This window comes from Acetobacter sicerae, assembly GCF_011516765.1.
GTDB lineage: Bacteria > Pseudomonadota > Alphaproteobacteria > Acetobacterales > Acetobacteraceae > Acetobacter > Acetobacter sicerae.
This window is the reverse complement of record NZ_JAAABN010000018.1, coordinates 1-48143: the sequence shown is the minus strand read 5'-3', so window position 1 is coordinate 48143 and position 48143 is coordinate 1. Positions and strand designations below refer to the sequence as shown.

Below are 48143 nucleotides of genomic sequence, written 5' to 3'. Positions count from 1 at the left end.
CATCGCTTTATTGTCACCACGCTACCGCAGGGAATGTCCGACCCCCGCCATCTCTACGAACAGATTTACTGCGCACGCGGGGATATGGAAAACCGCATCAAGGAATGCCAGCTGGATCTGTTCTCAGACAGAACATCCTCCCATACCATCCGGGCCAACCAGCTCCGGCTGTGGTTCTCGGCCGCAGCCTATGTCCTGCTCACCGCTCTGCAAAAGATGGCCCTTGGGCAGACCTCTCTGGAGAAGGCGACCTGTGGCACCATACGCGCACGACTGCTCAAAATCGCAACAGTCGTAAAGGTCAGCGTGCGTCGAATTGTCCTGTCCATGCCCGATATATTCCCTTGCCAGCACGAATTCGCCCTCGCTCATGCACGATTGCGAAGGCTCCGCCAGGCTTCCTGACGAAACAGACAGAGCATAGGCCACATACTCACAGCCATCACCGCCTTCTCAGGCGCTAAGACCCCAACTGCGTCCAGAATCTGCCTCCAGAGGCAAAATGCCGTTGTCATTCCAGATCAGACGCACAGGACACAGCTCTCAGAACAGAGAATAACACTCTTCAGACAAAATGTGAGAAATCCGCGTCGAAGGCAATAACTTTGATGTATCATTGAACGGGAAGTATTTTTCCCCGATTTCTGTGCCTCAGGGTGCTGCGGAGGAGGTGTCCATCAAATATGACAGAAGGACGTCCGGATCCACCAGCATACCTGACGCCTGACCCGGCTTACAGTGTAGGCGATGCAGCAATAACCGACGCACTTGACGCTGCACGATCATTCAAACCTCTCCCGCCTCAGTTAACCCGTGACTGGGTCCTGCAAAATGCCGGACCACAAGAGACCATTTCGGATAAGAAACAGTCTCCCTCCCCGTCCTTTTTCATAAACGGCATCGCTCATTGACCACACATCGATATAAACAGCGGCGGATGTGATGCGAGTTGGGTCGCGAGAAGACGAAAACGCGGGTCGAAAGCGGAAGCAAGCCACACAAGCGCGCCAGCCGTCCGCGGATCAAAAGGCCCGAATAGCCTTTCAGCCCGGCCTGTGCGCGGATCGCGTCAAAGCGTACGGCTGAATGTACAAACTCCCTGTGTCGCTTCTCTCCGCTCAGATAGGGAAGCAGCCATGTCATGGCATTCGCCAGAGAAGAGCCGTCATCGCTCGTCCAGTGATACCAGTCCTCATCGCGTGTTCTGGCGGCAAGAGCGGCCTGGATCAACGGCTGAAGGTCGTAGACGACATAGTGCAGCGCATCCCGTTCCCGAAAATCCAGAGTGGTCCCGTCTAGTGCGATATTGGCCTGTATCTGCTTGCGGAAAAGATCGCGTGCCTTGTCAAACAGCGGGGTATCGTCGATCGCTACGGCGATCATTGTCACCAGCTTGATCCGGTGGCTCTGCCAGTTATTGATCCAGATCGCACGTCGCCCGTGATGGATAATGGCTGTCACATATCCCCAACCCCAATCCTGAAGATAGGATCGGACCTGTTCTCGTTCCGAGGCGGGGAGCGAGGGGCCGATCATCACATAAGTGTCGATCAGAGTGTCAAAACCTGTCTCGTCGATCGGGTTGAAGCTCGGCTTATAGGTCTTTATCCACGCCATCAGATAGCGACGGGCAAAATTCAGCCATTCGTCATCTGCTCCGGCATGCCAGGCCAGCGCTGCCTCTTGCATGAGCTTAAGGTCATATTTTGAGGAGACGCTCTCGTCCTAAATACCGTGATGCGGCAACGTGCCTTCCGTGTGCACCCGTGGCAGAGGCGCTGGCGGCCGGTTCCGGACAGAAGCCAGATGGCGAAGAAGCGCGGGCATAGTCCCTGCAGCCTGCGGATCAGATACGGAACACCACGCCTTGTCCGCTGCCTGCGCAGGCACGCAAGGCATCAGGGCCAGAGCGATTGCGCATACTGACCCCAGGAAACAGACTTTCTGTCTCCGTTGACTCTCACTCATGGTTTGTCGGAACGTCTGCAACCTGCACAAGAAGTTTGCCGAAATTCTGTCCACTCAGTTGTCCAGCCAGGGCGAGAGGGGCCTGATCCAGACCCTTTACAATCTGTTCCTTATAAACAAGAGAACCTTCCTGAACCCAGGGAGTTGCCAAAGCGCGCCATTCCGCAAACCGCTCCGGCCGGTCACCGACAATGAAGCCCTCGATGCGGGCTCTGCGAAACAGCAGCATAGCCGCGCTGATTGTGGGCGCATGCGCCAGCCCGCTATAGTCGCGATCATTATAGTCAGCGACCAGACCGCAGATCGGAACCCGGGCATGATTACGTAACCGCCTGATCACAGCCTGGCCTACTGTACCCCCAACGTTCTCGTAGTAGACATCGACGCCGTCAGGACAGAGGGCGTCAAGCTGTTCGTCGAGATTTTCATGATGATTGATGCATCCATCAAATCCGGCGATTTCCGTGACCCACGCACATTTCTCCACGCTGCCCGCGATACCGATCACCCGCGCTCCTGCTCTCCTGGCTATCTGCCCGGCTGTTGCGCCTACGGGACCGGACGCCGCAGAGATAACAACCGTTTCCCCTGCCTTGGGCTGTCCGATATCCGTCATACCCGAATAGGCGGTTGTACCAGGCATACCGAGCACACCAAGATAGGTTGACGGTGGCACATCATCGGGAACCCGGACCAGCCTGTCCCCGGGAGTTGCCAGCACCGTCGCCCATCCAAACGCACCGGAAACGACCGCGCCTTCACGAAAGGCTGGGTGCTTCGACTGGATGACCTGTCCCACGGTTTCGCCAGGGATCATGTCGCCAACCGCCAGTCCTTCACGATAGGTCCGCCCCTCGTTGAGAATGCCCCGCATATAGGGATCGACGGAAGCAAAGAGGGTGCGTGTCAGCACGTCACCCTCCTTTATCGCGGGCCAGAGACGTTCCACTGTCGCGAAAACATCCGGCGTAATACTTCCGTCAGGACGCTTTGCCAGAACAACGGCCTCAAGTGTCTTTTCGGTCATGATCCTCTCCCTGATAGGTCGACGCGGAAATCTCACAGAAGGGTTGTGCATCGGGTTAGATTATGAAAAAGTCTGTTTTGTAGAAAAGAAATTTCCATAATCATCAAGAAAACCCGATGCAGACAGAGTGTAGCGCAGGCGCGTATGAGTTTCCAGCCTCCTGTGGACGGCGTGTTGTGGCCCGTTTTGACGGGGGTCGCATGAGTTCGGATGGGGGCGTCATTCTGGTGAAGCAGGCTGATGACATTCTGGGTCTCAGCCGCCGCTTTGCTGCCTGTTTTCGCGATAAGCGGCATCCTGCCTTTGTGGAATACCGGGTTGAAGACCTTGTCCGTCAGCGGATCTTGGGCCTGGCACTGGGCTATGAAGATCTCAATGATCACGATGCCCTGCGGCATGACCTGATCTTTGGTCTGGCCTCGGGCCGTCTGTCAGGAGGCCGGGCAAACTGCGCAGCATTGGCTGGCAAATCTACACTGAACCGGTTGGAGCGCAGTGGGCACAAGGCAGATCGTTACTGCCGCATCATTGCTGATCATGAGGTCCTGGCGGAGCTGTTCGTGACGCTCTTCATGGACCAGCATGAGCGCGCACCCGCCCGGATCGTTCTGGATGTGGACGCGACCGATGATCGTATCCATGGCCATCAGGAAGGCCGGGCCTTTCATGGGTATTACGGCCATAACTGCTATCTGCCGCTATACATCTTCTGCGGGGATCATCTCCTCAGCGCTACCCTGCGCACGGCAGACAGGGACCCGGGGAAGGAAGTGCTGGCTGACATCCGCCGGATTGTGCAGCAGATCAGGAACCGCTGGCCCAGGGTGCGTATTCTGGTGCGCGGGGACAGCGGTTTCGCCCGGGACAGTCTGATGACATGGTGCGAAGACAACCACGTTGACTTCCTGTTCGGGCTTGCAGGCAACACCCGCCTGTATGACCGGATTGCCTCTTTGTCCGCTGAGGTTCGTGACGAAGCCGCCACGACAGGCAAAGCGGCGCGCGGTTTCGCCTCCTTTGACTGGATCACAAAGGACAGCTGGACGCACCGCAGGCGGGTGGTGGCCAAGGCCGAATGGCGCCACGGCAACCGCTATCATCGCTTTATTGTCACCACGCTACCACAGGGAATGTCCGACCCCCGCCATCTCTACGAACAGGTCTACTGCGCACGCGGAGATATGGAGAACCGGATCAAGGAATGCCAGATGGATCTGTTCTCAGACAGGACGTCCTCCCATACCATGCGAGCCAACCAGCTCAGGCTATGGTTCTCCGCGGCCGCCTACGTCCTGCTCACCGCTCTGCAAAAGATGGCCCTTGGGCAGACCAGCCTGGAGACGGCGACCTGTGGCACCATACGCGCACGACTGCTCAAAATCGCGACACGTGTAACGCTCAGCGTCCGTCGGATTGTCCTGTCCATGCCGGACATGTTCCCCTGTCAGCATGAATTCGCCCTCGCTCATGCACGATTGCGAAGGCTCCGGCAGGCCATCTGAAGAAACAGACAGTGCACAGACCACATAGCTTCCACCAACACTGCCTTCTCAGGCCGTGACACCCTCACTGCGTTCAGAACCCGCCGCCAGAAGCAGAATATCGTCAATATTCCAGATCGGGCTCCTGTGGGATGACTGAATTCTACAAAATGACCCGAAATTGCCTCAAGTGTGAGAAATCCGCGTCGAGATGCTGTTTGTCCACCTCAAGGGGATTCTGAAACTGTATCGCCTGCGATTGCGCGCCCCAAAGGGCGCTCATGATGAGTTTCTCCTCGCCGCAACCGCCCCCAACCTCCTCAAGATGGCAAAACTCGCTCCACTCCGCATGGCGATAGCGACAGGGGTGGCAAAGAGACAAATCAGGCTGATCCCACGAGTGCTTTCATCACCAACCGCAACGAGAATTTTTCAACACAATCTGGGGAATAGCGGACTGTCCACGAATCAGTTAATAGAACAAAAAGGAGGTATTCGCGTAAGTCTGATACAAGATATATAGCTAAATACGACAGTTGTTAAGACGCGAACGACCCGGAGAGTATCCAACGTAGAGTGATTTGCTGTGGCAAATCACCCTTATTTGGGACTATATTATACTATACTTAGTTATTATATTAAATGTAAAAATAGAGATACCATACAATAAACTTGCATATACTATACAATTAAATATAGCGCTAAACCAAAACAACTTCATCTTATTTTTATCTAGAAATAATTTCACGTAAGGTGCTACCAAATAACAAATAAAAGATGCCATCGCAAGTATTGAAAGTTTTCCAATTATATTATACCATACTCCCGAAAATATTGCTATATTGATCCTTAGAATAATGGCAACAACAAGAATAGCAAGTACCGATGCTAGAATAATTATTTTAGGTTTTTGACCATTTTTTGTATTCTTTGTGATCAAAAAGAAGAAGGAAAAAGCGATTAAACTAAATGCACAGTCTATTAAAAACCACTTTCCAAAACCTATTTCCAAAACCTATTTCCGCATAATCATGATACACACCTTCGTTTGTGTACGGAATTATCGCTAATACGATAAACATGGAGATTGGTATAAAAAATTTATACTGAAAATCCGTTATTTTATTGAATTCAGACTTTAACTTGTTTCGTTCTTCTGGAATATCTTCATCATAGAGCGCCGCTTTTTGAGCATTATTATTCGAAAGTAAACCCATAAAAACTGCCCAAGCACCAGCAAGGAGCGTGAAGCCGTGAGCAGAGACCCATGGCCAATGCTGGTCGATTAACCCTGTTATATGTCCCATTAACGTCTCCGAAGTAGCCATCTATTTATTTAAGAGCGGACAAACGCGTTTCTATTACGAAATTTAACTTGAAAACAAGAACTTCAGTTAGACGATGTCGTCAGTTAACGGATAGCGATACTGACCTTGTACGTTGACGCGTTTTATGATGTTTTCTTCCTGTTTTTCGGGTAAGATTTGTTGATGCGGCGGTATGGTCTGAGCGATGGTCAGTGGGCTCGGATAAAAGGCCTTCTCCCGGATCGTGAAGGCCACGTCGACGATATACAGCCGCGGATAACCGTCTGTTTGTGGAAGCGGTTCTGTATCGCTACCGCGCAGGTACTGCCTGGCGTGATCTGCCAACCCGTTTGGGAGACTGGAAGAATGTCCACCGGCGACTGCGCCGCTGGTGCGAAAGCGGTGTGATCGAGCGCATTTTCCGGTATCTGGCTGCTGACCATGATAGCGAATACATGATGATCGACAGCACAATAGTCCGTGCTCACCAGCATAGTGCGGGTGCCCGTAAAAAGGGGGCGCGGCTCAGGCCATCGGACGGTCCCGCGGCGGACTGACCACGAAAATCCACGCTGTTGTCGATGCCGTGGGAAAGGCTGTGACGCTATCCCTGACTCCCGGATAAAGGACCGACATCAGTAAAATTAAGCCATTGCTCAATGAAACCGATTCCGAAACCTTTCACCGCCGACAACGTCTATGATGCCGATCGCTAATCGAAAAACTCAAAGAGCGGCAGATTACAGTCGTCATCCCTTCAAGGAAAAACCATCGCTATCCACGGAAAATCAGCTTTCAACTCAACAAAAACAGAAACATCATCGAACGCATCTTCTTCAAACTGAAGCAGTTCAGAGGCTAGGCGACACGCTATGCCAAGCTGAAGTCAACCTCCATCGCAGCAGTGCAACAGGTCTCCACCATCATGGGAATTAACTCACAAGACGTCCTAGTCTGACGGATAAGGGAAAGCACGCAAAAGTGGCTCTGACCGCTCTCATGCGGCGTCTTGTCATTCTGGCAAATGTTCTGTTACGCAATGACCGATTATGGGAACCACGCCACACTTGACCAACGCAGATATTCATTCTTTGAGATAAAAAATGAAGCTTGCTGCGATGTGGATCGGCTACATGAAAGTACGAGCGCAGCGGTCATATCTGGTCGCGACACGCCTCCTGCTTTTCAGTTTTACGAACATATTTTCGATGATGTGGCGCTTTTTATAGAGATGCCAGCCGGAAGGTGGCTTTGATTTCCGGTTCTTCTTCGGCGTAAAACAGGCGGTGACATGCCGGTTTGCAAGCGACTGCCTGATTTTATTGCTGTCATAGCCGCCGTCCCCCATGACTTCTGATGTTTCATCCGGATGGTTGTTCAGCAGGTTATCAGCCCCTTTGAAAGTCACTGACCTGACCCGCAGTCAGATGCAGCCGGACCGGAGATCGTGGACCAGAGCCTCGAAACATCCCGCTTCCATCCAGCGCCGGATCTGCTGATTGGCGTAGCGAGCGGCGCCTTATAATCACCCTTTGTTGCTTTTTATAGAATTCTCGGAAAGCACAGTTGCTGGAAGAGTTCCGCGTCTTCCGACGCCGTCGCAAAGAAAAGAGTGCGACCGGAAGGCTGCAGGTGGTTTCAGTAATGATTCGCGCGGCATTCCCATGTTTCGAGCGCGCCAGATGAGGCGCAACCGGTCCGTCCGATCATTTGAGCGCCGCATGGTCTCCTGAACACGATGGCGCCCGCAAGGGCCAGCATACAAGCACGATGCGACGCCACCTCCACGTACCAGAACGAATATTCGTTTTCGTACAATGGTCCTAGAACTGACATTAGTCGCTTAACACGACCAAACACATGCACATGTGCAATAGCACCAACTGATTTAAATACTCAGACGGAGCAGGCATGCCAGAGAGAGAGGTCGTTAGTGGCGCCAGTCTCCAAATCTCCGATCGACCTGATTACAGCACCGGCCATGTTCTGACGTCAGAACATGGATCACAGTAACCTGAGCATTCCTCAGATTCGTCGACCGGCAACACATACCAATCGACTCGCCGCCCACACCGTTGCGAACCAACTACGACCGACTCCGTAACGTTGAGACGATGTTCTGACGTCAGAACATCAAGGTGTCCATACGGGAACGATTGAGCGCCGGACCTCCACACGCCAACCTTTTCGCAGTCCGAGTGGCAATTATTGGCGCGAGAGCTTGACTCCGAGCGTAAGATAAAGACAACATCAACCATCATTGTTGATGTTGATGGCGTTGAGTAACGCAGCATTAAGAACCTGGAGAATTGCACGTGAATGGGCAGGCACTTCGCAACAGCCGGCTAAATCTGCGCTTAAGCCAAGGCGAACTTAAGGATGAACTAAACCGTCGGCTAGGCAGAAGCTATGACAAACCCAAAATAAGCCGATGGGAAAACGATAAGGAACCTATCCCCGATGATGTCGCCGACATAATCGAAAGCATGACTGGCGCTATCCAGGATACAGCGCGGGTCCTGGTCCTCGCCAATCAAAAGGGTGGTGTCGGAAAAACGACGTCATCCCTCAATCTTGCGTATGCATTCTCCTTGTTGGGCTGCCGAGTTCTTTTGATCGATATGGACCCGCAAGCTACAGCCACAGCCGGTATCCTAGCTGGCACGAATACTGACCTTTACCACCAAGGGAAAACCACAGCCCATCTGGTCTTGGGAGGCAAGCCTATTTCGGAAGTGATAGTGCACGCAGGTGTGCTGCCTGACGGCCGGTCACTACCTTTCGATTTCATAGCAAGCCACATTGATTTGGCCGAAACAGACGGAAAGCGAGAGCCTGGCTTCGACGCAGCTCTCCGCGAAGCGTTAGAGCCCGCGCGAGCGCATTACGACTGGATCGTAATCGATGCCCCCCCCAATCTCGGAATGCTGACATGGATGAGTTTAGCGGCGGCCGACGAAGCAATCGTGCCCGTTAGAACTGAGCCCTACGACACTATGGGCGTCGGACTTATTATCGGGACAATAGGAAAAATACAGAGACGTCTCAATCCAAGTTTAAGATTGGCAGGAATTCTCCCAACCCAGTACAGCGTTAGAAAATCTGTCGACCGCGAAGTGCTTCATCATTTGTGGCTGATGATGAAAGACCGTGCGCCCGTCTTGCAACCAGTTCCAGCCAGCGCAGTATACGGCCACGCTGCGCGTGCAGGACGCGTCGCTCTTGAAGCATCACCTTCGGCAAACGCCACGGTCCCGTATCTGAACCTCGCCAAAGCACTTCAATCAAGGACACACCTGCCGCTCGCCGAAATCCAGACCTTGGAGGAAGCTCCCTAATGACAACGAAGCGAAAGACAAAAGCTCCATCACCCATTCTTGGTGTGGCTGCGGGACTAGTCACTGATGCTGGCAATAACTTCATCCGGCAAGGAGGAAGATTTCGACACACTTTCGAAGTGGAAGTCGCGAGTACTGCGCCGGATCCGGACCAGCCAAGAAAAACATTTGAACAAGAAAGCATTACAAAACTTGCAGAGACGATGGATGCTGAAGGACAGCTCCAGCCCATCCTTGTCAGGCGAGCACAGGACAGTACCGCCAAGCATCCGAAATGGACGATTGTAGCGGGTGAGCGTCGTTGGCGCGCCGCAAAGCTCCTCGGCTGGAACACGCTGCTTGGAATTGAGCACGACGGCGATCCGGAGATCGCATCTCTATTAGAAAATTTGCAGAGAATAGACTTGAATCCACAGGAGGAGGCAACCGCTATAGATCGTCTGATTACCCAAAAAGGCTGGTCTCAGACGCAGGCGGCCGAAGCGCTGGGCAAGAGCCGCGCTGAAGTCAGTGCCATCCTCAAGATTCTGACCTTGCCCCCGGAGATATTGAACGAACTAGCGTCCGAACGTGCGGTAGCAAGAAACGCGCTGGTCGAACTCGCGCGTATTCAAGACCCAGATCGGCGCAATGAGCTTATCGAGCAAGCAAAATCCGGGCAGCTTACCGTTAAAGCCATTCGTCTCGGAAAATTAGATGGTGTTCGGGACCCAGAACAACAACTGGGCAAACCAAGACATTTTACTTTTGGATCTGTCGAGAAGATGGCCCACCGTCTGAGCCAGGTTCGGGCTCAACATGTCAATCTCACCGAACTCGACCGCACCCGACTGCACATGCTCAGGGCTGAAATCGACCAGATACTGGAGCAAGCCAAGGATGAAAATCCTTGACCCTTAACCTCACCATCCTCCTACTATTCGGAACATCGCGCACATTCCTCGGGAGCCGGTAACCTATGGCTGGAAACGAAACCGACCTCTTTATCGACTCTCTTGTGGGAGCTCCCCTCAAAGACGACAGGGCACTTATGGAGTTCCCGTTTTTTAGCATCCAGAAACAGCCCAGAATGGAGCCGCTGATTTATGACGATGGAAGAACTCAAATTACGATCGAACCCGGACCAAAGGGATTAGCCACAATCTGGGATAAAGACGTTCTTCTGTACGTTGTCTCGTTGATTAACGAGCGTATCGAACGAGGTATGGATGTTGATCATACTGTCCGCTTCGCGGCTCACGATCTTCTGCGAGTCACAGGCCGCGGAACAGGAAAACGCAGCTATGAGCTCCTTCTCGATGCGCTGTTCCGTCTTCGATCGACCAACATCATGACCTCCATTGAATCAGCGGACGAGAGAGATAGGCGGGGTTTTGGCTGGATTGAGACCTGGCGCGTGGTAGAACGGAAGACGTCAACGGGCCGAAAAATTATGGCCGCGATCGAGATTACTCTGAACGATTGGATGTTTCGCGCGCTGGTCAAAGAGAGACGCGTGCTGACAATCAATCCCACCTATTTCGATCTTGAGAGTGGCCTCGGTCGACGATTATATGAGATCGGGCGTAAGCATCTTGGTAACCAAGACTCCTGGCGAATCAGTCTTGAAAAACTGGCGAAGAAGATTGGGACGTCACGCGAACTGCGTTTCTTCAAACGAGATCTCCTGAAGATCATCAACGATGATGTGATCCCAGATTATAAATTGGCGCTGGAACTCGGCCCGAGAGGTGGACGGCCTGTTGTTGTATTCGAGCATCGAGACAGCGAACACACGGCGGCGAGCATCTGATTCCACGTCATGTGCGCGATATTCCGATCCGTCGAAGTTGCCTGAGCGTTGGACACTCATCAGGAAACTTCCCGCTCCGTCGCTGTAAACGGTGTGCGCGATGTTCCGATGTTTGCTCTTTACACTTTCCTTTGGCCACATTCACGGTCGCTGTCGGAACTCACGCAGCATGCGTGCGCGATATTCCGATCTTTTATGCAACAGTCCCAAAATGAGCGAGACAGCGCGATTTTACTTGCAGATCGCAAGATATAATCGACTCGCGCCACGATTTAACGGCGGTGCACACAACTCGATTGTCAGTTATCCACAGATCGCCACCGCGACAACGGAACATCGCGCACATTCGTTCGGAACATCAAGCACAGCCAAACGGTATATCGCGCACAAAACCAAACAGAACATCGCGCACGCATCTTCGGAATATCGAGCACAAATACTCATGATAACCTATTGATATATATTACATTTTTTGCCCTATAACTCTTTAACAACTTTAAAATAACCTTTTAACGATGTCCTTGGGGATAATTGTCCCTTTCACGCGAAACTCAACCTCGCCACAAACAATAAGAAAGAAGTTCAAAGAACAAAAGAAGCAACAACACTCTAAAATGACATTTATTTTGAGAATAGAAATCTACAATACTCCTAAACCACACAATATGATAAAATATACATCAGACGTATTATAGATATTAATGCGAGTAATCCTGAAATTAGTTAGAACCTTCGCACCAGATCGGCCGGCGCGCCGCAAGGGGTGGCTCCTCCCCGTGCTCGCCGGCTTCGCCGTCTGTGCGCGGGATGCGGTGCCGCCGCTGCGCGGCGCCCTTGCGTCCCCCCGGCCGACCCGGTCGCGATGAAGGCTGAAGGAAAGAGAAAAAGCCTTTCCTGACACCCTGAAAACCTGAACCCGGCAATCCCCCGGCCTGCGCGAGCAGGACCGGGCGCCGGCGTTTGTACGGAGCCCGGTCATGTCACTCCAGCTCAGCCTTTTTGGCACAACCGCACTCGGCGATCCGCAGAGCGATCTTTTCTGGGGCGAACTCGAAGGAGAAGAGGGAACATCTCCCGTCCCCGCCTCGTCCGTACCCGTTGCCTCGCTCGCCATTCCTCAGACCGACTTCCGTCTCTGCGGCACACGCGGCCTCGCAGACGGTTGGCGGCAGCGCGCCCGCGACAACGTGCTGGCCATCGCCCTGCTCAGAGAACTCGAAGAGGAAGACCGCAACGCCACGGCCGCTGAACAGGTCGTGCTGTCACGGTTTATCGGCTTCGGGGCAGGGGACCTGGCGAACAATCTGTTCCCGCCCGGCCAGGACGGCTTCAAGACCGGGTGGGAGGAGATCGGGGAGAGCCTGCTGGCCACGACTACGGACGCGGAGCGGGCAGGGCTCAAACGCGCCACGCAGTATGCGCATTTCACGCCCGAGACGATCGTGCGTGCCCTGTGGGATACGGCGCTGCGCATGGGCTTCAGAGGCGGTTCCGTGCTGGAACCGGGCTGTGGAAGCGGCCTCTTCATTGCCGCCCGCCCGGAAAACCTTGAAGGCCGGATCGCCTTCACCGGAATCGAGAATGATCCGATCACGGCGCGGATCGCGCGCAGACTCTATCCGAACCAGTGGATCCGCAGCGAGGATTTCACCACGGCGAAGCTGGCGGCCGGATACGATCTCGCCATTGGCAATCCGCCGTTTTCCAATCGCACCGTGCGCGGACCGGAAGGCCTGGCCCGCCTCGGACTGAGCCTGCATGACTATTTCATTGCCCGCTCCGTGGAGGCGCTGCGTCCGGGCGGCGTCGCGATGTTCGTGACCTCCCGCTACACGCTGGATAAGACCGACAGCACCGCCCGCCGCACGATCGCGGAGATGGCTGACCTCGTGGGGGCGGTGCGCCTGCCTGCCGGCACGATGCGGAACGACGCCGGCACCGATGTGGTCATTGATGTGCTCGTGTTCCGCAAACGCGGGATCGGCGATCTGCCCGGAGATGAGAACTGGCTGGAAACCGGCGAGGTGCCCGGGAGCAACCAGGGCAACGGACCGCTGGTGATCAGCCGCTATTTCCTCGACCGTCCGGAACAGGTGGCGGGCCGTCATGGCTGGACCACGACACAGTTCGGCCCGGATTACACCTGCGAGGCGGCGGACGGGCTCGCCCCCGATGCTGTGCTGCCCACGGCTCTGGCCCGGATCGGGCAGGATGTGCGGTTCCCGGCCCCGGCGGAGCAGCGCATCGTCAGGCCGGCAGGATCCGACGTTCTGGTCGGCACCGCAGCGGACGGCGCCCTCCTGAAGGAAGGCTCGTATTTCGTCACCAGGGGCGTCCTGCAGCAGATTGCGGACGGACAGGCGGTGACGGTCCCGATCAGAAAAGGCGAGCAGAAGGAGGGCATTTTCCAGAAGCACGCCCGCATCATCTCCGCTCTCGTGCCGATCCGCGATGCCGCCCGGACGGTCCTGCGGGCACAGATGGAAAACCTGCCTTATGGCCGCCTGCAGGGTGAGCTGAAGCGGGCTTATCTCAGCTTTGTCCGGCAGTACGGTCCGATCAACCTGACGAACGTCACCGTCCGCGTCGATCCGGAAACCGGGGTGGAGGACGAGACCCAGCGGCGGCCGAACCTGACGCCGTTCTACGACGACCCGGATGTCTGGCTGGTCTCCTCGATCGAAGAGTATGACGATGCGACACAGAAGGGCCGGATGGGACCGATCTTCTCGGAGCGGGTGATCCACGCCCCGGTCGAGCCGGAGATCCATTCCGCGCACGATGCCCTGGCAGTCTGTCTGCATGAAACGGGTGGCGTGGAGATGCCGCGCATCGCCGAGCTTCTGGGACAGCCCGAAGGCGATGTCGTCGCAGCCCTTGGCGAGGCGGTGTATCTCGACCCGGAGCGCAGCACGGACGGGCGCGATGTCTGGGTCACGTCGGATGAGATGCTCTCCGGCGCGGTGCGCACAAAACTGGAGCAGGCCCGCGATGCGGCCCGGGCCGACCCCCGCTACGCCCGCAATGTGACGGCGCTGGAAGCCGTGCAGCCGGCCGATCTGCGCCCGTCCGAAATCACGGCGCGCCTCGGAGCGCCCTGGCTGCCGGTCAGCGACATCGTCGCCTGTACCGCCGAGGTTCTGGGGGTGGAAACCACGATCCATCATTCCGCCGCCGTAGCGTGCTGGACGGTGGAGAAGCGGGGCTTCCTGGGCAAGGCCGAGGCCACCTCTGTCTGGGGGACGGAACGCCGCCATGCGGGCGAGCTGCTGGAAGATGCGCTGACCCAGGCGTCACCGAAGATCTGGGACGTCTGGCGCGACGGTGACGGCAATGAGCACCGCGAGCTCAACACGAAGGAAACGGAAGCCGCAAAGGAAAAACTCGCGGCGATCAGGCGTGCTTTCGAGACATGGGTCTGGCAGGACGGCGAGCGGGCGGAGCGGCTGGTCCGGCTGTATAACGATACCTACAACAACCTCGTGGCGCGGGAGTTCGACGGCTCCCATCTCCGCCTGCCCGGCGCCAGCACCACGATCAGCCTGCGCAGCCACCAGAAGCGGGTGATCTGGCGGATCATCGCGGCTGGCGGCACGTATATCGCCCACGCCGTCGGCTCGGGAAAGACGTTCTCGATGGTCGCCGCCGTCATGGAGCAGAAGCGTCTCGGCCTGATCAGCAAGGCGATGATCGCCGTGCCCGGTCACTGTCTGGCACAGATGGCGCGCGAGTTCCTGATGCTCTACCCGACGGCGCGGATCCTTGTCGCCGATGAGACCAACTTCGTGAAGGCGAAACGGCAGCGTTTCCTCGCCCGGGCCGCGACCGGCAACTGGGACGCGATCATCATCACACATGATGCGTTCAAATTCATTCCGGTCGAGGGGGATTTCGAGCGCCGGATGATCGAGGAGCAGATCGCCTCCTTCGAGGAAGTGCTGGAAAGCGTCGATGCGGATGACCGGCTCTCGCGCAAGCGGATCGAGAGCATGAAGGAGAAGATGCAGGCGAAGCTGGAAGGCCTCTCCGGCCACAAGGACGACCTTCTGCATCTGGGCGAAATCGGCATCGATCAGATTCTTGTCGATGAGGCACAGCAGTTCCGCAAGCTGAGCTTCGCCACCAACCAGTCCGACCTGAAAGGCGTCGATCCGAACGGCTCACAGCGGGCGTGGGATCTGTTCGTGAAAACCCGCTATCTGGCAGCGAAGAATCCGGAACGGCCTCTGATCATGGCGTCCGGTTCGCCGATCACGAACACACTGGCCGAGATGTGGACGGTCAGCCGCTATATGGATCTCGAAGCCCTGCAGAAGCGCTTCCTGCATGAGTTCGATGCCTGGGCGGCGAATTTCGGCGAAACCCGCACCGAACTGGAGCTGCAGCCGAGCGGCCTTTACAAGCCGGTCACACGTTTCACAGAGTTTGTGAATGTCGCCGATCTGATGGCGATGTATCGCGACTTCGCTGATGTCGTTCAGCAGGATGACCTGCGCCAGTATGTGAAACTGCCGGCGATCCGGGGAGGCCGGCGCGAGATCATCGTCGCCCCGACGAACGACAACTTCCGGGCGTATCAGAAGACGCTCGCGGCGCGGATCGACGCCATCGAGGCGCGCGAGGGCCGGCCACAGAAGGGCGACGACATCCTTCTGTCCGTCATCACCGACGCCCGTCACGCGTCGATCGATCTGCGGTTCGTGGCGCCCCTGGCCGCGAATGATGACAGCTCGAAGCTGAACCTGATGATCGGGAACGTGTTCCGGATCTGGCAGGAAACGTCGGACAACCGCTATACCGATCCGGAGACCGGCCGGCCCTGTGATCTGCCGGGCGCGGTGCAGATGATCTTCTCCGACCTCGGCACCGAGAGCGCGATGGAGACGCGGGGCTTCTCGGCCTACACCTGGATCCGTGACGAGCTGATCCGCATGGGCGTGCCGCGCGCGGAAATCGCGTTCATGCAGCACTACAAAAAGAGCGCTGCGAAGCAGAAGCTGTTCGGCGACCTCAATGCGGGACGCAAGCGGATCCTGATCGGCTCGACCGCGACCATGGGCACGGGCGTCAATGCCCAGCAGCGGCTGAAAGCCCTGCATCATCTCGATGTGCCGTGGCTGGTCTCGGACATCATCCAGCGCGAGGGCCGGATCGAGCGGCAGGGCAATCAGCACGAGGAAATCGAGCTGTACGCCTATGCCCGGCAGGGGTCCGTTGACGCGACAAACTGGCAGCTTCTGGAGCGCAAGCAGCGTTTCATCGGCCTCGCCATGTCGGGCGACCGGTCCATCCGCCGGATCGAGGACATTGGCGGGGAGGGGGGCAACCAGTTCGCCATGGCCAAGGCTCTGGCCTCGGGCGATGCGCGCCTGATGCAGAAGGCCGGGCTGGAAGCCGATCTGGCGCGGCTGGAGCGGCTGGCGGCTGCCCATTACGATGATCAGTTCGCGGTGAAGCGCGCCATTGAGCGGGCTGAGCGCGAGATTGCTGGCGCCGACCGTCTGATCCCGCTGATCGAGGCGGATCTTGCTGTCCGCCAGCCCACCAGAGGCGAGGCCTTCGCGCTGTGTCGTGAGAAAGGCAATGTGACGGAGCGCGAGAAGGCCGGATCGTGGCTCCTGTCCCAGGTGCGGATGGCAGCGAAGAACGGCGAGGAAGGGAAGTGGACCCTCGGACAGATCGGGGGCTTCGCTGTCGTATGCGAGGCCGAACCGAGCTGGATCCGGCGCTCCGACAAGCGCACCGTCGATGTGACGCTGTTCCTCGAAGCGCGGTCGGGCCGCATCACCGTCACGATCGAAGAGGACACGAAAGGTCTCGGGCTGGTTTCGCGCATCGAGCACGCGCTGCTCCGGCTTGATGATGCGCTGCGCGACGCCATCAGGACGCGGGAGGAAGCAGAGCGTCGCCTGCCGTCCTACCAGTCCCGGCTGGGTCTGCCCTTCGCCGAACAGGCGATGCTCGATGAAAAGCGCGCCGAACTGAAAGCGCTGGAAGACGATCTCGCCGCCACCTCGACGGAAGAGGAGGCGGCGAATGATGACGGTCAGGACAAGGAAAAGGAAGAGACGGCAGCCTGAGAGCGGCTGCCATCTCCGGCCAGCCGCCGCAAGGGGTGGGTCGGCATGTGTCCTCGCTTCGCTGCGGGCCATGCCGATCCCGCCGCTGCGCGGCGCCCTTGCCCCGCCTGTCCGCCGCTGCCTGCCGGAAAAGCATCAGGAAAGAGTCCTGAAAACAGGAGTGGAAACCATGGAACTGCGCGAAGTCGATCCGAAGACGCTGCTCGACAATCCCGAAAATCCCCGCACCGCAGCCCCGAACGAGACGGAAGACCGGCAGCTGGCGCTGAACGTCAAGGCGGTCGGGATCATCCATCCGCCTCTGGTCCGGGACACCCCGGATGGCCTGATGATCGTTGCCGGCCATCGTCGCCGTCGCGCCGCCGTGAAGGCCGGGCTGAAGACGATTCAGGTGGTCGTGGCGGGCGATGACGAGGAACTGGACCGGATGCGCGCGGCGTCGGAAAACATGATCCGCCAGCCAATGACACAGGTGGAACAGTGGCGGGTCATCTCCTCGCTCCGGGCGGAAAAGCAGTGGAACGACACCGCGATCTGCAAGGCGCTGATGCTGACGCCGGTGCAGCTGAAACAGATCAGCCGGCTGTCATCGGTCCTGCCGGACATTCTCGCCTGGATCGAGGCCGGAAAAGGACCGGAGAGCCGTGAGCTGGCCAGTATCGCGCTGGCCTCGAAAGGCCTGCAGGAACAGGTCTGGCGCTATTTCGGGTTTCCGGTCGGCACGGAGCCCCCGGAAGACGTCGAGGCCTGCGAGGGAGACCGGGTGCGGCTGCCGGACGGATCGTGGCAGCCGGGAGCGGCCGAGCCCGACTGGAGCCGGATTGCCTCGGCGCTGCGACAGGATCGTTTTTACGCGGCCGATGCGTCCTTTGACGATGCCATCGCGAAAAGCTGCAGGATCGTCTGGCAGGAGGATCTGTTCGGTGAGGCCGGCAAGGACGGGCGCTACACCGAGGACGGGATCGCCTATGAGAAGGCGCAGCGCCAGTGGCTGAGCCAGAGCACATCCGAAGACGCGGTGATCGTGCAGAGCGACGAGGATGGCGAGCCCCTGTTCGAGGATGGAAGCGCCCGGATTTACTGGGAGCGGGAAGGGGCGACCAAGTGCTTCTGGCTCAATCACAGGCTGAAGGTCGAAAGTGGCTGGTGCATTCTCGCCGGCAGCGCGGCCGCGAACCGGATCACACCGTCCGCCGTGATTGACGCGCTGCCCGACGTGCCGAAGGAACGGGCGGACATTTCCGGGCGCGGACATGACATGATCGGAAGCTTCCGGACACAGGCCCTGCACGCGACGCTGGACGGGATGCAGGAGAGCGTCGATCCGTGGACGCTGGTCGGGCTGATGATCGCGGCCTTCAACGCGCAGAACGTCCGGGTCGAAGGAGATGCGGGCGCGTGGTATCCGCAGCGCCGGCCCTCGCAGAGGCTGGTAGCGGCTGCCGGACTGTTTCAGGACGGGGAACTGGCGCTGGACGAGACCCTGTTGCGCGGAGCGGCGATCCGCGTGCTGAAAGCCGTGCTCTCCTGCGAGAAAAATAGCACGAACAGCGGCGAATGGAGCGTGCTGGTCGGCCATATCGTCAATGCCGACGCCCGGCTCCCCACCATGGCCGATGAGGACTTCCTCAAGACGCTCAGCAAGCCGGGCATCACGAAGGTGGTTCAGGCCGAGGGCATTCTGCCGCGCAACACGGGCAAGGAGATGCGCAAGGCGCTGATGGACCGGGCGGGGCAGGGGATCTGGGTCCATCCCGAGGCCCGGTTCGGGCTCGATGTCGCGAAGCTGAACGCCTCGTTTCAGGAAGCCCTTAATCCACCCCCACCCGAAACCAGCGACGACGCAGTCACGGATGGCGGTGCGATGGCTGTTGCGGAGACGGCCGAACCTGAGCAGGAGATTGCTCTGGACGATGATGAGGTCGGGCCTTCGCGGCGCGCGGCAGAAGAGGAAGGGGAGGGTGATCCTGACGACGAGGACGAGAGCCCGCTTCCACCGCCGCAGACCCCGGATGAGTTCCTGAGATCGCATGTCGAGTTCATCGCGATCCGCTGAGCCGGAAGCCGCTCGAAGTGTGTCCATTATGGTCACACCTGTTTCAAATCCCGTCAGGCAGCAACACGATTATAGCGGAATCGCAGTCTGCCTGACCACCTCTTTTTTCCGTCCGCCCGAAAGTGCGGCGTGAACAGAAAGGCACAGTTCCATGGTGAATGCCCATATCAGACGTTTCATGGATCTCAGCACCGGCCATCTGCCGAAGTCAGATCGGGAGTTGCTGGAGGCTTATGCACAATCAGGCGGTGCAACCGGCCTGTCCTGTCTCTCCGGTCCTCATGGCTGGTTCGTTTGGGTGGGTGAACGCCGCTGTTCGCCGGACTGGCCGGGTTCTGCCAGCCTTCGCCGAATTCTTGAAGATGCGGCAAGTAACGGATGTGATTACGTCATGTTTGATTCAGACGGTGCGGTAGAAGAGGCGTACCAGTTCTTTGATGATGAAGATGAATGACCGGCGATACCGGAACCATGGCCTGTAATACGAAAGAGCGGGACACGAGAGTGTCCCGCTTTTTTTGTGTCCTCACAGGAGGAACACAGAAGGAAGACGATCATGAAACTGCATTTCGACCATGCCCTGGTGACGCGGCTGCTCGCCCACGCTGACGCCGCGAGCGAACATACGCCAACGCTGGATCAGCTCTATGACCCCACCTATCTCCGGCCCGGGGTGAACACCCGACATCCCGCATACGAGGATATTGACCGGACGAAGATCCCTTCTGGTCTCATGCTGGTGGGCGACCAGGGGATCTATCTGATGTCGAATGGTCATCCGGGCCTCCCTGGCGACAACGGTGAGGTGAACCTTGTCGCCTACGCCAGAGAGGCGGATCCGCAAGCCTCTTCCGAGGACTGGTATGACGTGAAACGTGCGTCTTTTGGCGGGGATGATGGCGCGGAATTCCTGTCTGCCGAGACTATCCGCAAGGCGCTTGAGGCGACCGCGCGCGGTCGCTTCCGGATCGACGTGTCCCCGACACAGATCCGATGCCCCTTCCTTGCACCGCCAAAAAAGCCCCGTGCCGGCCCGTCACGCACGAAAGGGAAGGGGCCTTCGCGGCAAGAAAAAAAGGGGAAAATCTGAGAAAGGAAGGGAAGGAAACGGAAAAGAGGATCGGCACCACAGTTCAGCCTGCCGCGCAAGGGGTGGGTCGGCATGTGTCCTCGCTTCGCTGCGGGCCAGGCCGATCCCGCCGCTGCGCGGCGCCCTTGCCCGTCAGTCTGCCCTGCGGTCGCCGGAAAGGGTCAGAAACGCCAGAAAAAAGGATCTGGACAATGGCTCAGGACCGCACCGTCTCTCCACCCCAACCCCATCCCGCCGTTGAAATCATCAGGTTTCTCGCGCTCGTGCTCCTCTGGACGCTCGCCCTGGTCGTCGCTCTCGTGCTTCCGGACCTGTTCCTGGATCCCACGACCGGAGTGCTCGATCTCGGGTGAAACCCGTCCGCCCATCTGCAGCAGAGAATGGCCGTCCTTCGGGGCGGCTTTCGCATGTTTTGGAGACAGATCATGGCCAGAACCGAACGCACTGACATCCATCAGACCGTGACAGACCGGATCATCCGCGAGCTTGAGAATGGCACCGTGCCGTGGGTGTGCCCATGGGGCCGCTCGAACTGCGGCGTCGCCCTGCCCCGGAACGCGACGACGGGCCGTGCCTATTCCGGAATTAATATTCTGATGTTGTGGGGTTCGGTGGAAATGCAGGGCTTCTCCACGCAGAAATGGCTGACGTTCCGGCAGGCGCTGGCCGAGGGCGGAAATGTCAGAAAAGGAGAGAAAGGAACGACGGTTTTCTACGCCGACCGTTTCACACCGAAGTCGGAAGCAGGGGCCGACGATCCCCGGACGATTCCGTTCCTGAAGCGGTTTACGGTGTTCAATGTGGACCAGTGCGAGAACCTGCCGGAAGGCATGGGGGCGGCGCCGACACCGTTGCCCGAGCGTGAGATTGTGCCGCAGGCTGAAGCGCTCATGCGCGACACCGGGGCAGACATCCGGGTGGGAGGCGATAAGGCGTTTTACGCGCCTGAGCCGGACTATATCCGTGTCCCGCCCCAGCAGGCCTATTTTGCACAAATCGATTGGTATCGCACGATCTTTCACGAGATCGGACACTGGACGGGCTCGGAAAAACGGCTGGCCCGCACATTCGGAAAACGGTTCGGAGACCGCGCTTATGCCGCCGAGGAACTGGTCGCCGAGATGATGTCAGCGTTCGTGTGCGCGGAGCTGCAGATCGAGCCGACCGTCCGTCACGTGGATTACATTGGAAGCTGGCTGGAACTTCTGAAGGCGGACAAACGCGCGATTTTCACCGCCGCAAGCGCCGCGTCGGCCGCTGCCGAATACATTTTCAACACATCGACGCGCCGTCAGCCCATCGGGGACGTGGCGGCCGCTGCCTGAGAGTTTCCGAAAAATACATGCCCGAAAAGGGTGTTTTACAGATGGAGTCTGTCATGCCTGTCTTTGCTCTGATTGCGACCCCTGCCGTGCGCAGGCTTTCCGGCACCGGCAAAGTGCTGGTCGCTCTGCCCATGGATCACCTCGGAAACCGGGGAATGACCGAAGCCCGTACGCTGGCAGATCTCACGAAGGCGGTGACGCTTTATGGCGACAGGATCGCCACTGACCATCCCGGGCGGTCGTTCTCCATCGGCGTGCATATCCGCCGGGGCGACCGCAAACCACGCGGGTTCGATACCGCATATCGCAGCGGTCTGCTCGGAACGGACAAATGGATCGTGACCGTGGAGAGCGACGCTGCCGAGGCGCTTGCCCTGAACGGTCCTGCGTCCGGCGCGGAAAAAGGCTCTGAGACAAAAGGAGAAGCGGCATGATCCGTCAGTATTACACGTCGCCGTTCCAGGGCGGCGACAATCCGCTTCGCGTCGGAACCGTGGCCAGTGGCTCGATTTTCCGGCTCCCGGCTCCTGTTTCCGGCCGCCCGTGGCGGACAACACCGTGGATCGTGGAGAGCTTTCTCAATGGGAAGATGGGCGCGGCCGTGCGGAATCCTGTTACAGGGTTCTGGGAGGACCGTTATATTCGTGGGCGCTCGGATCTGGCGATACTGCGCAGCCTTGCCAGTGGTCGCCGCGTGACAATGGCTGTGCGCCATCTGGAGCATATGGACGAGGAAGGCATGGGAGAAGGGCGGTATCCCGGTCTGCCCGATGTCAGCCGGTTCCATAACAGGTATCGGAACCGGAGCCTGGTCGCATGACCCCCGCACCGATCCTGTGCGAGCGGATCCGCACGCCGCCGCTCGACCCGGCTTTCCTGAAACCGACCAGATGGGCGACGACCGAGGAAAAGGCGAAGCTGGGTAACGCCATGCTGCGCTTCATCGCTCAGGGAATGCCTGCCGAGAAATTCACGGCGTCCCTGTATGAGCGTCTGAGCAATATGTTTGGGTTCATTGCTCACTGTGACCGACACGGCTTCGCTCAGACATGGTTCGACAGCGCCGTGACACGACGGGATTTCCTTGACCAGATTGCGCGACATCCCTGCTGGGGAGATCCCGGCTTCGTCTGGTCGGACGTGGAACGGGAAATCGGCCAGCGTGTCCGTGAGAACCTTCTGGTCGAGGCATGGGCGAGCCGTGCCCGGGAAGATCAGGATGCGCGCGAGAAGGCGGAACTGGTCCGCCTGATGGCGAAGCACGGCGTGGCGCCGGTATCCCCGGTCGCGGCCGCGCCAGCCGTGCAGATGGGACTGTTCTAGTCCCGCGCCACGGTCCATGAACCGTGACCGTCGAGGCAGTGGGCCAGAAAGTCGAGAGCCGCACGAGGATAATTACGGATTTCAAGCAGAGTGCCGGACGGCACGTCCATCTCATAGGCGCCGTGCTGAAGGGCACAGCACGGCCCACCACGCAGGAATTTCACGCCCTTGCCTGTCCGGAGAACCTGACGCGGGCCGAAGACACCGGCTACGTGCCGACCGGCGACATAAATGTCGGCGTTGAACTGTCGCCACAACGGTGTGCGGATGTTCTGCTCGTTGACTTCGATCTGCACGTTGCAGCGATCGGCCCACGCTTCCGGCGTGCCGTCCACGCCGTAAAGTGTGCGGCAGACATTCCGCACCGCCTCCTCGTGCTCGTGCCTGAAGGACCAGCCGGTCTCTTTCCCCATAAAGCGTCCCCGGTAACGCCGCGCCTGTGTGGCCAGCTCCGGATGAAAATCGGCTTTCAGGGTGATGTGGCCGTCCAGGACAGTAATCACAGCCATGTTGAACTCCCGTTCTCTCGTCAGGAGAGTCTAGTACGCGGAATCGGGCTGTACAAGCGAAAACAGCGGCGAAAACGCAAAAAACAGTCGTCAGAACGCTGAAATATCAAAAATCAGGAAGAAGAGGAAAGGGGATCGCCGGCACTGCCGGGTCTCTGCCCTGGTTTTTGCGGTCTGAAGCGGTCGTCGTCGGGCGCAACCCCCAGGCCTTCGGTCGGGACGGCACCGTGAAGCCGCAGGCGGCTTCCGCACCACTGCCGCCCCGAGGGGTTGCGCCCGCCGCCTGATGCCCGCTTCCGCGCGACCGCACCAGGTCAGAGACCCGGCAGAGGCCGGAGAGGAACTGGAAGGAAAGAAAAGGAAATCAGGTCATGAGCCAGTCAGTCAATCGCGTCATCCTCGTCGGCAATCTCGGTCGGGATCCGGAACTCGCGGCACGCAGGGAAGGCGACGGGAAAATCGCAAATATCGCCGTAGCAACGAGCGAATCATGGAATGACCGCAATACGGGCGAGCGGAGAGAAAAAACGCAGTGGCACCGTGTTGTGTGCTTCAACGACCACCTCTCGGGCGTGATTGAACGTCGCTGTCAGAAGGGCACGCTCGTCTATGTCGAGGGCCATCTGGAAACGCGGAAATGGACTGACCAGCAGGGACAGGATCGTTACACCACCGAGGTGATTATCGATCGCTTTGACGGAAACATAAAGGTGCTGGCCAATGGCCGGAGCACCGGAGAAGGTCGGTCTGACGATGACCGGCCATCACGGAGTGCGGCGCCGCGTTCTGCCGGGAGCACGCCCGGCGGATCGGATCTGGATGACGAAATACCGTTTTGAGTCGGGCTTTTTTTCCGGGCCGGAGACGGTCCGGAATGGCGCACCTTCATCCGGAATCCCTGTGCGGAGTCAGCACCATGTGCAGCGTTTTTATCAGGCGCCAGACCGCTCCTCGCGGACAGGCCCGCGCCTATGCGCGGAATCATGAGGCTGCGGCCTCGGGCCTCGACCAGCTCTGTCACCTGCCGCAGCTTTCGGCCCGGCAGCGGGCCGAATTCCGGCGTTGCGCCCTGGAGATGCGCAGAATCGCCCGGGAGAAGCTTCTCGACAGCGCGCGATAAACCGGAAAGGAAAAAACTGCCCGAAACGGGTGAATATGATACACTCCGCGACAGAGCATGAGGAGGTGCCCCCATGTTGACGCCTGCGCAGATCGCGGTCCGGACTGAAGCCGTCAGGAAGGCACGCGTGAACAATCTGATCGATGGGTTTCGCGAAGACCCGCGCGACGCAGATGTGCTCGATGCGTATGCGCGTGGCGAAATCAATGGAGATGAGGCCCGGCGCCGGGTCGTTGCGTCGTGTCTTGATGTCCGGAAGAAGAGGAGAGGCGAAGATGAGTGAAGTCCTTGTTTCCCGCCCGAAGATCAGCCCCGAGGAGCGGCGCCGTCGCAGGGAAGCCGTCGATTACGCGCGCGGCAGTGTCCGTCTTGAAGGCGTGATTCTCGATGCGGAAATAGAGCGGATCAATACCCGGTTCATTGACGGGGAACTGACGGTCAGGGAGCATTTCGAGGCTCTGGAGCGTCATCTGGATCGGTGACGAAGGAACCTGTCTCATACGATCTTTCTTCGTATACGAAGGATGAGGGCAAGAGTTTCGGCCGGATCCTGCAACTCCGGCTGGAACCCATGGCCGGGGTGTTTGACGCTCCCCATCTGAACGCGCTGCACGCCTATATTTTTCAGGATTCACCAGAGCATCGGCCGGGCCAGACCAGGCCGGATGCAGAGAGCTGGGTGAAGAACCGGGTGCTGGAAGGAACCCGCTCTTCCTGGCAGGTTCCGTATCTGTCGCAGAATATCAATGATGCGCTGGCCTCCCGTCTTGAGACGGCTGGCGGCCCCGATGGTTTTCGCGGACTGAGCATCCCGGAGTTTTCCAGCCGGATGGCAGGACTGTACGGGGATCTCGACTTTATTCATCCCTATTCCGAGGGAAACAGCCGGACACTCAGGGAATTCACACGATCCCTTGCGGCTGAGGCGGGATTCAGACTGGACTGGCCCGGTCCATCTGCGGGAATGACGGAAAGAAATCAGCTGTATCTGGCGAGGGACCGGGAAGTGCTGGAACGTCGCTGGCCAGACCTGACAGAAGAGCTCGCCATGCGCACAGACAGCAGAGAAGAATACGAAGCGTGGTTCCTTCTTGAAGGTATGAGACGTCGGGCCGGATCTCTCACGCTTGCCGGCATCATCGAGGCGCGCACTTCGCTGCTCCCTGAGGTGAAGACGGGACCGGCCGTCGCTGCGGGACAGGATCCGTTTTCCCGGCTCGCCGGTGCGATCGGTTCACGGGCGCCATCGCCGGATGACACCGTCTCCGCTTCCTGGTTTGACCGGGCGCAGGCCTATAGCGAACGCAGGCGGCCGGGGCAGGATGGAAACACCGCTCCCGAAAATGGCGATGATGGCGGGATGGTCGAGAACAAACGGGACGCATCGAGCGATCCGTCTCCCTGAGACCAGTTTTTTCTCGTTGGTCGCATGATGGGAGCGCACGCGGGACATTCCAGAAGGAGTGTCCCGTGTCGTGTTTATGCGTGCGTCTTTAATCCGGTCGGATCCTGAACAGTCATGTGCCGTCGTGCAGGCGGTTGCGGGCTGGGTGCGCAGGCAGGGGGCTTTGCTGCCCCCTGCACCCCCGCCGGGCAGGCGGAAAGAAAAAATCCTGTATAGATTGACAGTGCAAGTAATAAATTCCGCTTCCGCGCGGTTTTTGTTGCGCTTTATTGTATTTAATACTCGCTATTCCGTTCGAGCAGTAGTATAGTTTTACCAGAAAGCCGAAGCTATTCGTGAAAGGATTTCTTCCATGGCTTACGCAAATTCCGCAGAAGCACAACAGAAAGAACTCGAAGAACTTCGCCGTGAGGTGAGCTGCGTTCTTGTGCTCGAAAAAGCCGGCTTCAGACTGGACCGCGAAGCCACGGCGCAGCGCTCGCCCCGCAACCTGAAATTCCGCCGTGAAAACGAGGCAATCATCGTGAATCATGACGGCAAAGGCTGGTGGGATCCGAAAGGGGACGGAAAAGGCGACGTTTTCAAACTCGTGCAGCATCTCGATCCGTCGAAGAACCTCGGCCATGTCCGGCGCGAGCTGCGCGATCTGATCGGTAAAAGCCCGACACTCGAAGTCGCTGAGCGGACCAAAGGCGTAAGTGACAGGCCGCGCCGCGAGCCGGCCGAGTTGTGGGGCCGTCGTTCAGCGCCGCAGGAAGGCACCCCGGCATGGCGGTATCTCACCGAAGAACGCGGGTTGCCGGGCAGCATCGTGGCGGCGGCCGGACGTCAGGGCGTGCTGAAGGAAGGCCCGAACGGGACCGCCTGGTTCGGCCATCGGGACGCGGGCGGCCAGTTTACCGGCATGGAGATGCGCGGCCCCGAGTACAAGGGTTTTTCAACGGGTGGCGGCGGTAAGCGTCTGTTCGGATTTCGGGCGGACGAGGGAACGGAGCCCGCACGGCGGCTTGTGGTCACAGAAGCCGCTATTGATGCGCTGTCCTTTGCCGCACTGGATCGCTTCAAAAAAGGATCGCTCTACACTTCGACGGGTGGCGGGATGAGCCCGGAGAGCGAGGCCAATCTGAAACAGGTCATGGCGACCGTGGCGAAACAGCCCGATGCCCGCCTGGTCATCGCCGTCGATAATGACCACCAGGGTCACGTCTATGCCGCGAAACTGGCCGCCATGGCCCAGGAGGTCGGGCTCTGGTCGGGACGTATCTCTCCGAAAACACCGGGAGACGACTGGAACAAGGCTCTGAGGGCACGCGGAGAAGAGGCTCAGGGTGGAGCCGCCCCTGCTGGCTCTTTGTCCCGCCTGTCCGACGCTATCACCACACAGCCCGCTGCGCAGCCGGATGCCGTTTCCTCCTCATGGCTGGATCAGGCCAGGGCGCACAGCCCGGCGCACCATCAGGCAGCGTCAGCCCCGGAACCTGTCAGGGCGCCGTCCCCTGCCACAGCGCGCTCAGCGACCTCTTCTCCGGGAGCTTCCCTATGAGCTGGTTCGAACCTTTCGCCTCACAGAACTGGCGGAGACGCCTTCTGGATATCCTTCCCGGTCACGCTCAGGCCAGTGCGATCTGGAAGAAGCATCGACCGCATGGATGTGCCGAGCCTGACTGTTTTGTCGAGATCGGTGACGGGAAAGCGGAATTCCGGGGTGTGGTGATTGGCGGCGAACGCGACACCTCCCTGCCTCAGGGCTGGGATCTGGAAGGGCGCATCGTCCTCTTCACCGATGATCACGAGGTGATCGTCATTGCCGGCTGGCGGGCCACAGACCTGTCGGCTGACCGATCCTGTTTCCAGGATCACCTGACACAGGAGACTGTCATGACCACTGTTGCCCATTACGCGGATCTCGGCGTTGCACGCCTGGCCTTCGTGACGGACCTCGCCGAGGTGTTCGCCCGATCGGCCCCGGCTGCCGAGATCTGGACCCGTCATCTGCGCCGGAGCGATGCTCCGATCGAAGAGGATCCGCCGATCCCGCAGACCGCTGTGCGGCTTTATGAGCGTGTCGGCTGTCCGCTCGGTCTGGTCATCGACGGACGCTGGGAGCGCGGGCTTGAGACCTGGGATCTCTCCTACCCGGCGACGCTCCTGCTCTCGACCGGTGAGATCACCGAAACGCATGGTTGTCTGGCGGAAGGGATCGAAGAGCTATGACACCCGATGATCTTCCTGTTCCGTATGCCCTGGCGCCGATCCTTGACGATCTGACGGCGGAACAGCGCCGCGCCGCCATGGCTCTCGGCCATGTTCTGGTCCTGGCCGGTGCCGGCACGGGTAAGACCAAAACCCTGACAGCCGGCGTGGCGACGCGCATCGAGCTGTATGGCATGGTGCCGGGTCAGATCCTGTGCGTCACCTTCACCAACAAAGCCGCGCAGGAAATGCGGAAACGCATCGCCGGCGTTCTGGGTCCGCACTCGGTGCCCACCTGGCTCGGCACATTCCACGCGCTCGCCTCCCGCCAGCTTCGTGCAGAGCCGGAAGTGGCACATCTGCGCAGCGGCTTCGACATCCGCGATGCGGATGACAGTCTTGGGATTGTGCGCCGCCTGATCAAAGCGATGCCGAAAGAGGAGCTTCCTGTTCCGCAGGAGGGGGCTCCCGGAGATGCGAAACAGATCAAAAAGATGGCCGAGCGGATCTCGCGCCTGAAGGAGGATCTGGTGACACCGGAAGCCGCCCGGGCGCATGTCGAGAGCATGATCCGCAAGCGCCAGGCGGCCAACCGCTTCGTGGATCATGAGAGCTGGCGTTTCGTGGTCGGGCTCTATGGCCGGTATCAGGCCATTCTGCGTGAGCAGAACGCGGCGGACTTTGGCGATCTGCTGATGTGGCCGACCCTCGCCATGCTTCATGATCCGGCCTATCATCGCCGGTGGACAGGCCGCTTCACAGCCGTGATGGCGGATGAATTTCAGGATGTGAACCGCGCGCAGTATCTCTGGCTCACCCTGCTCAGCAAGAAATCCGGAGAACTGTTCTGCGTGGGCGATGATTCGCAGAGCATCTTATAAGTTAGTTGGAATACATCGGCTTGAATCTATACCTTCGTGTTGCAAAGGGAGGGTACGATGCCTGAGCCTAAATGGTCACGATATCCGCAGGTTTCTGAGAACTCTCAAGGATGCTTATGGCTTTCGTTGCTCGACAATCTTGGCCGTTCGCCCGCTACCATAGACGCCTATGCCAGAGGTCTGGAACAGTATCTGTTTTTTTGTGAGGCAGCAGGTGTTGCTCCTGAGGCAGCAACTTTGAGTCATGTTTCACTATTTGTAAGGTATTTACGTGGAGAAGACGTTCCTTTCCTATCCACTCGCGCTGCTGTGAGCAATGCTACGCTTCATCAGCGCCTGTCCGCCGTCCGACTTTGGTATGATCATTTGGTCTTTGAAGGAATCAAACATCGAAATCCGGTGCCGCGAGGGCAGGCGGTTGTAGGGCGCGGCCCACTCTCGGAGCATGTCGGGTTCAGGTATGGTTTGGTACGTCGTTCCAAATTACTGCCATATTTGCCATCTGACGAAGAATGGGCTCGCTTGCAAGAAATAGTCGCACAGGAAACAGTCAGAAATCGCCTCATGTTCGCCTTGGCCTACTATGGCGCACTGCGCCGAGAAGAGTTAGTAGGTTTGAGGGTGTCGGATATTGACCCTGCGAGACGTCTCCTCACTATTCGGGCTGAGACGAGTAAAAGTGCACACGCTCGAGTGGTTTGTTACTCAGCAGTGATTTGTCCTGTGTTGGCAGTGTATTTACATCGTCGACGCGGTGCGACAACCCATTCAGGTGCCTTGTTTCTGTCTGAGTCAGATCGAAACTTTCGACAGCCCATAACGAAGTGGTCATGGAGCAAAACTGTCAGACGTCTTGCCCTTCAAGCCGGCATACCGGCGTTCAGTACTCATACCTTGAGACATCTGAGACTGACGCACTTGGCCCGGTCAGGCTGGCGTCTGCACGATATCGCAACGTATGCCGGACACCGCAATGTTCAAAGTACGACACTTTATATCCATCTATCTGGTGAAGATCTTCTCCGTAAAATCGCACACTCGGTCGAACAGATGGATATGAATCTTGGTAACAGGGTCTTCGGAGGATAGAACAGTGGCCGAATATCAGGTTTCTCACATCCAGCCCGAATACAAATTCCACATTAATCTCGATGAATACGACAGACGGGCGACATTGTCTGCAGACGAATTAAAAGTTGTCAGACGTTGGAAAGAAGAAAATCTTGTTATTACGAAACGGCAGGCTCCGCGTCTTCATAAGCCTCTGACGGACATCCTGTATCGCAGCAATCTCGACCGCGCTAACAGCCATCGTGCTTTGAAGTATTTGCTTCTGACGGTCGCACACCAGGAAAAACCCTACTGGGGGTGGAGTGAAGACCTGTGGGTTGAGATTATCAATAATAGTCCTGTTCTGAAAAAAACCGGAATGGTACCGCAGTTGATTGCAGTCGCTTATCTTCTGTGTGGTTTTCGAAGCGTGTACAAAATTCAACGCAATGTGGCGACGGCTGTCGTTGCCCGATTGGTTTTTGGAGCGGAGATTGTTGATACAGAATGTGAGCGTCTGTTCTCGGCCCTAACCCGTGTCGGCTTCGTCTGTCAGACCGTTCGGCCCCTCGTACCATCAGTATTTGCTGCAGTTGCATTACAAGGCGAGAATCCAAAACTTGAAAGTTTTGATAGGAAGATACTGGAACATACACGAGAGTGTTACACAGGAAATCATATCGCCAAGCGGATTGGAATATTGTCAAACGGTTTGGCCGCAATGGGGCTTACATCGAAGGTTATTCATTTCCGGGCATACCAACCTCGTCATGGAACTGAAACTGATAATATCAATCCTGAGTGGATGACATGGTGCCGACGTTGGTTGGAAACAACAACCTTGCGAGAAGGGTCGAGGCGAGCAGTTTACAACACTCTGACCCGTATCGGAATCTGGTTGGGTCGCGAGCATCCTGAGGTCACAGGACCAGAGCAATGGACGGTATCGGTATGTGCCGACTATCTCGCCGCCGTCGACAGGTTACGTATTGGCGATTGGGGCGGTTCCACCTTTGATTATCGTCTGATCCCAACAGTTGGCCAGCCTCTACAGGCTCCAACGAAAGTTGCTTATTATCAGGTTATGCGTCGGTTTTTATCTGATATTCAGAGTTGGGAATGGGCGCAGCTCCGGTGTAATCCGCGATATCATCTCTCGACACCGAAGAATATTGCGAAATATCTTGGCGTAAATCCTAGGACCATAGATGATGCTTCTTGGCTGAAACTGACCTGGGCCAGCTTCAACATTGAACCAGACGATCTTTCTCCTGACTGTTTCTATCCATTCGCCCTGTTGCAGGCAATCGCCGTGGTGTGGACACATGCAGGCCTTCGGAGCAATGAGATCGCCCGACTTCGGGTCGGCTGCACGCGCGAGCAATCAGAGGATGTGGTTGATCAGTCTGGCAACGTCGTTCCGGCAGGGCAGGTCTGCTGGCTTGATGTTCCGGAAGGTAAAACTTCGGTCGCGTACACTAAACCGGTCGGCCATGCTGTTCATAAGTACATTACGGCCTGGATGAAAAAACGAGCGTCACCCCGCAAACATCTTGATCGGCGAACCGGTGAACATGTACATTTTCTCTTTCAACTTCGGAACAGGCCAATCGCGAAGGAAGTTTTAAATCAGACTGTTATCCCGCTTTTGTGCAAAAAGGCTGGTATTCCGATTGAGGACAGTAAAGGCCGTATTACAAGTCACCGTGGACGGGCTTCAGCCGTTTCTATGCTGGCCAGCGTTCCGCAAGGAATGACAATATTCGATTTGGCAAAATGGTGCGGCCATACGTCCGTTCAATCGACGATGAGCTATGTTCGGTCGAAACCTACGCAATTGGCGAGTGCGTTTGCCAAGGCGGATCAGGCGGCGCGGATGATCGAAATTGTTATTGATAAGGAGGTTATTGCGGCAGGCGCAACGAAGGATGGAGCACCTTGGAAGTATTACGATTTAGGTGATTCTTACTGTAGCAATGCGTTTTGGAGCACTTGTCCGCATTGCATGGCATGCGCACGCTGTTATTTCAATATTCCGAAGCCAAGCGCCAAGGGCGTTGTCCTGGCCGCTCAGCAAGCAGCCAATCGTTTACTGGAAGAGGTCTGGTTAAGCCCAGAGGAACGGGATGCCGTGTCCGGAGACGTTGAAGCATTGGAGGGAATGTTAAACAAGCTTCGAGATAAGCCAGCGCTGGATGGCCGAACGCCTGGCGAAATTTCGGCAACATGCGGTTCCCAAGTGTCTTCTCCGTTCACAGAATCAGAATGACCAGTGCCGTGGTTGGAGAACAATGCCAAACGGAAGCGCTGGCCGGCCTCGTGGAGCGGGTGACGTTCCACAATGCCGAGAACGGTTTCTGCGTCCTGCGGGTGAAGGTGCGGGGGCAGCGCGATCTGGTCACTGTCGTCGGCCATGCCGCCATGATCTCGGCGGGTGAGTTCGTGCAGATGTCGGGGCGCTGGTTCAACGACCACACCCACGGCTTGCAGTTCAAGGCGGAGTTCCTCAAGGCCAGTCCGCCGACCACGGTCGAAGGCATAGAGCGCTATCTCGGCTCGGTCATGATCCGGGGCATTGGTCCCGTCTATGCCAAAAAACTGGTGAAAGCGTTCGGCGAGGCCGTGTTCGACCTGATCGAGCAGGAACCGCATCGCCTGCGGGAAGTGACAGGCATTGGTCCCAAGCGGGCCGAACGGATTGTCGGTGGCTGGGTAGACCAGAAGGTGATCCGCGAGATCATGCTGTTCCTGCACAGCAACGGCGTCGGCACGTCGCGGGCGGTACGGATCTTCAAGACCTACGGGCAGGATGCGGTCAGACTGATCAGCGAGAACCCCTATCGGTTGGCGAAGGACATCCGGGGCATCGGCTTCAAAACCGCCGACCAGATCGCCCGGAAGATGGGGATCGCGCCTGATGCCATGATCCGGGTGAGGGCCGGGATCTCCTATGCCCTTGGTGAGGCGATGGATGAAGGGCATTGCGGCCTCCCGGTCGGTGAACTCCTGACCAGCATCGCCGAACTGCTGGAGGTCGCCGCCCCTCTGATCGAAACAGCCCTCGCGCTGGAGCTGGAAGCGGGAGACGTGGTCGCTGATAGCGTGGGAGAGACGAGTTGCATCTTCTTGGCTGGTCTCTATCGCGCGGAGCAGAGCATCGCCGAGCGATTGCGCGCCTGCGCCGTGGGTCGGCCGCCCTGGCCGGAGATCGATGCTGAAAAGGCCATGACTTGGGTGGAAGGCAAGACCGGACTTGCCATGGCGCCCAGCCAGCAGGAAGCGGTGCGCCTTGCACTGCGTAGCAAGGTGCTGGTGATCACGGGTGGTCCTGGCGTGGGCAAGACCACGCTGGTCAACGCCATTCTGAAGATCGTGACTGCCAAGGGCACAGACGTGCAACTTTGCGCGCCGACCGGCCGGGCGGCGAAGCGCCTGTCGGAAAGCACGGGGCTGGAAGGCAAGACCATCCATAGACTGCTGGAGACGGATCCGGGCAATGGCAGTTTCAAACGGGACGATACCAACCCGCTGACCTGCGACCTGCTGGTTGTGGACGAGGTCAGCATGGTCGACGTGCTGCTGATGCGCTCCCTGCTGCGCGCGTTACCTGACAGCGCGGCTCTGCTGATCGTCGGCGACGTGGACCAGTTGCCTTCTGTCGGACCGGGGCAGGTGCTGGCCGATATCATTGGCTCCGATGCTGTCCCTGTGGTGCGCCTGACCGAGGTGTTCCGCCAGGCGGCACAGAGCCGGATCATCACCAACGCGCACCGGATCAACGAAGGGAAGATGCCGGAGCTGAGCGCGGAAGAGGGATCGGATTTCTATTTCGTGGAGGCGGCTGAGCCCGAGGTCGGACTGCGCAAGTTGCTGGCCGTGGTGAAGGACCGCATCCCGGCGCGGTTCGGGCTGGACCCGGTCCGCGACGTGCAGGTGCTCTGCCCGATGAACCGGGGTGGGCTGGGCGCACGGTCGCTGAATATCGAGTTGCAGCAGGCGCTGAACCCGGCAGGCGACGTGAAGGTCGAGCGGTTCGGCTGGACCTACGGTCCCGGCGACAAGGTGATGCAGATCGCCAACGATTATGACCGGGACGTCTTCAACGGGGATCTCGGCGTTATCGACAAGATCGATGTGGAAGAGGGCGAACTGACGGTCTTATTCGATGGACGGGAGGTCGTTTACGGCTTCGGCGAGTTGGACGAACTGGTGCTGGCCTACGCGACGACCATTCACAAGAGCCAGGGCTCGGAATATCCGGTAGTGGTCATCCCGCTGGTGACGCAGCATTATACGATGCTGGCGCGGAACCTGCTTTATACCGGTGTTACACGGGGGCGGAAGCTCGTCGTGCTGGTCGGGCAGAAGAAGGCTCTGGCCATAGCTGTGCGAAATCAGGGCGGAAGGCTACGTTGGTCAAAACTGAGAGACTGGCTGGTGGGTACGTCAGGTACAGGTCATCTATCCCGCCTAAAGAAACCTTAAAATTGCTTTTTTGAGGTTGTGAAATTGTATTCCACATAAATTCCTGGCGCGGCGCGAAGGTCGGATTTCTCCGCAATTTCTCAAGAGAATTCCCGAACGCGAAGACATTCAAGCTGGAGGAGAATTTCCGCTCCACCAGTCATATTCTCGATGCGTCGAACGCCGTGATCTCGTTTGATCCATCCCGGATCGAGAAGACGTTGTTTACCCGCCGGGGTGAGGGGCTGCCGATCGAAGTGCTGGGGTTTTCCTACGCCAGCGAGGAGGCTGAGGCGATTGCCCGCGAGATCGGCCGCCGAGCGGCTGCAGGCGCAGCCTGGCACGACATGGCGATCATTTACCGTCAGAACAGACTGTCACGGGCACTGGAGGAAGCGCTGCTGCATGCGCGCGTCCCTTATGAGATCGTCGGCGATGTCGGTTTCTATCAGCGAACAGCCGTCAAGGACGCTCTGGCGCTCCTGACCCTTTCCTCGTGCCCGGATGAGCGCCAGTCCGATGAGGCCTTTCGTCGGGTTGCCAACAAGCCTGCCCGGGGTCTCGGAGCGAAGGGTCTGGGGATGATCGAGGCTGAGGCGGCAGGTTTCGGTCTGTCGCTGTGTGCCGCCGCCACGCGAACGCGCCTGCCTCCCAGGTGCGGTCTGGCGCTCGACGGCTTTATCCAGATCCTCAGGCGAGCCGGAGCGCGTGATGACGAGACGCTCGGACAACGTCTGACGTGGCTGCTTGAGGAAACGGGCTATCTGGACATGCTCCGCGCTGATGACAGTGATGAGGCCGCGACCCAGAGGGAAAACCTTGCCGAGCTGACAGAACTGGCCGACAGCTTCCGGCGTGTGGAGCATCTGATGGAGCACGCGGCTCTGGCGAGCGGGGCGCCCGGGGAGAAGGGAAAGGACCGGGTGCAGCTCATCACCATGCACAGGGCAAAAGGACTGGAATTCCGCCACGTCTTTCTGCCGGCGTGGGAGGAGGCCATCTTTCCGGGCGGCATGGCGCGCAATCTCGATGAGGAGCGTCGCCTTGCTTATGTCGCGCTCACCCGGGCCATGACACAGGCTACCATCAGCTTCTGTGATTACCGCCAGGGCGGCTCTTCCGCGCCGTCACGCTTCATCGATGAGATCCCGCTGGAAAACAGGATCCGTGGCTGGAATCACGGCCGCGACGAGCCACGCCAGTCAGGTGGACGCTGGGCGCAGGCTGACCGTGAACTTGATGCACTGGGGCTTTGACCATGAGAGACGAACCACCAATGGATTTTTTCGGAAACCAGTCACAAGCATCGCTTCGACCCCAGTCGGCAGGCCATGGATACGCGCATAGCTGCAAGGCCTGCGGAAAAGGAGCAATGTTCGGTTTCAATACGCGCTCAGGGGAGGAGTGGTATTGCCGGGAGCACCGCCATCTCGGTCGCTCGGTCCCGCCGGCTGCAATGAAACGGGGCGTCTGATGCGTAGTCTGCTTCTGGCCGCCGGTGTGGTGGTGTGCGTATCAACGCCTGCCGTCGCGCAGACGGTTTCCTGTGCGGGTCAGTTTTTCGGCGGACAACCTCCTGCCGTGATGGACGAGACGTTGCGGATCGGCAGCGTGATGCTCTGTAATCACGGGTACGCCGTCCTGGCGTCCGAGCATACGAAAGGCGCGCTCTGGGCCGCCGAGTATCTCTCGGAAGAGAATCTCGAAGTGGCGGAGCGTACCCCCCGCAGCAGCCGCTTCTATCCGGACGCCCGCCTCCCTGACACGATGAGGGCCGAACTTTATGACTTCAGATCGAGCGGATACAACAGAGGCCACCTTGTTCCGAGCGGCGATGAGGCTGGCCTTTCATGGCAGGCCGAGACGTACGCACTCTCCAATATCGTGCCTCAGACCGCCGAGCTGAACCGGGGCGCCTGGGTGGGCGTGGAAAGTGCCGTGCGCGGGCTCGCGGACAGGGATGGAGAACTTTATGTTGTCACCGGTCCCGGTTATGACCCGGACAGAACCGATACCGTCGGCCCGCACCGGATTCCGGTTCCTGCTATCACCTGGAAGGCGATTTACGATCCGGTGACAGAAGGAAGCGGCGCCTACGTCTGTCTCAATACGTCGTCGCCTCAATGCCGCGTCATCACGGTCGCCCTGCTGACGCAACTCGTGCGGATCGATCCGTTCCCGGCCGTGCCGGCAGGCGGGAAGGACCACGTCATGCAGATGCCGCCGATTGAGGCCAGTCCTTACACGCTGGAGCACGAGGCTGGCGGAGAAAAGATGCTGCGCGAATGGGCTGCGCCGAAGGTTCGCCGGGCTCTTGCGGAGCTGGTCAGATCACTTGGAAGGTGAATGGGGTCGGGGGTGACGGCTTCGGCCTCTTCTCAGACATACAAATTTCCATGTGTCATGCCCTGAAGCGGACCGTCCGTCATTTCACTATGAACTGATGCCGTTTCTCCTCATATGAGCGCATTCTCCGCTTCACTGCATACAAGCAGTCCTTCTGGAAAACGTGTCATGGAATAAGGCATACGCCTCCCATCACCCACACTGAAAACCCAAACTCCGTGGAACGCTGGCAAATGGTCAGCGCCAAATGGACTGTTCGGCTGGATCGCAACCTCGGCCGTTACCTGACGCGACACCTGATCCTTCAGGTTTTATGGCGAGACCCGTACACGGTCGGGCACGCTTCTTGCCGCTGCGTGTCAGAACTGAGTATTGCGGCAGATTAGAGCGGCTGCGTCATCGGGATACTATCTCTCCCCACATGACCAGAATTAAAAAATTTTCCAAAAAATATTTACTACAAAATGATTTTATAAATTCAAACAATTATCATATCGCTAATTACACTATTTTTAATGATTGTTTAGCTTCACATTTGCTATTTTTAATTTTATTTTATTGTGAATTATATTAGTCTACAAAATTAAATGTTAATTGACTAGCGGTGATGCAAAATGCCCTCTCTCACACACCATATCTTGCTCCTGTTATCTCCACACCCTGCCGCCACAAATGTAACCCGACAAAGCTGACAAAGTTGACAATTGGCGAACTCTATATCCCGCAAGGCTGAAATTTTTTCCAAACAAAACAATGCATTGTCTATTTTTTATAAAAAAGTGTGGGTTTGTTTGGGAGAGAGAATAATCTGATCAGGCCATGAGCCGGCAGACCACTTAAAGGGACGTCCTGACAAATGAACAAGACAGAAACCGTAACATCCTACCTGCGCCCGATTGACCGCGACGGGCTACTTGAATTCGGCAACAAAGGTTGTTCCAATCCGGATGGCTACGGCACCAACAAGGTGCATACCGTGTGCGAGGGCCAGTACCGCACACTCAGCTATGTGGGCGATCACGCGCCGGTCGTCGTGGATGAACCCCTGCACCTTTTCGGCCAGAACACGGCCCCCGCCCCGGGCGAGATCGTGCTGTCGGCCCTTGGCGGCTGTCTTGCCGTGGGCATTACGGCGGTTGCGACCTATCGCAACGTCAAGCTGAGCAAGCTCGAACTCTGGATTGAAGGCGATATTAGCAACACGGCGGCATGGGGTGCCGGTGGTGCGGACCGCAAGCCCGAGCAGATGGGCTTTCAGAAAATCCGTGTAAAAGTCGCGGTAGAAGGCGATGCCTCCCGTGAAGAACTGGATGAAATTGTCCAGCATGCCAACTACTTTTCGCCGGTTGCAAACAGCATGCGCAACCCCATTCCCATGACAATCGGTCTTGTCGACTAAGGCGGCCTCGCTTTGTCACCCACGCAATCAGGAGCTTACGGACACATGCTCAGCAATATGGCCGTTTCATCGCGCCTTACGGACGATAAGACCCTTCTTGCAAGGGTGGACGACATAGCTCACGGCCCGCTGGCAAAAATTGTCGTGGATATCGACCAGAAAGGCCACTACCCGCTTGAAATCATGCGGCTGCTGGGGGAAAGCGGCGCCTTGGCCGCCCACCTGCAAACCCATGGCGAGAATTTCGGCCTGGCTCTACGCGCGATGGCCAGTGTCAGCCGGGAATGTGGCGCCACCGGTTTTCTCATGTGGTGCCACATGGTCTGCGGCCTGTATCTTCAGGCGGCACCGGATGCGAGCTTGAGCAAAGACCTTCTGGCTCGCCACGCCACGGGCCAGACCTTTGGCGGCACAGCACTTTCAAACCCCATGAAGGCTCTGGCCGGCATAGAACGCATGGCCCTGACGGCAGTAGAAGCCGATGGAGGCTTTCTAGTCAGTGGCAACCTGCCCTGGGTCAGTCATATTGCCGAAGGCCAATACTGTGGCGCGATGGCCCGCAAGGACGGCCAGCCGGGGCAGGAAGTCCTGTTTCTCCTGCGTTTTGAAGACGCATCGGTCCTACACCGATGCCCGCATTTTTCGGGCATGGAGGGTACGAGCACCTGGGGCATACGGCTGGATAATCACTTCGTGCCCACAAGTGATGTCATCGCTTTTCCCGCCCAGGAGCTTGTCACTACAATCAAGGCCCCGTTCATTCTGCTCCAGGGCGGCATGGCGGCGGGCATCGTCCAGGGCTGCATTGACTCCATGCGGGAGGCCGAACCGCAGCTCGGCCACGTCAACCGCTTTCTGGAAGACCGCCCCGACACAATGCAGCAGGAACTGGATGCGTTTGTGCAACGCGCGCTCCACCTTGCACAAACGCCGCACAGAACAGACAAAGACTACCTTCTGGATGTTCTGGACCTGCGCGTTCTGGGGTCGGAACTGGCGTTACGGGCATCGCAGTCCGCACTGCTGCACCAGGGAGCCAGAGGCTACCTGAGTGCCGCAGCCCCCCAACGCCGGGTGCGCGAGGCGCAGTTCGTGGCCATTGTCACGCCTGCCATCAAGCACCTGCGGCTGGAGATCGCCCGGCTGATGACAGAGGAGCTCCCGGCATGACCTTCCCCCTGCCTGAAGCTGCCAGTTCGTTCCAGAAATACATCTGTATCGTCTGCGGCTGGATTTATGACGAGGAACTGGGGGACCCGGATTCCGGTCTCCCCCCCGGCACGCGTTTTGACGATATTCCCGATGACTGGTCCTGCCCCCTTTGCGGCGTGGCCAAGGCGGATTTCGAACCTTACACCCCGGCCTCCCGCCCTGCGGTGCCTGCGGCGTCGGTTACGCAAGGCACACGCTCCTCGTCCATGGTCTGGGACACCGTGATCGTGGGTGCGGGCAGTGCCGGGTGGAGCATGGCCGAAAGGCTGCGTACGTTGGCACCCACGGCAAATATCGCCATAGTGAGCGCGTGCGAGGGAGACATATACCCCAAGCCCCTGCTTTCGGTTGCATTGTCGCGCGACCTGACGGATGAGCATATCCGCAGCAAAAAGGGCGAAGCCGCAGCGCGTGAACTGGGGATCAGTCTGTTTGCGCAGACATATGTGTCAGGCATAGACCCCACGGCAAAACGACTGCGCACTACGCAAGGCACGCTGCGCTACAAATCCCTTGTTCTGGCGTATGGCGCACGCCCCGCACTGTTGCCGGGGCTGCCCTCCAGCCTTGTCTGGCGGATCAATAACCTGCGCGCGTGGCAGCAGCTCCGCCAGCGGATCGGACAGGATAAAAAACGGATTACGGTGGTTGGCGCAGGGCTTGTCGGCTGCGAACTAGCCGAAGACGCGGCCCATGCCGGGCATGAGGTGACACTGCTCTACCGCGATGATTTTCCGCTACAGACCCTGTTGCCCGAAGCTGCCGCGCGCATAACCGCCGAACACCTGCGCCAGGCCGGCATTACGCTGCTTGCCAATGCCTCGGTACGCGGGGTGCAACGACAGGACAGCGGGATCGGGCTCGACATCGCATCCCCCGTCGGGCCGGGTGATATACAGGCTGATATTGTCATTGCCACCATTGGGCTTGAAACCGACCTCAGGCTGCCCCGTGCTGCCGGGCTGAACACCGATTGCGGGATTGTGGTCAACCCTTCCACGCTGCAGACGTCCGGCCCGGACATTTACGCCATGGGGGACTGTATCAGCGTGGAGGGCGTGCCCTGCCGCTATATTGCCCCGCTTGCCGCGCAGGCGGACACCATCGCACACGAAATTCTTGGCCTGCCACATTCGGGATATCGGCATCAGCCCCCCAAAATCAGGCTCAAAAGCAAGGTTGCCGCATTCGAACTCTCGGGGCGTCCCTGTTCCGATTTGCCGTGGGAAACGGTGGAGAACGCCCCAGGCCGCCTTGTCATGCAACAACGTCGTGGCTCGACCATAACCGCCAGGCTGGAGGTTTGATTTCATGACGCTTTTTCCGTTCTCTCGCAGACCGTACGCATTCCGTGCCGCACCCTGCGACCATGGTCCGGCTCTGGCCTGTCAGTGCGGCAGCACGTATCCAGGCATTTTCACGACCGGGCATGAGAATGGACTGCCTACAGGGGCCATGTCTGCCCAGGCGAGTGTTCCTGCCATTAGCAGGCGGCATTTTCTCGGCGCGGCAACGGGTTCTGCAGCACTGGCAGGGCTAGCGGGCCTGTTTGCCCCCCATGCGGCAATGGCTGATACCGCGCCATCTGGCGTGGTGGAAAAACCGGACCTCAATATCGGGTTCGTGCCCATAAGCTGCTCTGCACCGCTGATCATGGCGACAGCCAAAGGTTTTTTCCAGAGCGAAGGGCTGAACGTTCAGCTTCGTAAAACGGCTGGCTGGGCATTGATCCGTGACAAGCTGCTTGACGGATCGCTGGATGCGTCCCACCTGCTTTCGCCCATGCCGCTGGCGCTGTCCCTGGGGCTTGGCGGCAATGCGGCCCAACCCATCCGCGTTGCGACCATGCAGAACATCAACGGCCAGGCCATTACGCTGGCTTTGAAACACTGGCACAAACGTGACCCGCGTGACTGGAAAGGCATGACATTTGCCATACCTTTCCAGTTTTCCATGCACAATCTGCTGTTGCGCAACTACCTTGCGCTGCACGGACTCGACCCTGACAAGGATGTGTCGCTCCGCGTTACGGCCCCACCCGATATGGTCGCCAACCTCAAGGCCGGGAATATCGACGGGTTTCTGGGGCCGGAACCCTTCAACCAGCGCGCAGTCTACGAAGAGGCTGGCTTTCTGCACGTGCTCAGCGCGGATCTGTGGGACGGCCACCCGTGCTGCGCCTTTGGCACGACTGCCAGTTTTGCGGAAAAATACCCCAACACGTATCGCGCGCTGCAGCGCGCAATGATCCGTGCTGCATATTTCATGCAGGAGCCCTCCAACCGGCTGGAAGCCGCCCATATCATGGCGCAGGCAGCATATCTCAACCAGCCGGAGATCGTCATCGAGCAAAGCCTGACCGGGCATTATGCCGATGGCCTGGGCGTGGTCCGGGACAACCCCAGGCGCTCTGGCTTTTCCCCCTACCCGTATCCGTCCATGGCGGTGTGGATTCTCTCGCAGTTTTCGCGCTGGGGCTACCTGAAAGAGAACATTCCCCTGCAGGAGACGGCGCAGCGGATTTTCATGATCGACGAGGTCAGGAAACAGGCCGCGGCCCTCGCCCTGCCCGCGCCGGAAGACGGGCAGAACAACTGGCCCGTCCTGACGGTCATGGGGCAGCGTTTCGACGCCTTCCATCCCCCTTCTTACAGCAAAGGATAGCCGCAATGCTTTCTCAGGAAAACCGCCTGTCCTTTTTCCTGTCGTTCGCGAGCCTGCTGGGTGTTCTCCTGATATGGCAGTTCAGCACCCTGCCGCAGGCCTCCCGCTCGCCGTACGGCATTCCTGACGGCAACGCCGAATACCAGCGCCTGATGGGGCGCAGCGCCGTAGCCAGCACGGTCAGGAGCGACTTTCCCACCCCGGGCGCATTCGCGCGCAACGCAATCGAGGTGCTGCACGCGCCCTTTCACAACAATGGCCCGAATGACCGGGGCATAGGCTGGCAACTGGGCGCATCGCTCCTGAGGGTCATGATCGGGTATGGGCTTGCCACGCTGGTTGCCGTGCCACTGGGCTTTGTCTTCGGTCTGCAACCCGTTATCCAGAAAGCACTCAACCCTTTCGTGCAGATTCTGCGGCCCATTTCCCCCCTCGCGTGGATGCCCATCGCACTCTACACGATCCGCGATGCGGAACTCTGCGCCATTTTCGTCATCTTCATCTGCTCGCTCTGGCCGATACTGCTCAATACCGCATTCGGGGTGGCAAGCATTCGCCGCGAGTGGCTGAATGTTATCCGCACGCTGGAAGTCCGGTGGCCTCAACGCCTCTTTTTCGTATTGCTTCCCGCAGCAGCCCCTACAATTCTGACCGGCATGCGTATCGGGCTTGGTGTAGCGTGGCTGGCTATCGTGGCTGCCGAAATGCTCGTGGGGAGTTCCGGGATCGGTTATTTCGTGTGGAACCAATGGAATAATCTTTCCCTCTCCAACGTCATTCTTGCCGTATTGCTGATCGGACTGGCGGGCATGGCGCTGGACGCGGCATTGGCGTTTGTTCAACGGAGTGTGCGTTATGCAGAATAGTCCCGCACTTTCCCCAACATTTGCCGAACCACATGATGCTGACGCACTTGTCCAAGTGTCGGGCATTGGCAAACGCTATCGCCCCGACGGCCCACCTGTGTTTTCCGGCGTGTCCTTCGACATCCGGCCCGGTGAGTTTGTCTGCCTTATCGGGCATTCAGGCTGCGGTAAAAGCTCGATCCTGAACATTCTGTCGGGCCTTGAACAGCCGAGCGAAGGCGGCGTGATCATGGACGGGCGTGAAATTACCGGGCCAGGTCTTGACCGGGGCGTGGTGTTTCAGGGCCATGCGCTGCTGCCCTGGCTTACCGCCCTGCAGAACGTGACCTTTGCGGTGCGGGCCCGCCACAGGCATATGCCCCGCCACGAGATACGCGAAAAAGCCGAGCATTATCTGGCCATGGTCGGGCTTGAAGCGGCCATGCACAAAAAACCCGCCGAACTATCAGGCGGGATGCGCCAACGGGTCGGCATTGCGCGGGCGTTTTGCACACAGCCGCGGGTGCTGCTGATGGACGAACCCTTTGGCGCGCTGGACGCCCTGACACGGGGCATGATTCAGGAAGAACTTCTGAAAATCTGCGCCCAGACACAGCAGACCGTCTTCATGATCACGCATGACGTGGATGAAGCAATTTTTCTGGCGGATCGCGTCCTGCTCATGAGCAACGGTCCTGACGCGCGACTGGCGGAGGATGCCTACAACCCTCTGCCACGCAGCAGAACACGCGAAACCATGCACCATGAAGACGGGTTTTACACCTTTCGCAACCACCTGGTCGATTTTCTGGTCCGGCGCTCCGCCCTGGCCCAGAAAGCCGCAACCGGATGACACAAGGACACCACGACATGACAGTTTTCAAAAACCGCAATGACGTTACCGAAGCCATTGTCACGACACGGGTCGCCAAGGGGCTTTCGTGGAAAAATGTTGCTGACTATATCGGCCACAGCAAGGAATGGACGACCGCCGCCTGTCTGGGACAGATGACGTTCAATGCCGAAACCGCCACCAAGGTCGTAGCACTGTTCGATCTTGACGCATCCGCCCTTGCATGGCTGCAGGTGCCCCCCAGCAAAGGCTCACTGAGCGGCAACGCGCCAGCCGACCCCCTGCTTTACCGCTGGTATGAAATTGTCAGCGTTTACGGCCCCACCATCAAGGAACTGATCCATGAGGAATTCGGGGATGGGATCATGAGCGCCATCGACTTCAGCATGAACATCGAACGCGAGCCCAACCCGGCAGGTGATCGTGTTCGTGTCACCCTGTCTGGCAAGTTCCTGCCTTACAAAGCGTTCTGAAGTCCTGAATAGAGGTTGCACTGACTCTGCAACCTCTTTCCCCCCGCCCTGCGCCTGCGAAACAGGGTTATGACGGTCACCCTGCTTAGCGTCGGCCTGGGCGGCACAGCTCTTGCCGAGACATTCCCCGAAACCACCCGGAAAAACCCACCCGCACCGGATATGGCTCGCCTTCATACGGTCAGTTCCAGCACGGCACGGCCCGTTACAGGCCCACACGCAGCACCACCCGCCAAACCGCAGGGCACACCCGCCCAGCCCAAATGGTACGGCGTATTCGGTGGTGCCAACGGTGCGGCCTCGGGCTTTGGAACTGTCAGCCCCTATGGCCAAGCCCGGTGGGCCGAGGACTGGAGCTTTCTGGCCGATGGCAACACGGCAGCCAAACGGCATGACTGGTTCGACCGCCTGAAATACATTCGCCTGAATGACAGCGGCTCCATCTGGCTGACCCTGAGTGGCGAAGAACGCCTGCGGTATATTTTTGAAACCAACCCGGCCATGGGCCATGCGGGGGTCACCAACGCCAGCCGCGTCATGATCCGCAACCAGTATGGTGCGGACCTGCATCTGGGCCAGCATGTCCGTGTATACGCCGAACTGATCAATGGCGAGGCAGGTGGGTCCAACACCTATGGTTACAATACCGGATTGCAACGCGAGCGTCTGGACCTGCAGCAAGGCTTTGTGGAAGTAAAAGGGCACCTTCTGAACGCAACCGTGGGCGCTATGGGCGGGCGGCAGCTTTTTCTTGACGCTCCCGTCGTCATGCAGTCCGCGAGAAATATTCCCAATGTGCAGCAGACCTGGGACGGTTTCCGCGGGTATGGCATGTGGAAACGCTTCCGGATCGACGTGTTTGATTTCTTTCAGACCAACAAGGCGCCGGTGGGTATTTTCTCCGACGGCACCAACTACTCCGGCCGACTTTACGGCGCCTATAGCTCCACAGCACTTCCCAAATTCTCCTTCCTGGGGCAGCCCAGCCAGCTTTACCTGGATGCTTTTTTCATGGGGTATCTCTACGGGGGCGCTACGGCGTCCATCGCCACGGCCAAAATCGGCGGCCTTCAGGCTGGCAGCACACGGCGCGACGGGATTGGCGCCAGGCTATGGGGCAAGCTGGGACCCATGACCGTCAGTCTCGACGGCATCTTTCAAGGCGGCTCCTTCCGCCCTGCCGATAGCGGGCAGGCAAGACCAGTCCGGGCTTTTGCCGTCAATGGCAGTGCAGTTTACACGTTTGCCGGTCTCAGGGGGGCGCCTTCCATCGGTGTGCAGGCCGATATTTTTTCTGGCGGGAATTACAACAAGACCACTGGTGCTATCGGCACATTCGGCACGCCGTATTTTCCGCTTCCTTACTACAACGACGTAACACTTACCCTGAACAGCCAGAACCTGGTTGGCGTCGGGCCGCTGATTTCCTTCAGCCCCGCGCCAAAAGTGGCACCGCGCCTGCATGCACCGTTTTTCTGGCGTGACAGCACACAAGATGCAATTTACGGCATTGGCCGTGTCTATACGCCCCGGGGCAACCTTCAAGGCGGATATATCGGGGCAGAGCCGCAATTTCAGGCCAGTTGGAACTTTGCGCCGCACTGGACATGGACCAGCGATGTGGCGAGCCTTGCGACATCGCATTCGGCGCAGAATGCCGGGCTGAAATCAAGCCTGATGTTCATGCAGACCATGAGCCTGGTTTTTTAAGTGGGCAAACACCCCATAACACGATAGCGTTGCTCTCGTAGGTGAAGGCGCTTTACGCTGAGTAAAGTGCCCTTTCTACCAATTTTTTGAACAGGAGAAGAATGGCCAGGCTCGAGAGCGACGACAATTTTTCCGCCGAGTTCTGGCGCTCGCAGGAAATGCTGCTTCTGCGCAGTGTCATTACTCTGGTCGGTCGTAAACTGGACACGGGGTCCGTCTGCCTCGAAATCGTGCATCTGCTGTCCGAACTGCTTGGTCTCAATCGCGCCCGTATCCTGTGGCGCGATCTTGACAGCCCGACCTATCGCATTCGGCACGCTTACGGGCTGACCGCCCAGGAAATCGCACGCGGTCTCTACCTTGAAGGCGAAGGCATTACCGGCACTGCCCTGAAAAACAAGCACCTCATCATCATTCAGGATATCGACGAGGAACCGCTGTTTCTGGGCCGGGCGGTCAAGCGCGAACACCTGCCCGAAGGCAAGGTGGCCTTTATAGCCATGCCGATCCAGCTTCCCCGCAACGAGGTCGGGCTGATCGCATGTCACAGACTGCGACACAGAAGCCGAAACCTTTCCGACGACATCACGATGTTGCAGATTCTCTCAACCCTTATCGGCCAGCTTATGGCGCTGCATGAGCGGGTCGAGGAAGAAAAACGCGTCCTGCATGAGCACAACGCCCTGCTTGAGCAGGCTCTGGAAAAGGCATCCAGCCGCTACGGCATTATTGGCACCTCCCCCCCATTGCTCAGGGTGCTTGCAGACCTTGAAGGTGTTGCCGCGTCATCGTCCCCCGTCATGCTCGAAGGCCAGCCCGGAACCGGCAAGGAACTGTTCGCCCGTGCGCTGCATATGGCCAGCCCACGCAATGGCAGCCCGTTTGTGCGGATAAACTGCGCGGCAGTTCTTGAACGGTCCTTCGAGCAGGAATTTTTTGGCTACGAGCGCGGGGCATTCCCCACCGCCCGCAGCAGGCATGTCGGGCAGATCGAACAGGCCGATGGCGGAACCCTGTTCCTGGATGAAGTCGGTGAACTTCCCCTTTCCGTGCAGGCCCTGCTTCTGCACATGCTGGAGCAGGGTACCATCACCCGGCTGGGGGCCGCTAACCCAAAAAAAGTCAATCTGCGCATTGTCAGCGCAACCAGCACGGATTTGAAAAAACTGATCGAGGCCGGGCGCTTCCGATACGATCTTTTTTACAGGCTGAACGTCATTCCCCTTCGCCTGCCGACCCTGCAGGAACGCACGGAGGATATTTCCGTGCTCAGCAACCATTTTCTGAGTCAGTTTAATCAGAAATACGAACGCAACATTAGCCTGTCCGCTTCGGCCATGTCGCTGCTTGCCCGCCACAACTGGCCGGGAAATGTCAGGCAGCTTAGGAACGCCATTGAAACGGTGGTTTTGCTGGCGCAGAAAACGACCCTGACATCCAGCGATCTGCACGGTCTGCTCAAAGACCGGACTTTCAACCGATCAGCGGAGATCCATTCCACAGCCCTGCAAAACCGGCCTTACCTCTCGGCCGCGTCTCACACGAAGGAGGAACTGGTAGCAGCTCTTAAGCGTAATAGTGGCAACAAAACCCGAACGGCGCGGCAACTAGGCATGACGGCTCGCCAGCTTTCCTATAGGCTGACGGTCCTTGGTATTCCAGGCGTTAATTTTTCCTGAAAAACGCCGCATCGAGCTATCCACGTCGCATCATGGTGCCAGGCTCCAAAGTCCGAAAATTGTGCCTGCAGCCGCTTGCCGAACGGTGTATGCTGGCTGGTAAACGTCAAGAACTTGAACGCTGTGAGCGGCCACTTTCGGTCATGCTACGCCAATAACAGACAGACAGTTCGCCCCCCTGATCGGCCTGTCTGCTCAATGATACAGGAGCAGACAGGCAGCAATCGCCTTCATGTCGGACATGCAGCGAGCCAAATCGTTTCCGCATAGCGGAAATGATCAGCATAATAACTTCTCATCGCCACTCTGAGTTGATAGCGTGCCTTTCAATTCTGAGAATTACCCCCAAGCCAGCCAACCAGATCTATATACGTGCTTGATCCAAAATTCAGGGGGCACGTATATTTCAGGTCTCAATCAGCAACTACGGTTATTAGTCCGATTTTGGAGACATTCCCCTCAACGAACGGTGTTACGAATGCCACGCTTCAGCCCTCGAATGCAATCGACAGTCGTGTTTCTATTTGGGGATAATCCTCGAATAGATGGTTCG

The 48143-nt window shown here is 58.2% G+C and carries 41 protein-coding genes and 2 pseudogenes; 38 read left to right on the top strand and 5 right to left on the bottom strand.

Annotated elements, in window-relative coordinates; all coding sequences use genetic code 11:
- Positions 1 to 405: transposase (locus tag GVI59_RS15215; RefSeq protein ID WP_173574991.1), on the top strand; the 405-nt coding region annotated here is incomplete at its 5' end.
- A gap of 483 nt (positions 406 to 888) precedes the next feature.
- Here GVI59_RS15215 and GVI59_RS15210 read toward each other — a convergent pair.
- Positions 889 to 1689, bottom strand: coding sequence for an alginate lyase family protein (locus GVI59_RS15210; RefSeq protein ID WP_173574990.1), 801 nt, complete (start codon positions 1687 to 1689; stop codon positions 889 to 891).
- A 271-nt stretch (positions 1690 to 1960) separates the two neighbouring features.
- Positions 1961 to 2995 carry an NADP-dependent oxidoreductase gene (locus tag GVI59_RS15205; protein WP_035366779.1) on the bottom strand — a complete coding sequence of 345 codons (1035 nt, stop codon included), beginning with the start codon at positions 2993 to 2995 and terminating at the stop codon, positions 1961 to 1963.
- A 116-nt stretch (positions 2996 to 3111) separates the two neighbouring features.
- Between GVI59_RS15205 and GVI59_RS15200 the strand changes: the two genes are divergently transcribed.
- Together GVI59_RS15200 and GVI59_RS19095 are read left to right on the top strand one after the other, a co-directional pair.
- Positions 3112 to 4497: an IS1380 family transposase gene (locus tag GVI59_RS15200; RefSeq protein WP_173574989.1), complete on the top strand. Its 1386-nt coding sequence runs from the start codon at positions 3112 to 3114 to the stop codon at positions 4495 to 4497.
- Between the two features lie 181 nt (positions 4498 to 4678).
- Positions 4679 to 4819 (top strand): annotated as a pseudogene (locus GVI59_RS19095) (IS5/IS1182 family transposase); the annotation flags it as partial.
- Positions 4820 to 5441: 622 nt separating this feature from the next.
- On the opposite strand, the gene GVI59_RS15190 reads toward GVI59_RS19095, so the two are convergent.
- Positions 5442 to 5783, bottom strand: coding sequence for a hypothetical protein (locus GVI59_RS15190; RefSeq protein WP_166318850.1), 342 nt, complete (start codon positions 5781 to 5783; stop codon positions 5442 to 5444).
- A gap of 183 nt (positions 5784 to 5966) precedes the next feature.
- Here GVI59_RS15190 and GVI59_RS15185 point away from each other — a divergent pair.
- Positions 5967 to 6741: pseudogene (locus GVI59_RS15185) on the top strand (IS5 family transposase).
- A 171-nt stretch (positions 6742 to 6912) separates the two neighbouring features.
- Here GVI59_RS15185 and GVI59_RS19460 read toward each other — a convergent pair.
- A complete protein-coding gene (locus tag GVI59_RS19460; protein ID WP_198911733.1) occupies positions 6913 to 7191 on the bottom strand; it encodes a transposase in 279 nt (92 codons plus the stop codon).
- Positions 7192 to 8098: 907 nt separating this feature from the next.
- Here GVI59_RS19460 and GVI59_RS15175 point away from each other — a divergent pair.
- From GVI59_RS15175 to GVI59_RS15120, 12 genes are all read left to right on the top strand, one after another.
- Positions 8099 to 9121 (top strand): ParA family protein, encoded by a 1023-nt coding sequence (locus GVI59_RS15175; RefSeq protein WP_264806386.1) that lies wholly within the window; start codon positions 8099 to 8101, stop codon positions 9119 to 9121.
- Positions 9121 to 10014, top strand: coding sequence for a ParB/RepB/Spo0J family partition protein (locus GVI59_RS15170; protein ID WP_166318847.1), 894 nt, complete (start codon positions 9121 to 9123; stop codon positions 10012 to 10014). The genes GVI59_RS15175 and GVI59_RS15170 overlap by 1 nt, the downstream gene beginning before the upstream one ends.
- 65 nt (positions 10015 to 10079) lie before the next feature.
- Complete coding sequence (locus GVI59_RS15165) at positions 10080 to 10913, top strand: replication initiator protein A (RefSeq protein WP_166318844.1); 834 nt, start codon at positions 10080 to 10082, stop codon at positions 10911 to 10913.
- A 977-nt stretch (positions 10914 to 11890) separates the two neighbouring features.
- Positions 11891 to 16993 carry a lactate dehydrogenase gene (locus GVI59_RS15160; protein ID WP_173574988.1) on the top strand — a complete coding sequence of 1701 codons (5103 nt, stop codon included), beginning with the start codon at positions 11891 to 11893 and terminating at the stop codon, positions 16991 to 16993.
- Positions 16950 to 19049 (top strand): ParB/RepB/Spo0J family partition protein, encoded by a 2100-nt coding sequence (locus GVI59_RS15155; RefSeq protein WP_242013144.1) that lies wholly within the window; start codon positions 16950 to 16952, stop codon positions 19047 to 19049. Before GVI59_RS15160 ends, GVI59_RS15155 begins: the two co-directional genes overlap by 44 nt.
- 151 nt (positions 19050 to 19200) lie before the next feature.
- Positions 19201 to 19503, top strand: a complete 303-nt coding sequence (locus tag GVI59_RS15150) for a DUF5983 family protein (RefSeq protein ID WP_173574987.1) — start codon at positions 19201 to 19203, stop codon at positions 19501 to 19503.
- A 102-nt stretch (positions 19504 to 19605) separates the two neighbouring features.
- Positions 19606 to 20139 (top strand): DUF3085 domain-containing protein, encoded by a 534-nt coding sequence (locus GVI59_RS15145; protein ID WP_173574986.1) that lies wholly within the window; start codon positions 19606 to 19608, stop codon positions 20137 to 20139.
- Between the two features lie 191 nt (positions 20140 to 20330).
- Entirely contained in the window at positions 20331 to 20492 is a 162-nt protein-coding gene (locus tag GVI59_RS15140) for a hypothetical protein (protein WP_166318482.1), read from the top strand.
- A 72-nt stretch (positions 20493 to 20564) separates the two neighbouring features.
- Positions 20565 to 21464: an ArdC family protein gene (locus GVI59_RS15135; RefSeq protein WP_173574985.1), complete on the top strand. Its 900-nt coding sequence runs from the start codon at positions 20565 to 20567 to the stop codon at positions 21462 to 21464.
- A gap of 53 nt (positions 21465 to 21517) precedes the next feature.
- Entirely contained in the window at positions 21518 to 21898 is a 381-nt protein-coding gene (locus GVI59_RS15130) for a hypothetical protein (RefSeq protein WP_242013143.1), read from the top strand.
- Positions 21895 to 22284, top strand: a complete 390-nt coding sequence (locus tag GVI59_RS15125) for a hypothetical protein (RefSeq protein ID WP_173574983.1) — start codon at positions 21895 to 21897, stop codon at positions 22282 to 22284. Before GVI59_RS15130 ends, GVI59_RS15125 begins: the two co-directional genes overlap by 4 nt.
- Positions 22281 to 22787, top strand: a complete 507-nt coding sequence (locus GVI59_RS15120) for a hypothetical protein (RefSeq protein WP_173574982.1) — start codon at positions 22281 to 22283, stop codon at positions 22785 to 22787. The genes GVI59_RS15125 and GVI59_RS15120 overlap by 4 nt, the downstream gene beginning before the upstream one ends.
- Here GVI59_RS15120 and GVI59_RS15115 read toward each other — a convergent pair.
- Positions 22784 to 23296 carry a hypothetical protein gene (locus tag GVI59_RS15115; RefSeq protein ID WP_173574981.1) on the bottom strand — a complete coding sequence of 171 codons (513 nt, stop codon included), beginning with the start codon at positions 23294 to 23296 and terminating at the stop codon, positions 22784 to 22786. The two genes, GVI59_RS15120 and GVI59_RS15115, sit on opposite strands and share 4 nt — an antisense overlap.
- Before the next feature lie 371 nt (positions 23297 to 23667).
- Between GVI59_RS15115 and ssb the strand changes: the two genes are divergently transcribed.
- From ssb to GVI59_RS15005, 22 genes are all read left to right on the top strand, one after another.
- On the top strand, positions 23668 to 24135 hold the full coding sequence (gene ssb, locus GVI59_RS15110) for a single-stranded DNA-binding protein (protein ID WP_173574980.1): 468 nt from the start codon (positions 23668 to 23670) through the stop codon (positions 24133 to 24135).
- Positions 24136 to 24170: 35 nt separating this feature from the next.
- Positions 24171 to 24416, top strand: a complete 246-nt coding sequence (locus GVI59_RS15105; protein WP_173574979.1) for a hypothetical protein — start codon at positions 24171 to 24173, stop codon at positions 24414 to 24416.
- A gap of 73 nt (positions 24417 to 24489) precedes the next feature.
- Positions 24490 to 24699: an antitoxin VbhA family protein gene (locus tag GVI59_RS15100; protein ID WP_173574978.1), complete on the top strand. Its 210-nt coding sequence runs from the start codon at positions 24490 to 24492 to the stop codon at positions 24697 to 24699.
- The gene (locus tag GVI59_RS15095; RefSeq protein WP_173574977.1) at positions 24692 to 24898 is read left to right on the top strand and encodes an antitoxin VbhA family protein; all 207 of its coding nucleotides are present in this window, start codon (positions 24692 to 24694) and stop codon (positions 24896 to 24898) included. The genes GVI59_RS15100 and GVI59_RS15095 overlap by 8 nt, the downstream gene beginning before the upstream one ends.
- A complete protein-coding gene (locus tag GVI59_RS15090; RefSeq protein ID WP_173574976.1) occupies positions 24895 to 25821 on the top strand; it encodes a Fic family protein in 927 nt (308 codons plus the stop codon). The genes GVI59_RS15095 and GVI59_RS15090 overlap by 4 nt, the downstream gene beginning before the upstream one ends.
- Positions 25822 to 26173: 352 nt before the next feature.
- A complete protein-coding gene (locus GVI59_RS15085; RefSeq protein ID WP_173574975.1) occupies positions 26174 to 27364 on the top strand; it encodes a DUF3991 and TOPRIM domain-containing protein in 1191 nt (396 codons plus the stop codon).
- Positions 27361 to 28035, top strand: a complete 675-nt coding sequence (locus GVI59_RS19090; RefSeq protein ID WP_242013142.1) for a hypothetical protein — start codon at positions 27361 to 27363, stop codon at positions 28033 to 28035. Before GVI59_RS15085 ends, GVI59_RS19090 begins: the two co-directional genes overlap by 4 nt.
- The gene (locus GVI59_RS15075; protein ID WP_242013141.1) at positions 28032 to 28895 is read left to right on the top strand and encodes an ATP-dependent helicase; all 864 of its coding nucleotides are present in this window, start codon (positions 28032 to 28034) and stop codon (positions 28893 to 28895) included. The genes GVI59_RS19090 and GVI59_RS15075 overlap by 4 nt, the downstream gene beginning before the upstream one ends.
- A 57-nt stretch (positions 28896 to 28952) precedes the next feature.
- Positions 28953 to 29984 carry a tyrosine-type recombinase/integrase gene (locus GVI59_RS15070; protein WP_081500010.1) on the top strand — a complete coding sequence of 344 codons (1032 nt, stop codon included), beginning with the start codon at positions 28953 to 28955 and terminating at the stop codon, positions 29982 to 29984.
- Positions 29985 to 29988: 4 nt separating this feature from the next.
- Positions 29989 to 32214: a tyrosine-type recombinase/integrase gene (locus GVI59_RS15065; RefSeq protein ID WP_173574974.1), complete on the top strand. Its 2226-nt coding sequence runs from the start codon at positions 29989 to 29991 to the stop codon at positions 32212 to 32214.
- On the top strand, positions 32211 to 34430 hold the full coding sequence (gene recD2 / locus GVI59_RS15060; protein ID WP_173574973.1) for an SF1B family DNA helicase RecD2: 2220 nt from the start codon (positions 32211 to 32213) through the stop codon (positions 34428 to 34430). The genes GVI59_RS15065 and recD2 overlap by 4 nt, the downstream gene beginning before the upstream one ends.
- A 23-nt stretch (positions 34431 to 34453) precedes the next feature.
- Positions 34454 to 35665 carry an ATP-dependent helicase gene (locus GVI59_RS15055; RefSeq protein WP_338422111.1) on the top strand — a complete coding sequence of 404 codons (1212 nt, stop codon included), beginning with the start codon at positions 34454 to 34456 and terminating at the stop codon, positions 35663 to 35665.
- A 217-nt stretch (positions 35666 to 35882) separates the two neighbouring features.
- The gene (locus GVI59_RS15050) at positions 35883 to 36755 is read left to right on the top strand and encodes a DNA/RNA non-specific endonuclease (protein ID WP_173574972.1); all 873 of its coding nucleotides are present in this window, start codon (positions 35883 to 35885) and stop codon (positions 36753 to 36755) included.
- Positions 36756 to 37611: 856 nt separating this feature from the next.
- Positions 37612 to 38154, top strand: coding sequence for an OsmC family protein (locus tag GVI59_RS15045; protein WP_173574971.1), 543 nt, complete (start codon positions 37612 to 37614; stop codon positions 38152 to 38154).
- A 45-nt stretch (positions 38155 to 38199) separates the two neighbouring features.
- Complete coding sequence (locus GVI59_RS15040) at positions 38200 to 39324, top strand: acyl-CoA dehydrogenase family protein (RefSeq protein WP_242013140.1); 1125 nt, start codon at positions 38200 to 38202, stop codon at positions 39322 to 39324.
- Positions 39321 to 40673: a rubredoxin gene (gene rd, locus GVI59_RS15035; RefSeq protein WP_173574970.1), complete on the top strand. Its 1353-nt coding sequence runs from the start codon at positions 39321 to 39323 to the stop codon at positions 40671 to 40673. Before GVI59_RS15040 ends, rd begins: the two co-directional genes overlap by 4 nt.
- 4 nt (positions 40674 to 40677) lie before the next feature.
- Positions 40678 to 42030, top strand: a complete 1353-nt coding sequence (locus GVI59_RS15030) for a CmpA/NrtA family ABC transporter substrate-binding protein (protein ID WP_231874805.1) — start codon at positions 40678 to 40680, stop codon at positions 42028 to 42030.
- Between the two features lie 5 nt (positions 42031 to 42035).
- On the top strand, positions 42036 to 42896 hold the full coding sequence (gene ntrB, locus GVI59_RS15025; RefSeq protein ID WP_062272163.1) for a nitrate ABC transporter permease: 861 nt from the start codon (positions 42036 to 42038) through the stop codon (positions 42894 to 42896).
- Positions 42886 to 43728 carry an ABC transporter ATP-binding protein gene (locus GVI59_RS15020; protein WP_173574969.1) on the top strand — a complete coding sequence of 281 codons (843 nt, stop codon included), beginning with the start codon at positions 42886 to 42888 and terminating at the stop codon, positions 43726 to 43728. Before ntrB ends, GVI59_RS15020 begins: the two co-directional genes overlap by 11 nt.
- Before the next feature lie 17 nt (positions 43729 to 43745).
- The gene (gene cynS, locus GVI59_RS15015) at positions 43746 to 44201 is read left to right on the top strand and encodes a cyanase (protein ID WP_173574968.1); all 456 of its coding nucleotides are present in this window, start codon (positions 43746 to 43748) and stop codon (positions 44199 to 44201) included.
- A gap of 69 nt (positions 44202 to 44270) precedes the next feature.
- On the top strand, positions 44271 to 45911 hold the full coding sequence (locus GVI59_RS15010) for an alginate export family protein (RefSeq protein WP_173574967.1): 1641 nt from the start codon (positions 44271 to 44273) through the stop codon (positions 45909 to 45911).
- A 101-nt stretch (positions 45912 to 46012) separates the two neighbouring features.
- Positions 46013 to 47590, top strand: coding sequence for a sigma-54-dependent Fis family transcriptional regulator (locus GVI59_RS15005; protein WP_062272155.1), 1578 nt, complete (start codon positions 46013 to 46015; stop codon positions 47588 to 47590).
- Positions 47591 to 48143: the final 553 nt, after the last annotated feature.

What these genes read in the sequence shown, in the direction of transcription:
- GVI59_RS15210 (WP_173574990.1), bottom strand. Translation starts at nt 1,689, where the DNA reads ATGCAAGAGGCAGCGCTGGCCTGGCATGCCGGAGCAGATGACGAATGG.
- GVI59_RS15205 (WP_035366779.1), bottom strand. Translation starts at nt 2,995, where the DNA reads ATGACCGAAAAGACACTTGAGGCCGTTGTTCTGGCAAAGCGTCCTGAC.
- GVI59_RS15200 (WP_173574989.1), top strand. Translation starts at nt 3,112, where the DNA reads ATGCAGACAGAGTGTAGCGCAGGCGCGTATGAGTTTCCAGCCTCCTGT.
- GVI59_RS15190 (WP_166318850.1), bottom strand. Translation starts at nt 5,783, where the DNA reads ATGGGACATATAACAGGGTTAATCGACCAGCATTGGCCATGGGTCTCT.
- GVI59_RS15170 (WP_166318847.1), top strand. Translation starts at nt 9,121, where the DNA reads ATGACAACGAAGCGAAAGACAAAAGCTCCATCACCCATTCTTGGTGTG.
- GVI59_RS15165 (WP_166318844.1), top strand. Translation starts at nt 10,080, where the DNA reads ATGGCTGGAAACGAAACCGACCTCTTTATCGACTCTCTTGTGGGAGCT.
- GVI59_RS15160 (WP_173574988.1), top strand. Translation starts at nt 11,891, where the DNA reads ATGTCACTCCAGCTCAGCCTTTTTGGCACAACCGCACTCGGCGATCCG.
- GVI59_RS15155 (WP_242013144.1), top strand. Translation starts at nt 16,950, where the DNA reads ATGATGACGGTCAGGACAAGGAAAAGGAAGAGACGGCAGCCTGAGAGC.
- GVI59_RS15150 (WP_173574987.1), top strand. Translation starts at nt 19,201, where the DNA reads ATGGTGAATGCCCATATCAGACGTTTCATGGATCTCAGCACCGGCCAT.
- GVI59_RS15145 (WP_173574986.1), top strand. Translation starts at nt 19,606, where the DNA reads ATGAAACTGCATTTCGACCATGCCCTGGTGACGCGGCTGCTCGCCCAC.
- GVI59_RS15140 (WP_166318482.1), top strand. Translation starts at nt 20,331, where the DNA reads ATGGCTCAGGACCGCACCGTCTCTCCACCCCAACCCCATCCCGCCGTT.
- GVI59_RS15135 (WP_173574985.1), top strand. Translation starts at nt 20,565, where the DNA reads ATGGCCAGAACCGAACGCACTGACATCCATCAGACCGTGACAGACCGG.
- GVI59_RS15130 (WP_242013143.1), top strand. Translation starts at nt 21,518, where the DNA reads ATGCCTGTCTTTGCTCTGATTGCGACCCCTGCCGTGCGCAGGCTTTCC.
- GVI59_RS15125 (WP_173574983.1), top strand. Translation starts at nt 21,895, where the DNA reads ATGATCCGTCAGTATTACACGTCGCCGTTCCAGGGCGGCGACAATCCG.
- GVI59_RS15120 (WP_173574982.1), top strand. Translation starts at nt 22,281, where the DNA reads ATGACCCCCGCACCGATCCTGTGCGAGCGGATCCGCACGCCGCCGCTC.
- GVI59_RS15115 (WP_173574981.1), bottom strand. Translation starts at nt 23,296, where the DNA reads ATGGCTGTGATTACTGTCCTGGACGGCCACATCACCCTGAAAGCCGAT.
- ssb (WP_173574980.1), top strand. Translation starts at nt 23,668, where the DNA reads ATGAGCCAGTCAGTCAATCGCGTCATCCTCGTCGGCAATCTCGGTCGG.
- GVI59_RS15105 (WP_173574979.1), top strand. Translation starts at nt 24,171, where the DNA reads ATGGCGCACCTTCATCCGGAATCCCTGTGCGGAGTCAGCACCATGTGC.
- GVI59_RS15100 (WP_173574978.1), top strand. Translation starts at nt 24,490, where the DNA reads ATGTTGACGCCTGCGCAGATCGCGGTCCGGACTGAAGCCGTCAGGAAG.
- GVI59_RS15095 (WP_173574977.1), top strand. Translation starts at nt 24,692, where the DNA reads ATGAGTGAAGTCCTTGTTTCCCGCCCGAAGATCAGCCCCGAGGAGCGG.
- GVI59_RS15085 (WP_173574975.1), top strand. Translation starts at nt 26,174, where the DNA reads ATGGCTTACGCAAATTCCGCAGAAGCACAACAGAAAGAACTCGAAGAA.
- GVI59_RS19090 (WP_242013142.1), top strand. Translation starts at nt 27,361, where the DNA reads ATGAGCTGGTTCGAACCTTTCGCCTCACAGAACTGGCGGAGACGCCTT.
- GVI59_RS15075 (WP_242013141.1), top strand. Translation starts at nt 28,032, where the DNA reads ATGACACCCGATGATCTTCCTGTTCCGTATGCCCTGGCGCCGATCCTT.
- GVI59_RS15070 (WP_081500010.1), top strand. Translation starts at nt 28,953, where the DNA reads ATGCCTGAGCCTAAATGGTCACGATATCCGCAGGTTTCTGAGAACTCT.
- recD2 (WP_173574973.1), top strand. Translation starts at nt 32,211, where the DNA reads ATGACCAGTGCCGTGGTTGGAGAACAATGCCAAACGGAAGCGCTGGCC.
- GVI59_RS15050 (WP_173574972.1), top strand. Translation starts at nt 35,883, where the DNA reads ATGCGTAGTCTGCTTCTGGCCGCCGGTGTGGTGGTGTGCGTATCAACG.
- GVI59_RS15045 (WP_173574971.1), top strand. Translation starts at nt 37,612, where the DNA reads ATGAACAAGACAGAAACCGTAACATCCTACCTGCGCCCGATTGACCGC.
- GVI59_RS15040 (WP_242013140.1), top strand. Translation starts at nt 38,200, where the DNA reads ATGCTCAGCAATATGGCCGTTTCATCGCGCCTTACGGACGATAAGACC.
- rd (WP_173574970.1), top strand. Translation starts at nt 39,321, where the DNA reads ATGACCTTCCCCCTGCCTGAAGCTGCCAGTTCGTTCCAGAAATACATC.
- GVI59_RS15030 (WP_231874805.1), top strand. Translation starts at nt 40,678, where the DNA reads ATGACGCTTTTTCCGTTCTCTCGCAGACCGTACGCATTCCGTGCCGCA.
- ntrB (WP_062272163.1), top strand. Translation starts at nt 42,036, where the DNA reads ATGCTTTCTCAGGAAAACCGCCTGTCCTTTTTCCTGTCGTTCGCGAGC.
- GVI59_RS15020 (WP_173574969.1), top strand. Translation starts at nt 42,886, where the DNA reads ATGCAGAATAGTCCCGCACTTTCCCCAACATTTGCCGAACCACATGAT.
- cynS (WP_173574968.1), top strand. Translation starts at nt 43,746, where the DNA reads ATGACAGTTTTCAAAAACCGCAATGACGTTACCGAAGCCATTGTCACG.
- GVI59_RS15010 (WP_173574967.1), top strand. Translation starts at nt 44,271, where the DNA reads ATGACGGTCACCCTGCTTAGCGTCGGCCTGGGCGGCACAGCTCTTGCC.
- GVI59_RS15005 (WP_062272155.1), top strand. Translation starts at nt 46,013, where the DNA reads ATGGCCAGGCTCGAGAGCGACGACAATTTTTCCGCCGAGTTCTGGCGC.